Below are 57,671 nucleotides of genomic sequence, written 5' to 3'. Positions count from 1 at the left end.
GCTGAACCTTCCGCAAGCAGGCGGAATTCCGCTTCGCGCGCTACCAGCAGCGCCTCGCTCGCCCGCCGCAACATTACCTGCCGCCGCCAGCGCCAGACCAGGAAGCCGGTGATCGCCACCAGGATAAGGCAGGCAATCCAGCGTATTCGCGCGCCCTTCATCCAGGTCGCCAGCGCTTCGGACTGGGATACGGCAGCAAGCCCGACCAGGCCGCTGCGCTCGCTCTGAGAAAAGCCGCCTATCCGTTGCAGGCCATCAATCGGAGAGACGTAGTGATAGGAACCGGAATGCCGTTGGCGGAGATGGTCCGTGAACAGATCGTAGTTCGAGATGCTCGATCCCAGCTGTGTCTGGAGGAATGGGGCACGCGCCAGGACGACGCCGTCGCGGCGAACCAACAGGAACGAACCCTCACTGCCCAGGCTGAAGCCCTGAAAGAAACTGGTCAATTCGGTGAGGATGAATGCCGCCAGCGCAACGCCGCCGAAACTTCCGTCCGGGTTGCTGATCCTTTGCGTGACGGGCAATATCCACTGTCCGTTCAACTTGTTCTTCAACGGCCTGCCCAATACGGGTTCCTGCATGTCGGAGGATTGGTGGAATACAAAATACTCCCTGTCCGAAAAATTCATGCCGCTGGCGTCGATCGAAGACGATGTCGCGACCATTTTGCCATCGGCATCGATGACGGCGAGGGCGTCGAGCCAAGGGGTGGTATCGACCTGGCGTTTCATCACCTGGGTGATCTTTGCCGGCATGTCCACCACGTCGCGTTCCTGCTCGATCCGGGTGATCAGGGCCGCCAGCGGAAACCTCGCCATGTCGACCGTGTCGTCGGCATGTTGCACCAACGCCTTGGCCGTCTGGACCAGGCCCGCCTCGATGCCGGCGACCTGGGACCTCCAGCTGGAATATTCTCCCCAGGCGATCAGGCCGACGAAGCCGGAGACGGCAAATGCAACGGCGGCAAACGTCCTGGCGGGCAGGAATTTGATTGCACCTATCATCTCTCTCTCCCAAACCGACGCAACAGGGCGCCCCAGGAGTTGCGATCCGCCGGTCAAGGACATTAGGAAGAAGTCGTTTACGTTCGCCTAATCCAACTTACCTGTATTTTAATCATGGAATTGCTGGGCAAAGCCTCGAATGAACGTCCTGCACACCGGTAGCTCGCCGAATGGCTGCAGCCACCTCCTCTTCACGCACGCGCCGCGCGATGCAGGACAAGATGTTCAGATGGTCGGGGCGGTTTTCCGGATTGAGAAGCAGGAAGACAAGATCGACTGGCAGATCGTCCACCGCCTCGAAATCGACCGGCTTCGCCAGCCGCGCGAAAAGGCAGAAATGCCGATCGAGGCCCTGCACGTTTGCATGCGGAATGGCAATGCCGGCACCGATCCCCGTCGAACCCAGGGTCTCTCGATTGGTCAGCACCCGGACGATCTCGCCGGCATCGAGCCCCAGCCTTTCGGCGGCCAGCGCGGCGAGTTGCCGGATCAGGATCGCCTTCGACGGCGGCGCCAGATCCAGCACGATATTCTCCGGCGGGAGATAATCCCGAAGTTTCATGGGGTCATGTCCATTGATGGAAATCGCAGCGCCTATTGGCCTTCGTGCAACCGATAACCGACGCCGGTCTCGGTCAGGATGTATTGCGGCTGATCGGGCGCTTTCTCGATCTTCTGGCGAAGCTGGCGCACATAAACACGCAGGTACTGCACATCAGTCAGGCCGTCCCAGACATGTTCGAGGAGGAACCGATGGGTCAGGACTTTGCCCGCATGCTGCACCAGGATGCGCAGGATGTCGTATTCCTTCGGCGACAGCTTGATCTCCTTGTCGGCAACCTTGACGATGCGCTTGACGAGGTCGACCGAAAGCTCGCCGGTCTGGAAGACTGGTTTTTCGCCCTGTGTCTGCATCCGATGGCGCAGCGCCACGCGGATGCGGGCGACGAGTTCGTTCATGCCGAAGGGTTTCGCCACATAGTCGTCGGCGCCGAGTTCGAGCGCCTTGACGATGCCGGCCTCGTCGGTGCGACTGGAGAGGATGACGATCGGCAGATCCAGCCCCTCGCCCCGCCATCTGGCCAGCAGATCATGGCCCGGCATATCCGGCAGGCCGAGATCGAGGATGATCAGGTCCGGCTTCTCGGACTTGACGAGATCAATCGCGACCTTGGCGTTCATCGCCTCACTGACGGCATAACCCTGGGTGGAGAGGCCCACGCGCAAGAGCTTGCGGATCGGCGGCTCGTCATCGACGATCAGGACGCGCACCGCTGTATTGGTCATTCCTGTTCTCCCAGAATCGGCGTTTCGGCCGGAACCGGCATTCGGATCGTAAAGATCGCACCGGGACGATCAGATCGGTTGGACGCCCTGATCGTGCCGCCCATGGCCTCGATGAAGCCGCGGCAGATGGAAAGGCCAAGCCCCGTGCCGGCCCGCACATGGTCGCCCTTCCGCACCCGATAGAAACTATCGAAGATGCGCTCCAGATCGTCGGGCGGGATGCCCGGTCCTTCATCCATCACCGAGATAAGAATTGAACCGCCATCCTGCCAGCCACGGATATCGATGACCGTGTCTTCGGGCGCGTACTTGGCGGCATTGTCGATGAGGTTGAACAGAACCTGCTCGAACAGGACCGGATCGACCTTCAGCATCGGCATGTCGGCGGGAATGCCGACATTGAGCTTGTGGGCGGAGACGATCTTCGCCGCCCGGCTCAAGGCCGTGCCAACGATATCGCCGGCGAAATGAAAGGCGTAGTTCGGCTCCATGGCGCCGGAGCCGATGCGGGTCATATCGAGCAGGTTGGAGATGAAACGGTTCAGCCGCTCGGATTCGTCGACGACGCTGGTCAGCAGTTCGGCACGCGCTTCTTCCGGAATGTCGGCGCCAAAATCCTTGAGCGTGCCCGCCGACCCCATGATCGCGGCAAGCGGCGTCTTCAGGTCGTGCGAGATCGAGGTGAGCAGCGCGGTGCGCAGGCGGTCTGTCTCGGCGGCGAGCTTGGCCTTGTCGACGTCGGAGACCAGCTGGATGCGCTCGATCGCCAACGCTGCCTGATCTGTCAGCGCATCGAACAGCCGCTGCTGTTCGGGGGTGAGCAATGGTCCCTGCTTGTCGTTGTCGAGACCGATGACGCCGACAGCTTCGCGGCCGGTGCGCATCGGCAGATAGAGACGTTTTGCCCCAGGCAGCGTATCGGCGGCGCGGCCGGCCGGGCGGTTGTGCTCCCAGGCCCATTTGGCGGCAGCGATATCCGCATCCACCAGCGTGTCGTCCGGCGGATAACCGGCCTTGACGGCGATCGAGCCATTCTCCGGCAGCAGGATGACGACGCGGACTTTCAGCATCGAGGCTATCTGGAAGGCGGTCGCCCAGAGCACGTCGTCCAATGTGCCGGTGCCGGCGAGTTTCTTCGAGAAGAGATAGAGGTCTTCGGTGGTGCGTGCCCGCTGGCGAGCCGCCGCCGCTTGGCGCTGCACGGCCGCCGTCAGGTTGGAAGCGACGACCGCGACGCCAAGATAAAAGAACAGCGCCACCAGGCTTTCCGGATCCCGGACCGTAAACGTGTAGCGCGGTTCGAGAAAAAAGAAGTTGAAGGAGAGCGCCCCGGCCACCGAGGCGAACAGGCCCGGCCCCAGCCCGCCGCGCACCGCGGCCGCCAGCACCGCCATCAGGAAAACGAGGGCAAGGTTGCGGACGTCGAGCGTCTGGTCGAGCGCAGCACCGGCGATGATCGCGAGAGCCACAAAGATCGTACTTTTGACATAGGGCTTGAAGCGGAAAGCCTTGGGCAGCTGCGCCGCCTTCAGGCCACGTTTCGGTTCGCCTTCCTTGGTGTCGCCGGAGATGACATGGACGCTGATATCGCCCGCATAGCGGATCAGGTCATAGGTGACCGACCCCTGCAAGATCTGCCGCCAGCGCGGTCTGGCCGGGCGTCCGACGACGATATGGGTGAAGTTGTTGGCGTTGGCATAAGCGATGATCTCGCGCGACGGCTGCAGCGCCGGCAGCGTCACGGTCTCACCGCCGAGTTGTTCGGCCAGCCGCATGTTGGCCGCCAGCCGGTCCTTGTCCTGTTCGGGCAGATTGACCGACTGCGGCGTTTCGAGATGCAGCGCCGCCCATGGCGCCCGCAGGCGATCGGCCTGGCGGCGCGCGTACCGCACTAGGCTCGCGCCGTTCCTGCCGTGGTCGAGGCAGACAAGCACCCGATCGCCGGCCGCCCAGGGGCCGGAAATGGCATGCGCCTGCATATGGTTCAAAAGCTGCTCGTCCACCCGCTGGGCGGTGCGGCGCAGCGCCAGTTCGCGCAGTGCCGTCAGATTGCCGGGGGAAAAGTAGTTCTCGATGGCACGCCGCGCCGTCTGCGGCACATAGACCTTGCCGTCGTTCAGCCGCTTGATGAGGTCGTCGGGGGTGATGTCGATGATTTCGACGTCGTCGGCCCGGTCGATGATGCTGTCCGGCACCGTCTCGCGTACCCGGACACGGGTGATCTGTGCCACCACGTCGTTCAGGCTCTCGACATGCTGGATGTTAAGGGTCGAATAGACGTCGATACCTTGGCCGAGGATTTCCTGCACATCCATGTAACGCTTCGGATGGCGGCTTCCGGCGGCGTTGGTATGGGCGAGTTCGTCGACCAGGACCAGAGCGGGGCGGCGCGCGAGAATGGCGTCGAGGTCCATTTCGTCGAGCTGCTGGCCACGATAGTCGATCGCCTTGCGGGGTACGATCTCGAAGCCCTCGACCAGCGCCTCGGTTTCCTGGCGGCCGTGGGTTTCGACCACGCCGATCACCACATCGAGACCATCGACTTTCCGGGCGCGGCCGGACATCAGCATCTCGTAGGTCTTGCCGACGCCGGGCGCCGCTCCCAGAAAAATCTTCAGCCGCCCGCGCGCCTCACGCTCGGCATGCTCCAGAAGCGCATCCGGCGAAGGCCTGTTCTCACTCTCGCGACTGTCGTCGGGCATGCTTGGTCTTTCGTGTCAGTGGGTGGCGCCACCCTCACCCGGCCTCCGCTGCGCTCGGCCACCCTCTCCCCGAGGGGAGAGGAGGAACGGCGACGCCGCGGCATATATCTTCTCCCCTCGGGGAGAAGGTGCCGGCAGGCGGATGAGGGGTACTCCGTCCCTTCACCGAGTCATAGGAGCATCAAGCGCCATATTCAACGCAAGCACATTGACCACAGGTTCGCCGAGGAACCCGAGTTCGCGGCTTTCGACATGCTGGTCCACAAGCGCGCGAACCGCTGCCTCGTCCATTTGCCGTGCCTTGGCGACGCGCGGCACCTGGAAGTAGGCGGCTTCCGGCGAGACATGCGGGTCGAGGCCGCTGCCGGATGCGGTGACGAGGTCGATCGGCACGTCCGCGTTCGGGTTGGTGGCCTTCGCGGCTTCGTAGTCCGTCTTCACCCGGTCGATCAGCTTGGCGCTGGTCGGGCCGAGGTTGGAGCCGGAGGACGAGGCGGCGTTGTAGCCGTCGCCGGCGGCCGACGGGCGACCATGGAAATACTGGTCGCTGGTGAATACCTGGCCGATCAGGGCCGAACCGACAACGGTTCCGTCCTTCTCGATCAGGCTGCCATTTGCCTGGGCGGGGAAAACGGCCTGGGCGATGCCGGTCATGGCGAAGGGGTAGATCAGGCCGGTAATGGCCGTGGTGGCGACGATCATGACGATCGCAGGGCGAAGTTGCTTGAACATTGTCATTTCTCCTTAAGCGAGACCGATCGCGGTGATGATCATGTCGATCGCCTTGATGCCGATGAAGGGGACGATGATGCCACCGAGACCGTAGACGAGCAGGTTGCGGGACAGCAGCGCGCCGGCGCCAATGGCACGGTATCTGACGCCCTTCAGCGACAGCGGGATCAACGCGATGATGATCAGTGCGTTGAAGATGATCGCCGACAGGATGGCGCTTTGCGGCGTGGCCAGCCCCATGATGTTGAGCACGCCGAGCTGCGGATAGAAGGTCAGGAACATCGCCGGTATGATGGCAAAATACTTGGCGATGTCGTTGGCAATCGAAAACGTGGTCAGCGCGCCGCGGGTCATGAGGAGCTGCTTGCCGATCTCGACGATCTCGATGAGCTTGGTCGGGTCGCTGTCGAGGTCGACCATGTTGCCCGCCTCGCGGGCGGCCACCGTGCCGGTGTTCATGGCGACGCCGACATCGGCCTGAGCGAGTGCCGGCGCATCGTTGGTGCCGTCGCCGCACATGGCGACGAGCTTACCCTTGGCCTGTTCCTCGCGGATCAGCGTCAGCTTGTTCTCAGGCGTCGCCTGGGCAAGGAAGTCGTCGACGCCAGCTTCGGCAGCAATCGCTGCGGCCGTCATCGGGTTGTCGCCGGTGATCATCACGGTGCGGATGCCCATGCGGCGCAGTTCAGCGAAACGCTCGCGGATGCCGCCCTTGACGATGTCCTTCAACTGGACGACGCCGAGCAGCTTTCCGTCACGGGCTACGGCAAGCGGGGTGCCGCCGGCCTTGGCGATTTCGTCGGCGATCGCCTGCAGCTCGCGCACGATATCGGATTGCGGGCTGGCGGCGATCGCCGCATTGCCGGAGACCGGCATTGTGCCCGAGCCGACATAGGCGAGCACTGCATCGACGGCACCCTTGCGGATCCGGGAGCCTTCGAGATCGACGCCGCTCATGCGGGTCTGGGCGGTAAAGGGAACGAAAGTTGCCTTGAGGCTTGCCATGTCGCGGCCGCGGATCGCGTATTTCTCCTTGGCGAGCACGACAATAGAACGGCCTTCCGGCGTCTCATCGGCGAGCGAAGCGAGCTGGGCCCCATCGGCGAGATCCTGTTCGGAGACGCCGCGGACCGGGCGAAACGAGGTGGCCTGGCGGTTGCCGAGCGTGATCGTGCCGGTCTTGTCGAGGAGCAGCGTATCGACGTCGCCGGCAGCTTCCACCGCGCGGCCGGACATGGCGAGCACGTTGAAGCGGACGAGACGGTCCATGCCGGCGATTCCGATCGCCGACAGCAGCGCGCCGATCGTGGTCGGGATCAACGTCACGAACAAGGCGACGAGGATGATGATCGGGATCGAGCCGCCGGCATAGATCGCGAAGCTCGGGATCGTTGCGGTGGCGAGCACGAAGATCAGCGTCATGCCGGCGAGAAGGATGTTGAGCGCAATCTCGTTCGGCGTCTTCTGGCGCTCGGCGCCCTCGACGAGCGAGATCATCCGGTCGAGGAAGGTCGAGCCGGCAGCGGCCGTGATGCGGACGCGGATCCAGTCGGACAGCACCTGCGTGCCGCCGGTCACGGCCGAGCGGTCGCCGCCGGATTCGCGGATGACCGGGGCGCTCTCACCGGTGATCGCCGCTTCGTTGACCGAGGCGACGCCCTCGATGACTTCCCCATCGGAGGGAATGATGTCGCCCGGCTCGACGAGGACGACGTCACCGACCTTGAGGCTCGTACCGGCAACCATCTTGTACTGGGTGCGGTCGCTGCCCAAGAGCAGCTTGGCCTGGGTTTCGGTGCGGGCCTTGCGCAGCGAATCCGCCTGCGCCTTGCCGCGGCCTTCCGCGACCGCTTCGGCGAAGTTGGCGAACAGCACGGTGAACCAGAGCCAGATGTTGATCTGGAAGGAGAAACCGAGATTGCCGTTGCCGGCCGCGAGATCGCGGAGGAACAGGACGGTCGTCAGGACCGAGACCGTGGCCACGACGAACATGACCGGGTTCCGGGCAAGGGTCCGCGGGTTGAGCTTCTTGAAAGCATCGCCTGCGGCCGGAATGAGGATGCGAGTATCCATGATGCTCGCGGATTTTAACTGGCTCATAAGAGACTCCAGCGTTGAAAATGAGTTGGCTTGTCAATCGGGGCGACGAAGGGTCGATCAGCCGCGCAAGACTTCGATCACGAGGACAACGGCAAGAATGACCGCCGTCATGATAAAAATTGCATAGGATCCGTAGGGGCTCTGCTCACCCTTGCCTCGCTTCTGCGAGGCAAGGGTGGACTGTCTGCGGAGGGCTTTGCGGATGCTCATGGCATTGCTCCCCTCGGTACCTCAGAAGGTCTGGCCGGCGATCATGACCAGGTGTTCGACGACCGGGCCGAGTGCCAGGGCGGGCATGAAGGTGAGGCCGCCGACGATCAGGATCGTGCCGACGAGCAGGCCGACGAAGAGCGGGCCGTCGGTCGGGAAGGTGCCTGCCGAGGCCGGAACCGTTTTCTTGGCGACCAGCGAGCCTGCGATAGCAAGTGCCGGGATGATGACCAGGAAGCGGCCCATCAGCATGCCGATGCCGAGCGTCACGTTGTACCAGGGCGTGTTGCCCGTCAGCCCGCCGAAAGCCGAGCCGTTGTTGGCCGCAGCCGACGTATAGGCGTAGAGGATTTCGGAGAAGCCGTGCGGGCCAGCGGTGCCGATCGAGGCGACTGCGGACGGCAGCACCGTGGCGATCGCGGTGAACACCAGCATGGCAAGCGGCAGGCAGAGGATGGCAAGCACGGCCATCTTCATTTCCTTCGCCTCGATCTTCTTGCCGAGATATTCCGGCGTACGGCCGACCATGAGGCCTGCCACGAAGACGGCGACGATGATGAAGAGGATAATGCCGTAGAAACCCGCGCCGACGCCGCCGACGATGACTTCGCCGAGCTGCATGTTGATGAGCGGGATCAGGCCGCCGAGTGCCGTGAACGAGCCGTGCATGGCATTGACCGCGCCGCAGGAAGCCGCAGTGGTGATGACCGCAAACAGCGAGGACATGGCGACGCCGAAGCGGACTTCCTTGCCTTCCATGTTGCCACCTTCAAGACCGAAGGCATGCATCAGCGGATTACCGGCAGCTTCTGCCCAGTAGGTGATGCCAACGCCGGCGATGAACAGGATGCCCATCGATGCGAGGATCGCCCAGCCCTGACGCTGGTTGCCGACCATGCGGCCGAAGACGTTGGTGAAGGCAGCACCGATCGCGAAGATCGACAGCATCTGGATCATGTTGGAGATGTTGTCGGGGTTCTCGAACGGGTGGGCCGAGTTGGCGTTGAAGAAACCGCCGCCATTGGTGCCGAGCATCTTGATGGCAAGCTGCGAGGCGACCGGGCCGAGCGCGATTGTCTGCTTGGCGCCTTCCAGCGTCGTCGCTTCGACATAGGGCCCGAGCGTCTGCGGCACGCCGAGATAGACGTAGACCAGCGTCAGCACGATGCAGATCGGCAGCAGGATATAGAGCGTCGCGCGGGTCATATCGACCCAGAAATTGCCGATCGTTTTCCTAGCCCCTGGACCGGAGGCTCGTGAAAAGGCGCGGATCAGGCCGACGGCGATCGCCATGCCGGTCGCGGCGGACAGGAAGTTCTGCACGTTGAGGCCGACCATCTGGGTGAGATACGACATGGTGCTTTCGCCGCCATAGTTCTGCCAGTTGGTATTGCTGACGAAACTGACGGCGGTGTTGAAGGAAAGCTCGGGCGGAACGGCGCTCATGCCGGCCGGATTATAAGGCAAGCCGGCCTGCAGGCGCATCATCGCATAGAGCACGATGACGCCGAACAGGTTGAACATCAGCAGCGAGAAGGCATAGGAGGTCCAATGCTGGTCTTCGCGTTCGCTGGTGCCGGCCATGGCATAAAGTCCCCGTTCGATCGGAACGAGGACGGGTGACAGGAAAGTGCGCTCGCCTGAAAAGACACGCGTCATGTAACCGCCGAGCGGTTTGACGAGCGCGATGATGATCCCGCAAAAAAGCAGGATCTGAAGCCATCCGTTGAGGGTCATTTGGGTTAACTTTCAATACCCGGCTGCTTGGCTGGAAGCGCCAGTTCTTTTCAAAAGCGTTCTTTTTCAGAAGCGTTCGGGGCGAATGAGAGCGTAGGTGAGGTAGACGGTGAGGAACACGGTCACGGCACCGCTCAGGACATAATCGAGGATCATCGGTGCTTCTCCCTTCAAAGCCTGTCGCAGGCGCGGGTATAGGCAAAGCAGAGACCAAAAAAGACGACTGCGGTGCCGAGTAGAATGACGTCCAACATTGATCTGGACTCCTGTTGTTAAGGCGAGGCCAGACAAGACAAAGGGGTGCCATCCCTGAAAGACGGCACCTTGATGCTTTCCGGCTTTGGAGATGATCTTTTGCGATCTCTCTGACCCTAATATGCGGCGGGACCGCATAGGGGTTCGAGACGGAGCGCAGAGGAAAGAAATAAAAATCCTATAGGAATTTCACTCGTTCCGGCTGCATCGGTCGCCATCGAAGCCTAGGCGCGATCCAAAAAGGCAGCGACGTCCCACAAGGCCAATTGGAGGGACGATGCGAAGAAATAGGGAATCCATATATGCAACCGCGATTTTTCATTTGCGCCGCAGCATTCCGGGCGGCATGTTCGAAATCCTCGAACTATAAAAGACTTGGGAAATGGAATTCAGATCATGACAGCAGATGCGATCGTGCTGGGAGCCGGCATCATCGGCGTTTCGACGGCATTGCAGCTCGCCCGGCGCGGCAAATCGGTGGTACTCGTCGACCGGAAAGAACCCGGGATGGAGACCTCCTACGGCAATGCCGGCCTGATCCAGCGCGAGGGTGTCGTGCCCTACGGTTTTCCTCAGCAGTTCGGACTGATCCTGCGTTATGCGCTCAACAACCGCATCGACGCGCATTTTCACTGGAAAGCCATTCCCTCGGTCACCTCGTTCCTGGCGAAATACTGGTGGCATTCGAACCTGACCCGCCACCAGCTGATCGCCCGCGCCTACGCGCCGCTGATCGAGCACTCGATCGCGACCCATAACGAGCTGATCGAGGAAGCCGGAGCCCAGGATCTGATCGCCAAGAACGGCTGGACGGAGGTGTTCCGCACCCGCGCCAAGCATGACGGCGAGATCGGCGAGGCCGAGCGGCTCCGCAAGGAATACGGCGTCGCCTTCAAGGAACTTTCGCCTGCCGATATCGCCGCGCAGGAACCCAATCTTTCCACCGATTTCGTCGGCGGCCTGCGCTGGGAAGATCCCTGGTCGGTCAAGGACCCGCTGGCGCTGACGCGAGCCTATGTAAAACTGTTCGAAAGCCTCGGCGGCCGCGTGCTGAAGGGTGATGCCAAGAGCCTGTCGCAGACCAAGACCGGCTGGAGGATCGTCGCGGGCGACGGCACGGTGGAAGCCAAGGATGTGGTGGTGGCGCTTGGGCCCTGGTCCGACACGGTCACAAAGCCGCTCGGCTACAATTTCCTGGTCGGCGTCAAGCGCGGCTACCACATGCACTATTCGGCAAAGGGCAATGCCAAGCTCAACGGCTGGACCATGGATGCGGAGCGCGGCTATTTCCTGGCCCCGATGAACCAGGGCATCCGCCTGACGACGGGCGCGGAATTCGCCCGCCGCGATGCGCCGAAGACGCCTGTTCAGCTGGAACGCGCCGAAGCCGTGGCACGCAGTATCTTCCCGCTCGCTGAGCGGCTCGACCAAGAGCCGTGGATGGGCGCCCGCCCCTGCACGCCGGACATGATGCCCGTCATCGGCAAGGCGCCCCGGCACGACGGCCTGTGGTTCGCGTTCGGTCATGCACATCACGGCCTGACGCTGGGTCCGGTGACCGGCCAGGTGATTGCCGAGGCGATCACGGGGCAGAAGACATTGATCGACATCTCGGCTTATCGTCCGGAGCGCTTCAACGCCTAGCTCTACCTAAAAGCGCGCATTGGCCCGCGGGCAGCAGGAACTGTCGGAGTTTGCCTTGCGCGTGGCGAACGCCGAATGCGACGCCTATGTCCGGACGGTGTGAGATGGCATTTATGATCAGCGAAGATCGGGGCAAGACAAGCGACAATCCCCGCCACACGAATTCCTGGTACGCGGCTTCGGCAAAGGACAAGCGTGTCCGCCCTGCCCTTGACGGGGCGATAGAAGCGGATGTCTGCGTCGTCGGCGCCGGCTTCACAGGGATTTCCGCGGCGCTGGAACTTGCGGAGCGCGGATATTCCGTCGTGGTGCTGGAGGCGGAGCGCATCGGCTTCGGCGCGTCCGGCCGCAATGGCGGCCAGATCGTCAACGGCTGCAGCCGTGATCTTGAAACCATTGCCGGCCGTTATGGCCGCGACAAGGCGGTAAAGCTCGGCGCGATGTCGCTCGAAGGCGGCGAGATCATCCGCAGCCGGGTGGCGAAATACGGGATTGACTGTGATCTGGTGCATGGCGGCTTCTTCGCGGCCTTCACGGACAAGCAGATCCGCGAGATGGCGCATCACAAGGCCGATTGGGAGAGATATGGCCACGGCGGACTGGAGATGGTCTCGAAGGCCGAGGTCGGACGGTATGTAAAGACCGACCGGTATGCCGGCGGCATGATCGACAGGCTCGGCGGCCACATCCACCCTCTCAATCTCGTGCTCGGGGAAGCAGCGGCGTTCGAAAGCCTTGGCGGGCGCGTCTTCGAAGCCTCGCGCGTGACCGGCTTAGACACTGGCGAAAAACCGGTGACGCGAACCGAGAGGGGTTCGGTAAAGGCCTCGTATGTGCTGGTCTGCGGTAATGCTTATCTTTCCCCGCAGTTTCCAGAGATCAGCGGCCGGATGATGCCGGTTTCCAGCCAGGTGATGGCGACGGAACCGCTCGACGCCGCGCTGATCGAAAGCCTGCTGCCGGCCAATTACTGCGTCGAGGATGCCAACTATATTCTCGACTACTACAGGCGCACCGCGGACAATCGGCTACTCTATGGCGGCGGCATCGGATATGGCGGCCACGACCCGAGCGACCTCACGGGGGTCATCCGCCCCAACATGCTGAAGACGTTTCCGCAGCTGAAGGATGTAAAAATCGACTATGCATGGAGCGGCAATTTCGCGCTCACCCTCACACGTATCCCGCATATGGGGAGACTGTCGGACAAGGTCTATTTCTCGCACGGCGACAGTGGCCACGGGGTGACCACCACGCACCTGCTCGGCAAGATCCTGGGCGAGGCAGTCGCCGGCCATGCGGAACGCTTCGACATCTGGTCATCGCTACCCAACCTGCCCTTTCCGGGTGGGCAGACGTTCCGGGTGCCGCTCACGGTGCTCGGTGCCTGGTGGTATGGCTTGCGTGACCGGCTGGGCATCTGATCAAGGGATCAGAGAGAATCCGGGAAGCTGCCGGTGAAATAATAGGTCGCCTGGGCGCGAATGATCGACTTGAACTGCGCCACGGCCGCAGCGGCTTCGTCTTCGGGAACCATGAGGGCAAGCCGCATGGTAGCGCCCGACAGATGAAACATCACCAGAAGCGCCCGTGCATAGTTTTCGCGAAGCGGTTCTTCCACGAAAGGCTCGGTGGCCTTGTAGAATACATCAGCCTGAAAGCGGGTCTCGGCAATATCCAGATCAGCAAGCGCTTTGTCCGCCTGGATGGCATTCAGGAGATCCTGGAGCGACGGCCTTTCCCGCATGTTATAGTAGTATAAATCGAAAAGTGCGGCCGGTGCCTGCAAAGCGTCTTCGGCCGTGGCGATCTTTCCGATCTGCTCTGCGACAAAAGAACGAACCTCTTCGACGTAACGCTCGTAGAGCGTTGCGATGATGGCGGACTTGTTCGGGAAATACTGATAGACCGATGCGATAGGCCCGCCGGAAAGGGCGGCTATCTCCTTCATGGTCACTGCGTCTATGCCCTTCTGGCCGATCAGCTGCATCGACACTTTCAGGATCTCATCGATGCGCTCGCGGCTCCGCTCCTGTTTCGGCACCCGGCGAAGGGAACCCCGCCCGGGTCCTTGCGTCGAATCTGGCATCCGCAAACCGTCTCCTCAAACACCTGTCAACTGCTCCCTGTCGTCCCGGAGGAACCTCCGGCAAGTCAGGCGGAATTGCTTGAACGCAAAACTGTTATTTATACGGCGCCCGAAGAGCATCGGATCACAATGACTGGTAATTTTTAGAATACTTTCCACGGCGATGCACAAGACAGAACATCGGAGAAATCAAGAGGCTAAATCCTATTATCTATCCTCAAATGAGCCTGGTAATACCATCGAAAGCCTTGCTGACGATGGTATCGACACTTGCATCGATGTCGACCGTTATCACCCCGGCCTCATGCTCAGGGCTTTCAAGGGTTCCAAGCTGGCTCTGAAGCAGTGATGTCGGCATGAAATGGCCGGTACGCGCGCCCATCCGTTGTTCAAGAACCTTGGGGTCGCCCGTGAGAAAGACGAAATAGAGCGTGCCGCCGGCCTCCCGCCGCAAACGATCTCGATAGGTTTGTTTGAGCGCCGAACACGAGACGACCACGCTTTGGCCGCGCCCCCTTGCCGTGGCCAGTTCGTTGCCGACGAGATCGAGCCAGGGCCAGCGGTCGTCGTCGGTCAGCGGAATGCCCTTCGCCATCTTGGCGACATTCGCCTCCGGATGCAGGCGATCACCCTCCACGAACGCGCAGCCGAGACGCGCGGCGAGATGTTCGCCCACCGATGTCTTCCCCGATCCGCTGACACCCATGATGACGATTGCGAGAGGAGACGAGGGTTCGATCGGGGGCATGATTAACTTCCATTGGGACCATGTTCAGGGGCGGGAAAACCGAAATACAGGAGCCGAGGTTAACTTCAGGTTTTCCAATTCTCTTACGGGAACTTTAGAGGCGCTGCGATAAAAGGGCTGACCTTGAAGCGCATTCTGCACTCACCGAACCCAACCGGGAACCCACGATCATGCGGCGACTCATCGACAATATTGCGTTACGCCTTTATCATATCCTACGCGATACAGGCGGCAATTTTGCGATAGCCACTGCCCTGGCGATGCCGCTCCTCGTCACGACCGCCGGTGGCGCGATCGATTTTGCCCAGGCCTCATTCGAACGCGGCCGCCTGCAGGGTGCCCTCGATGCGGCCTTGCTCAGCGCTGTTGCGAAACCCGATATTGCAAGTCAGCGCCGGGAAGCGCTGCGCTTTCTGACCGATACGGTACCGGAAGACACCGACCTCGACACCGCACTCATCGTCGCCGGAAATGCCGATGGCAGCCTGACGGGCACCTATGCCCAAGGCGTGCCGACGAATTTCCTTGGTCTGCTCGGCATCCACACCATCGACGTCAAGGTCCAATCCACCGCGATCGCGAACAGGAACCCGAAACCTTCCGGCGCGTGCATCTACGTGCTCGGCAACACGACGCAGGCCGTCCTGATCAATTCGGGCGCCAACGTGCATTCGGAGAAATGCGGCGTGGAGGTCAGTTCGACCCAAAACCCGGCCTTCATCATGAACAGCGGCGCGACGATCGATACGCCCAGCTTCTGCGTCGCCGGCACCCAATACATCAAGAACGGCGGGACGCTCAGCAACCTGAAACCCGGCTGCAAGGTATCTGGCGATCCCTATGCCGTCGGCATCGCCGAGCCGACCGTCTCCTCGACCTGCACCACCAGCGGCACAAAGGACGGAGCGGTGCAGGACATGGCCCCAGGCGTCCATTGCGCAACGACCTTCAACGGATCGCCGAAGATCACGTTCAAACCCGGCCTTCATATCATCAAGGGCCGGATGATCATCAATTCCGGTTCGACGGTCGTCGCGGAAGGCGTAACCTTCTATTTCCCCGATACCGACAGCGAAATCCGCGCCAATGGCGCCTTGAGCTTCACCGCATCGGCGCCGACCAGCGGCACCTACAAGGGCATCCTGATGTTCGAAAAGACCAGCGATGTCGCCAACAACGGCCGCAAGCAACAGTACATCTTCAACGGCTCCAACGGCGAGACGCTTAAGGGAGTCATCCATCTTCCGAACCGGGACGTCGTCTACAATTCGACCACCAATCAGTCGAACCTCATTACACTGGTGGTCAATACGATGATCATGAACTCCGCGAACTGGCAGATCGAACCCTATACGGGGGCTGATAGCGGGACAGGTTCCGAAATTACATCGGTGCGCCTCGTCAACTGACGCTCAACGCTGCCGCGCGCCCTTGCCGAGCACGACCGGCATCAGCACCGACAGGAACATCAGCCGAAGCACGTGATGAGCGCCGACATAGGTGGGGTCGGCGTGCAGCATCACCGCCATCGCCGACATGGTTTCCAGCCCGCCCGGCGCGAAGGCGATCAATGCCGCGTCGAGCGGTACGCCGGTCAGATAGGAAACACTGCCGGCAATCGCCGCTGCCAGCACGATGACGACCACGGTCACGACGCCGCCAGCCACGAAGGCGGTGCGCAATTCGCGGATCGACACGCCGCAGAAACGCGTGCCGATGACCGAACCGAGTATGACATAGGTCGGAACCAGCAGCCAGTTCGGAACTCCGCCGTTGATGAACCCGGTCACATGCGTGGCGATCGATACCACGACGCCGCCGAGCAGCAGCGCTGCCGGAAAATTCCAGCGTATGAACAGCAAGCCGAACAGCGCCGAGACGATAAGCATGGCGATGAGAACAGGCGCGCTCATCGCCAAAGGCACCAGAACCGGGTCGGTGCCGACAAGATCGAAGATTTCCACGATCAGCGGGACCGTAATCGTCAGCGCCAGCACGCGCACGCTCTGGCCGACGCTGACGGCGCGCAGGTCGCAGCGGGTTTCGGCGGCGAGGCTCAGCACATAGCTCAGATGGCCGGGGGAGGAGGCGAGCAGCGCGGTGATCCGGTCATAGTGGAAGAACCGCTGCAGCACCCACGAACTCACATAGAGCAGGATGACGACCGCCACGAGCACCATGACGAAACTCAAAGGCCAGGTGCGCGCCGCGACGATCACCTCCGGCGTGACAGTCGCCCCCATCGACACGCCGACGATGATGAAACAGACGTTGCGGACCTGCGCCGGCACCGCCAGGTTCAGCCCCGCAAGTCCCGCAATGGTGATCGCGATTGCCGGGCCGATGAGGTAAGGGGCTGGAAAAGCAATGAGAATTGCGATCAGCGCACCGGCAGTGCCGATCAGCGCAGTCAGCGCGAATACGCGCAATTCCGAAAGGGGCATGGCTTGATCCTGAAGGCGCCACAGGAAGGAAAACTGACAAAAGCCAGCAAAACGCCTCGTCCCCTTCTATTGCAAATGCGCGCGAGGTCAACCTCTTCTGCGGCATACGGCGGATAGCAAAAAGGCGCCAACCTCAATGGCGGCGCCTTCAATAAGCATCAGCGGGCAAGATCAGGCGGCCGGCGCGACGACCTTCGGGATGGCCTTTGGCAGATGCAGCATATCGATGCCCAGCAGGAAATTGATCTGCGGGCGCGCCTTAACGAGGTCGTCGATCGTGTATTCGGCGAGCACATCGAAGAAAGCGTTGAGCGCCTTGCGAAGCGCAGCGTTCAGGCCGCAGCTGTCAACAAGCGGGCATTCCGCAACTCCCTCTTCGAAGCATTCCGCCATGGCGAAACTATCTTCGGTGACCTTGATGACATCGAACAGAGTGATGCGGTCAGCAGCTCGGCCAAGCCTTACGCCACCGTTGCGACCACGCACGGTTTCCACCAGACCGGCCTTCGTGAGGGGCTGGAGGATCTTGAAGAGGAAGAGTTCGGAAACGCCATAGGCCCTGGCAATCTCGGGAATGCGGCTCAGGTGGCCTTCGTTGGCGGCACAATACATCAGCATCCGTACTGCGTAATTCGTCTGTTTGGTCAAGCGCATGCTGGTCTCCCGAGACTCGTACCCGCCTTATATAATGGCTTCCCTAGTTTTGAACAATTCCAAAATAAGAAAATCGTCATCAAGTTTCCGACGTGAGGCAGCTTGCCTCCATCGGAACGGATTTAAAGCGATGAATTGCTCGTCCACACAAACGACGACCCGGAAGGCTGGGGTTCAAGCCGGAACAGCGGCCCGGGCAGACTGGCGCGGGCTCTCCCAGGCAGACCTTTGGCGCTCTGCCGAAGGAAGACGTCTGGCCGCGCCGAACAGGCTGCGCAAGGATTGCCAACGATATCACGCGACCTGCATGAAGTTTTGATGGCCCTGCGCGAAGCCGGCTCAGGCTCGGCGGCGGCTCGTCGGAAGAGTTCCGGCCGGCGTCAACCGGTCATCGAGATCGCCACCCAGGTGGGGACTGCGACCACCACCATTGCAGCCAGCAGGCTAAGGCCGATCCTCGCCAGATACGCGCGGCGGGCACGCTTCGCATCCCACTCGTACACCATGGACATACATCCCCACTCCTACTCCGCAAGCTAAATTAGAATAGTCTGCGGATACGTCAATGGTGGCTATGGATCACGGCTACCTTGCCTGAGGCCGACCTTCAAGCTCGGCGGCATAATTGCGGATGTCCTGCTGACGCTGCGGGGTGCCCGGATGGCTCGACAGGATGCTCGCGTCGCTATGGTCTCCGAGCTTGTCTTTGAGGACCACGAAGAAGCGGGCAAGCGCGGCGGGATCGTAACCGGCAGCCCGCATCAGCTCGACAGAACGGCGGTCTGCCTCCGCTTCAGCGGCCCGCGAATAGGACAATGCCAGCAGTGCGCCGCCCTGCGTGAGGATATCCTCGACGCCCGAGCCGACATCGCCGGCAATCAGCATGACCAGCGCGGCGACGCCTGCGGCGCGATAGAGCTGCCGCAGACTGTGCTCACCCTCGACATGGGCGATCTCGTGACCGAGCACGCCGAGGATCATTTCCCTGTCGCCGTTGGCGAGCTTCACCAGATCGTCGGTGAGGATCAGGCTGCCGTCCGGAAGTGCGAAGGCATTTGGGCCAATCACGCCGCCATCCCGGAAATAAATCTGATAGGCTCGCTGCCCGCCCTTCGAATGTTCGGCGAGTTTCGCGAAGCCCTCGGAGATCGCCTGTCGTTCGCCTTCCGGCAACTCGGAGGGTTTCAGGATCGTCCGATCGAGCGAGGCGAGCGTGCCGGAGCCGATCAGTTCCGGCACGAACGGCGGCGTTACCAGGACGGCAACCTCCACCAGCACGGGTACCGCATACCGATAGATCGAGGCCGCAAGCAGGATGACTGCGATCGTCATGACGATCAGCCGCGGATGGAACCGCTCCAGCCGGTGGATCAGGCCGCTGCGATGGCCTCGCTTGGCGCGGAGATAGGTGTCGATGCCCTCGTTGTCGCGGGTTTCGAACACGGAACCGTCCGGGAAACTCACTCGCCGCGGAATAGAGCCGACCCGCGAACTGACTTCGACCCGCTCCGGCACGGCAGAGGCGAGGGCCCGCCCCTCTTCCGCTGCGACGAGGAGACTGCCATCCTCGCGCAGAACGGCCGGGATTGCGCGGCTGGAATTGGCCGGATGCCATTCGCCCCTCGCGATCCCCATGCCTTCAGAAGCCAAAGTCGAAACCTTCCATATCCATGTATTCGGCACTGATCGCCGCACCGGTCGCCTCGATCGAGGAGAGGATCTCGCCCGGATCGCCGTTGATTCGGATACCGGAATGCTCGTTCACATACCGCGCCATCCGGACCGCCGCCCAGGGGCGCATCAGTCCGAGCGTCAGCACGGTGACGATCACGTTGCTGATTGCGATCCAGGCATAACGCAGCCGGGAGATATCGCTGACCAGCTGATGGCGACCGTCAAGCTGCGCCGCCGACCAGGCGACGTTGCGCACACCCGCCCGATAGAAGAGACCAGCAACACCATAGAGGATGAAATAGATGAAGACCCCGGCATAGAGACCTGCGATGCTCAGCACGGTCATCTGCGTGCTCGTCAATTCGGCGCTCTCGCGCATGACGGTCGCAGCACCGACGATCACGACGAAGGCAATGAAACCGAAGACGATGCTACCCAGGAACACGATCAATGCCGGCAGGATCCAGACGCCATAAAGCCGGCCGAGCTGCGGATCGCTGGAAAACGGCCGATCGCCGTACCGCAGGTTGTTGAAGAGGTATCGCCAGGTCCAGCGGCTAGCAAGCGGCGCCAGGATGCCGAAAGAAATGAAGGCGACAAAACTGCCGAGCAGGATCGCAACGAAAGCGCCGCCCGCGGTGCCGACGAAATCGAAACGCACGTTGCGGTAGCTCGTCACCCGGGCGTTGAAACGCAGGCTGCGCTTGATGAGCCACGGCAGAGCAACCAGGATCACGATCGGAGTAAGGATGCCGATCGGCGGAAAAATCGCCGTGCCGATGTTGATCACGATCAGGAACGCGATGACGATCAGCCGGCCGATGAAGATCTGCTTGCCGGTCGCGTGATATTCGAAGGCGCGGTCGAGAATGACCGTATTGCCGTAGAAGTATCGCATGCGCCGCACCTTGGCCCAGGCCGAATAGATGCCGAGGGTGACGATCGTCAGCAGAACGTTGACGATCCAGATACCGAAATATTCGCTGGCGCTGCCGGTGAACGATGCGCGCTCAAAAGACTGCCCCGCCGCCGCCCGAGGCGCCGTCTCTGCTATTGCCATGATGTCATATCCCCTTGCCGAATACCGTCGAGACGGCTGCCTGCCCGATTCCCCGCATGATTGTAGGGCCTGGATATGTCATTTCAATTGTTCGCGCGACACGTAATCAGGTTCTCGGTCGCCAAAAACAAAACGGGCCTCCTGCGAGACCCGTTTTGCTCATTTCCCGATTGGCCCCTCAGGCGTGTGCCGGCGTCCCGACGGGGAGATCGGCGCCGAGCGCTTCGGCCGCAGCAGCGTTGTTCTCCGGCGTGTCAGCGAACCGATAACCTTTTTCGATCAGCCGATGCGTATACTGCTTGTTATAGAGAAAGGAGAAAATGAGTTGCGAGATGCCCGCGGTGAACACCGAGATCACCAGATGCAGGGCACCGATGGAGATTTCACCGCGTACAACCGGAACCAGCCAGCCGAAGAAAAGGTAGGTCCACGAAAAACCGTGGAAACCCTTCTTGGTCAGACCGATGCTATCGTTCTTCATCATTACCTTTTTAGCCATGCCCGTCCCCTTTTTGTTACTTTACCGTCATTCGTATAAACGAGAACCGCTGACGATTTGGCCAGTATTCACGGATAAAGCGGGATTAAATTGCTTGGTAAATCGGATATGACAACAACAAAAACGGGCCCCCGAAGAGGCCCGCCTGATAATTCGACCGAGTTTTTGCTTACTTCATCGTCGGCATGACGAATTCGGCACCATCCTTGATGCCGGACGGCCAGCGGGCGGTGATCGTCTTGGTCTTGGTCCAGAACTTGATCGAATCCGTGCCGTGCTGGTTGAGATCGCCGAAGCTCGAAGCCTTCCAGCCACCGAACGAGTGATAGGCGAGCGGAACGGGGATCGGAACGTTGATGCCGATCATACCGATATTGATGCGGCTGGCGAAGTCACGGGCGGCATCGCCGTCGCGGGTGTAGATCGCAACGCCGTTGCCGTATTCATGCTTCATCGGCAGATCGAGCGCTTCTTCATAGTTATGGGCGCGGACGACCGAGAGGACAGGGCCGAAGATTTCCTGCTTGTAGATGTCCATCTCAGGCGTGACATGGTCGAACAGCGTGCCGCCGACGAAATAGCCGTTCTCGTAACCCTGCAGCTTGAAGCCGCGGCCATCGACCAGAAGCTTGGCGCCTTCCTCGACGCCGCGGTTGATCAATCCGTTGATGCGGGCGTGTGCTTCCTTGGTGACGACCGGTCCCATGTCGGCCTTTTCGTCCGTGTAGGGGCCGATACGCAGGGACTCGATCTTCGGGATCAGCTTTTCGACGAGGCGGTTGGCGGTTTCCTCGCCGACCGGAACGGCAACCGAAACAGCCATGCAGCGCTCGCCGGCGGAACCGTAGCCGGCCCCCATCAGCGCGTTGACGGCCTGGTCGAGATCGGCGTCCGGCATGATGATCATGTGGTTCTTGGCGCCGCCGAAGCACTGCGCGCGCTTGCCGTTCATGGCAGCCGTGCCATAGACGTAACGGGCGATCGGGGTCGAGCCGACGAAGGAGATGGCGCCGATATCCGGATCGGTGAGGATCGCGTCGACGGCCGCCTTGTCGCCATTGACGACGTTGAGGATACCGGCAGGCAGGCCCGCTTCGATCATCAGTTCGGCGAGGCGCATCGGCAGGGACGGATCACGCTCCGACGGCTTCAGGATGAAGGCATTGCCGCAGGCGATCGCCGGCGCGAACATCCACATCGGGATCATGCCCGGGAAATTGAACGGGGTGATGCCGGCCCCGATGCCGACCGGCTGGCGCATCGAATACATGTCGATCTGCGGACCGGCGCCCTCGGTGAACTCGCCCTTCGACAGATGCGGGATGCCGATCACGAATTCGCAGACTTCCAGGCCGCGGATGACGTCGCCCTTGGAATCCTCGACCGTCTTGCCGTGTTCCTTCGACAGCATCTCGGCGAGTTCATCCATGTTCTGGTTGAGCAGGTCGACGAACTTCATGAAGACGCGGGCGCGACGCTGCGGATTGGTGGCAGCCCATTTCGGCTGAGCCTGCTTGGCGTTTTCGACTGCAGCGCGGATTTCCGAAACGCTGGCAAGCGAAACCTTCGCCTGGACTTCGCCAGTTGCCGGATTGAAGACGTCAGCCGTGCGGCCGCTGGTGCCGGCGACATGCTTGCCGCCGATGAAATGCCCGATCTCACGCATGGTATGCTCCTCCATTTTTGGTAAGTGGCGGGAGTCTACACTTCGATTTGCACAAAGCAATGGAGTGGAATAAGCATCCGTTGTGCAGAAATTGAAGCAAGACCGGGGCTATCATGTCTGGCAAGATCGTCAGGATTGCGGAACTGGAAATTCATCCCGCACAAATCGACCCCTATCGAGCCCTCCTTGCCGAGGAAATCGAGGCATCGGTGGACAATGAGCCGGGCGTGCTGATGTTGCATGCCGTCGCAGAAAAGGAACGGCCTGAGCAAGTCCGTATCCTGGAGGTATATGCGGACCAGAAAGCCTACGAGGCCCATCTCCGGACGCCGCATTTCCTGAAGTATAAAGAACATACGGCGGACATGGTGAAGTCTCTCAGGCTGATCGACCTCGATCCGGTGATGATGCGAGCAAAGTAAGCAGCAAACATTGAAAGACGACCAACAATGAACTGGGACGATGTCCGCATGTTTCTGGCGGTAGCCCGCGCCGGCCAGATCCTGGCTGCTTCGCGGCGACTCGGTGTCAACCATGCGACGCTCGGGCGGAGGGTGACGGCGCTGGAAGAGGATTTGCGTACTCGCCTCCTCATCCGCCGGACCAATGGCTGCGAATTGACCGCAGAGGGCGAGGTGTTCTTTCGAGCTGCCGAGCGGATGGAAACGGAGATGCTGGCAGCGCAGGCGAGTACCGGGCGGATCGACGCGGCGATCGCCGGCACGGTCAGAATCGGGGCGCCCGACGGCTTTGGCGTTTCCTTCCTTGCCTCACGGCTCGGACGGCTGACGCGCCGCCATCCGGAACTCAAGCTGCAGCTGGTGCCCGTGCCGCGATCCTTCTCGCTCTCCCAGCGGGAGGCGGATATCGCCATCACCATCGAACGCCCGGAACAGGGCCGGCTTGTCTCTTCGAAACTGACCGATTACACGCTCGGCCTCTATGCCTCGAAGACCTATCTCGATCAGGCAGGAACACCGCAGACGGTAGAGGCCCTGAAGAGCCATCCCCGCATCGGTTATGTGGAGGACCTGATTTTTTCGCCGTCCTTGAATTTCACCGGCGAGGTGATGCGGGATTGGGATGCCAGCTTCGAGATTTCAAGCGCGATCGGCCAGACCGAGGCGGTCCGTTCCGGCGCCGGCATTGGCATCCTTCACGACTATGTCGCGCGACAATATCCGGAACTGGTTCGTGTTCTGCCCGAGACCATCATCCGGCGGTCCTACTGGACCACCTACCACGAAACGACCCGCGACCTGATGCGGCTGAGGACGGTGGTCGAGTTTCTGAAGGAATTGGTCGATGGGGAAAGCCACATTTTTGTGTGACGGATAGGACGGTCTTCACGAGAAAAAACGAGAAGACCCAAACAGGGTCCGGCCGCCGGAGCGGCCGGAAAACCTTGTATCAAGAAGGCAGGAAGGTCGTAACCGGAACCTTGAGTGCCGCGGCAATGCGCTTCAGCTTAGCTGGGTCGGCATCGGTGCCGTTTTCAATACGAACGATCTCGTCGTTGACGAGGCCGGTCGTGATGGCAAGCTCTTCGATGCTGTAGCCGACAGAACGGCGCGTTTCGGCGACGGCTGAGGCAATATGCTGCGGAGAAAGCTTCGCTCCATTGGCGGATGCGAAATTATTGATCGAAATTGTCATTGTATGCTCCTTCTAGAATGGCCTGCCGAAAACCGGTCAGGTGAAGGGGGACGAACGCCCGAGACGCAGGAGTCTAAAAAATTAGGCACCGGCTGCCGCAAACATAGGCATGCTGACGACCGAGACAAGGGCGATTAGTGCAGTGCACAAAAATGTGTTCACTTTCGGGTCGAAAGAAGGCAGCGTCCACTTACTCGACTCGCTTAAAATGACTGGAATTGGGCATTTTTGCCTTAAATCGAGCTGAAAAAACAGAAATGGCACCGCGTTTGCGGTGCCACATTAAATTTTCTTAACCTTTGGAAAATGCTATCAGGCCGACTGGATTGCCTTGATCCTGTCGATGCCACCGGCGATTGCGGCAAAATCCTGCCACACTCCTTGCGCGCCCTTCTGCCATTCCTCGAAGACTTCCGGCTTCAAGAGCTTACCGCCATTCTTCAGCGACACCGCGACGGATGCCGCCTCGTCGTCGACGATGAGCTGGTTGAAATAGGCAGCTCCTTCCTTCGAGGCCTCCTGGAAGACCGTCTTCTGCTCGGGGTTCAGCTGGTTCCAGAAGCTTGCGGAATAATAGATGACGCCGGACGCCCAGATATGGCCGGTCTCGGTCATGTAGGGCACGACTTCATAGAGCTTGAAGCCGGCATAGGCGGATTTGGTGAGGTCCATGGCGTCGGCAACGCCGGTCGCCAGCGCATTATAGGTCTCGGTGATCGGAATGCCGACCGGTGCGGTGCCGAAGGCGCTCCACAGCTTGGTGTGCAGCGGGCTCTGGATGACGCGGATCTTCTTGCCCTTCAGCTGTTCCGGACGGGTGACCGGCTCCTTGGTCAGCAGATGGCGGGCGCCGTAGTTGATGAAGTCGCCGATCACGAAATTCTGCGCGGCGAGCTTCTGCTTGAGGTCGGCGCCGATGCTGCCATCGACCGTCTTGCGGACATGTGCTGCGTCGCGGAAGAGGAACGGCAGATCGAGGACCTGCAGTTCCGGCACCCAGCCCGACAGTGACGAGACGGTCGAAAGGCTTGCCTGCACGGCACCGAGGCGGGCACCTTCGGCCACTTCCTTCTCGCCGCCGAGCGCGCCGTTCTTGACGACGTTGAATTTGAACTGGCCCGGCAGCTTGGCTTCCACCAGCTCGCCGATCTTCACCCAGATCTTCGATTCCGGTTTGTCGTCGCCAAGCAGCGAGGCGGTGGTGATCGTCGTGGTGCGGGCGGCGGCGCTGCGCACGAAGACGGGCGCGGCAAGCGCCACGCCGGTTGCTGTGGCGGCCTTCAGGAGGGTTCGGCGGTTGATGTTGTCCATGTCTTAAGGTCCCCGGAGATGTGAAGCGGTTAAAAGATGATCGCCCAGGCGCAAAGGATCGCCAGGGAAACCAGAAGTGCAAGCAGATAGGGCACGACCGCCTTGAACAGCGCGGCCGCGGGGATGCGGGTGACGCCGCTGACCACGAAGATCAGCATGCCGAGCGGCGGCGTCAGGCCGTGGATCATCAGGTTGACGACGATGATGACGCCGAAATGGATCGGATCGATCCCCGCGGCGACGGCGGCCGGCAGCAGGATCGGGCCGAACAGCAGGATCGCCGCGCCGATATCGAGCACCAGGCCGACGACCAGCAGGATAACGTTGGAGAGGACGATGACCGCCAGCGCACTGCCGCCGAGCTTCGTCACGAACTCCGAGACGAGGCCGGAGACATTGTCGACCGCAAGCAGGAAGGCGAAGGGGCCGGCCGTACCGATCAAGAGGCCGATCGCAGCGGACTCCGTCGCAGCCTGCCGGAACGAGGCGAGCAGCGAGCCGGCTCCCACCCTCCCCCAGACGGCGAGGATAATCGTATAGAGCGCCGCGAGAGCAGCCGCTTCCGTCGTGGTGACGATACCGATGCGGATGCCGACCACGACGATGATGCCGAGGCCGAAGGCGGGAATGGCCGAGATGGCGGCCTGCCAGCGCTCGCGTCCGGAGGCGCGCGGCAAGGCGACCTGCTCGCGGACCGACATATGGATGGCCACCGCCAGGCAGATCGCCATCAGGCCGCCGGCGAAGAAACCGCCGACCAGCAGCGAGCCGACCGACAGATTGGTGGCGGTCGCGAGGATGAGGAAGGCGATCGACGGCGGGATGACGTTGTCGAGCACCGAGGTCGCGGCGATGATCGCCCCCGCCTGGGCCGGCGGATAGCCGTGCTTCACCAGTTCCGGCTGGAAGGTCGAGGCGCCGAAGGCAGCGTTGGCGACGGATGAGCCCGACGCGCCCGAGAACAGCACGCTGGTCAGCAGCGTCGTCTGCGCCAACCCCGCCCGGCGGTGTCCCACCATGGATGCGGCGAAACGGACGAGCTGGTTGGCGACGCCGGAAGAGGTCAGCAACCCGCCGGCCAGCAGGAAGAAGGGAATGGCCAGCAGCAGGAATTTCGACATGCCGGTGACCGTCGAGGACACGATCGCCGGCTCCGGCAGGCTGCTGCCGAAGGTGATCGCCACATAGGCTGCGGTCAAGAACGCATGCGCCAACGGCGCCGCCAGCACAAGGCCGAGCGCGGCGACCAATGCCAGGAAAAGGCTCGGCGGCAATTCGCTATCGATGAAGACTTCGGGAATGCCGAAATAAAGCGCTACGCCGAGGCTAAGCGATATCAGCACCGGCAGCACCCTGCCCTCGGCTGCCCGCTGCAATACAAGGACAATGATGATCAGCACGCCGCCTGCACCAAGGAAACCGAAGCGTATCCACTCCGGAACGCCAAGCGTCGGAGAAATACCGCCGAGCATGGCCATGATTTCGGAACCGCCAAACAGCAAGATCAGCGCCGCAAGCACCGTGAACACGTCCGCCAGCACCTGGGTTACCGGCAGCAGCCGAGCGGGAGCCAAACGCACGAAAACATCCAACCGCATCGCCAGCGCGCTGTTGAGGCTGAGCGGGGCGCCGATCGAGATCAGCGCCACATGCAGCCAGATGCCGAGGTCCTCGGTGCCGATGAAACCAGTGTTGAAGAAATAACGCAGGCAGACGCTGACCAGCACCACCGTCAGCAGAACGGCGAGGATGAGCGCCGCGATGGCGCCGAGGACAGTCTCAACGCCCTTCAGCACCCTCGCTGCGATACCGTCGCCGGGGATTGCCGTCTGCTCGAGAAAATCGGATCGGCTGGCTGCCACGGGTTCTTACCTTTGCAGGAGGATCAGGCGGTCTTGACCGTGGAGAGACCACAATCAAAGAGCGTCGACCAGGTGAAATGACGCGATACCGATACCTCGCGGGCAACATCGAGACGCGGCAATACCTTTTCGCCGAAGCGATAGGCTTCCTCAAGCAGCGGCATGCGGGAAAGGATAAAAGTTTCGACGCCGGCCTTTCGCACGGCCGCAATTCAAGCGCGGCTTGAGAGATCCCGCCTTTTACGGCGACCATTCCCGTCCCGCAACGGGCCTCGATCCGCAGTTGAGACCAAAATCTCGCCACACGCTCATTTTTTGCGAGACATGCCAGGGTTTTGGATGAATTAATGGATTCGCGGAAATGCAAGGGTCCTGCCCTTGCGCGACAATCGGGGGATGTGTCCGTGGGCGATATCGAACAAGAAACGCAATCTCAGGATCTCTTCGAATTTCACCCGGAACCCGCTGCCGGGACGGGGGCCTCGCCCGACCAATTCGGGGCGGAGATGCGTGATTTCACCATCTTGAGCGTCGATGACGATGCGATGTTCCAGAATTCCCTCAAGCTCTCGCTTTCGGGCTACACCTATCGCGGCGTCGCCCCGCGTATACTGATTGCCAGTTCTGCCAACGAGGCAGCCAAGCTTCTGCTCGAAACGCCTTCAATCGCGGTCCTGCTGCTCGATGTGGTGATGGAGACGGACGATGCGGGCCTCCGGCTGGTCCGCACGATCCGCGAAGTTCTCGGCAACTCGCAGCTGCGTATCGTGCTTCTCACGGGACAGCCAGGCATCGCGCCGATGCAATCGTCGCTCGAGACCTATGATATCGCAGATTATTGGCTGAAGACCGACCTGACCAACGAGCGGCTTCACAGCATTCTTACCGCAAACCTCAGGACCTTCGAGCAGATCGATGTGCTGAACCGTGCCCGCCGAGGCCTCCAGAGCATTGTCGAGGCGAGCAATAGCCTGGCAAGATCCTCGGGATTTGAAGATTTCTCCCGCCGGATGATCCACGAACTGGCCGCACTTCTCGGCGTCAGCGAGGACGGCATCGTCTGCGTCCGCGGGCGTGACCACGAACATCCGCCGAGGATCATCGGCTCGGCGGGGCGGTTCGCTTCGGCCATCAACCAGACCCTCGACACCATCAACGACCAATCGATTCGGGAATTGATCCAACGCTCGCTGGACGAACAGGCGAGCATCGAGACGGAAAAGGCGCAGGTTCTGTTTTTCCCGGGCCAGGCGGTCGCACCTGCTGCGGCAGCCTACATAGCGACAAACAGGCTCATCGACGATACGGAGCGGGAATTGCTGCGGGTCTTCGCGACCAACATCGGCACCGGCCTGATCAATGTTGCGCTGACGAGCCAGCTCGATCGGATCGCCTACGAAGACGGCCTGCTCGAGATCGCGAACGGCAACGCCCTGAAGCGTGGCATTCAGGCGGCACTCGAGATACCGCCGCCCCGCAGGCGGAAGGTCCTGTTCATCGAACTCAACCAATATGCGAGAAGCTGCGTCTCCCTCGGCGTCGAACAGGGCGATCATCTGCTGCGCGCCTTCGTGAAGCGCCTGGCGGCGGCCTTTCCGCCGCCCTGCATGATCGCCCGTTTGCATGAAGATGTATTTGCCGTGCTCGGCCCGGAATATCTGGTGCGGATCGACTATGTGAACCGCCTCGAAGCGGGAGCCCAAACCCCGGAAGCGCTGTTTTTCGGCGCGGAGGCAGCGTCTCTGGATCTCAATCACTTCACGTCGGCTCAAACCGTCATCGCGACAGGACTTCTGCTCCTGAAGAAGGCCGGGCTGAAGGGGACGAGCGGCCAACTCATCGAATACGATCCGAATGTCGAAGAGGAAACGCGCCGCCGGTTCGCTCTTTCGCAGCAGCTTTACAAGGCTGTGCTCAACCGGGAAATCACTGTCGTTTTCCAGCCGCAGATCGACCTGACCGACAATCGGATTGTTGGCGCGGAGATCCTGGCGCGCTGGACGCGCCCGGATGGATCGACGATCTTTCCGGCGGATTTCATTCCGCTCGCAGAGGCGAACGGGCTGATCGTGCCCCTAGGTCAGCAGATCCTGGAACAGGCCTGCAGCGCGCTCCGCTCCATGGACGAAGCGGGATTTCCAGGGATCACCCTCGGCGTCAATGTCTCGCCGGTGCAGCTTGGACGAAAGGAGTTCATCGACGAACTGATCGCGACCATCCGCCGCTATGGCTTATCGCCGGATCGGCTGGAATTGGAGATTACCGAGACCGTCGCCATGGAAGAGCAGCAACATGCTGACGACGTTCTCTCCATTCTCAGACGCAAAGGATTTGCCATCGCCATCGATGATTTCGGCACGGGCTATTCTTCCTTGGCAAAGCTCCGCTCCCTGGAGGCCGCCACACTCAAGATCGACCAGTCCTTCATTGCCGGTCTCGGCGGTGCCGGCCAGAACGAGACGATCGTCGAGATGATCATTCGGCTTGGCGAACGCATGAACATGCGTGTCCTCGCCGAGGGTGTCGAAACAGAGCAGCAGGCAGAATGGCTGCAGTCGAGACGATGCACCCTGGCGCAGGGCTTTCTCTACGCCCGTCCTGAGCCGTTCGAGCAGTTCCTGGCCAGGCTGCGGAATTCGCCCGTCAAGACTGTGTAAATGCCTATGATCCGCTCGTCCGCAACTCGCATGTTTCCGTCTCTCCGGGCCATTTATCGCCATCGCAGGCGGCTTGCCATCTTCGTGGTACCCTGGGTCGTGGGACTTGGCATCGGCGTTCCATTGCTCTGGCATCAGATCGGCGCGAACGCGCGGGAACCTCAGATCCGCAACAGGGAGGAGACCCTGTCGCAAGGCTATGACATTCTCGGTCGGGCCCTGGACCGGCTGGGCCGCGACGCCCTGTTTCTCGCCGACCTGCAATCGCGCTTCGGCGAAACGACCACTCGGCTTGCTCCGCTAAGCGCTGAAATCTTCCAGAGTTTTGCCGCCAGTTCGCCGGATTACGATCAGGTACGGTGGCTGGATAATGACGGCAATGAACGGCTGCGCGTCAACCGCCGCAGCGGCGCGGAACCGGTCGTCGTGAGCAGCGAGCAGCTGCAGAACAAGGCGGACCAGCCCTATTTTCGCGATACGATTCCGCTGCCGCTGAACGGCCTCTATTTCTCTGCCCTCGAACTGAATATCGACAACGGCGTGGTCGAGGTCCCCCACCTGCCGACATTGCGCGTTGCAAGCCCCGTCTTCCGCAATGGGACCAAGCAGGGCATCATCGTCATCAACTACCGCGCCACGCGATTGCTCGAACGCCTGAAGCGCCTCGACAGGAGCGTCGAGCTCTATCTGATGAACCAGGCCGGATACTGGCTCCAAGGTCCAAATGCGGATGCGAACTGGGGCTGGCAGCTTGGGGCCTCAACGCCCGGCCCGGCTGAGGCGGAGATGTTGCGGGCGATCGGCAACGGGGAAAGAGGGCTTTTCGGCAGCAGGGGCGGCGTTTGGAACTACCGTCGCTTCCAGCCCGTTGCGAGCTTGCTGGCAACAGGCGAAGTCGCGGAAAGACGTGCCGCGGGTGCCGACCTCTATCTGCTCGCCCGTGACTCGGCGACCGCGATCAACGACCAGGAAACGAGGGGGAAACTCATTCTCGGCGCGGTCGCGGCAATCCTCGCCATGGTGGCGCTTGCGGTAACCGGCCGCCTGGCCAACGGCATGGAGGCCGAGGCGGAATGGGCGCGGCAAATGGAGGACACGAACAAGACGCTGCGCGACACCAATGAAAAACTGAGCGTAACCCAACGGGAACTTGCTAGGGCCGAACGGCTGTCGTCGCTGGGCCTGATGGTTGCCGGCGTCGCCCACGAGATGAACACGCCGCTTGGAAGTGCCGCACTCGTGCTCAGCAAGGCCGCCAAGGATCTCAGGCTTTTCAAGGAACGGCTTGCAGCGGGGCTGCGCCGCTCCGATCTCGACCTCTATATCGCAGACAGCGACGTCAGCCTCGATCTGGTGCGCGACGCCATTCATCGATGCACCGCGCTGGTTCAACGGTTCAAACAGGTTGCGGTCGACCGCGCGACGCTGGAGCGACGGGATATCGATCTCGCCGCGTTCATTCCCGATGCCGATCCGCGCCTGCGCAAATGGGACGCCAGCGCCGGCGTCAGCCTGACGGTGAACGTGCCTGATGATCTGGCGATCACCACCTATCCGGGGCCGTTTGCCCAGGTCCTGTCGAACCTCCTCAACAACTCGCTGCTGCATGCCTTCGATGCGGGCAAACCCGGCATGATCATCATCGATGTTCGGAGAATGGGGGAGCAGGTCCTCATCGAATTCACCGATAACGGTCGCGGGATAAACGAGACGGACATCCAGAAGATATTCGAACCGTTCTTTTCCACGGCCCGTCACAGCGGCGGCACGGGCCTCGGACTGCATATCGTCCACCAGATCGTCACCGAGGTTCTCGGCGGATCGATCACCGTCGAAAGCCCGCCGGGCGACAGGGCCCGCGGCACCCGGTTCATCATCCGGCTTCCGAGAGTTGCTCCGGCACGGGCGGAAACCTGAGCTCCTTCTCAGATCCCGGCATACCATTCGTAACCGCGATCCTCCCAGAAACCGCCGCTGCCTCCGTAAAGACGGCCGAGATCGGCTACCGCTTCGATGCGTGTCAGATATTTCGCCTGTTTATAGCCAAGCTGGCGCTCGACACGCAGCCGCAGCGGCGCGCCATGGGCGACTTCAAGGTCGCGGCCGTTCATCGTGTGAGCCAGGATGGTCTGCGGATGGAAGGCATCCACCAGGTCGATGCTCTCGTAATACCAGCCGGTGCCATCGAGCGTCTTTTCGTATTCGTCGGCACAATGGAAGACTATGTAGCGGGCCTCCGGCTTCAGGCCGACCGTCTTGAGCAGAGCGCCGAGCGGCACGCCGGTCCATTTGCCGATCGCGCTCCAGCCTTCGACACAGTCGTGCCGGGTGATCTGGGTGCGGGCCGGCAGCGCCTTCAAGTCGGCAAGCGACAGCTGCATAGGCTTGTCGACCAGACCGCCGACCTCCAGCTTCCAGGTCGAGAACTGCTGGTTCATCCAGTCGAGATATTGCGGATTGTCCGGCATGCTGGTGCCGTTGGCGCGAAACACCGGCGAGAGATCCGCCTCGGTGAACTCACGGGCCAGCGCATCGTCGCCGAGCAGGAAGCGCTGGGTCTTCATCGAAAAACCCTCGGCGATCTTGAGGACGGATTTCGTCCGGTCGCTTTCGACAATCGCGTCGCAGCCACTCAGGCCGAGCGCCGAAGCCGTCATGGTCGCGCCGATCAGGAAGCGGCGGCGGGTGATGATGCGGCTCATAGCTTGTCTCCCTTTATATCCCCTTGGTCGATGGCGTAATAACCGGTGATCATCGAACGCAGATTGTTGAAGACACCCGACAGGATCACCATCGCGACGTGGACCACCACGAAGGCGGTGAGGGAAAAGGCCGTCAGGAAGTGGATCGTGCGGGCTGACTGCCTGCCGCCGAATATATCGAGAAGCCAGGGCGCCACGGCGTTAAAGCCGGGCGACATGGTGAGCCCCGTGAGGATCATCAGCGGCAGGAGCAGGAAGATAACCGCGACATAGGTGAGCTTCTGAAGCGTGTTGTAATGCCGCGCTTCCGGTCCTTTCGGAAACCGCAGCCGGGCGTGATTGACGATCTCGTGGCCGATGTGCGCGGGCGTCAGTTCATTTCCTGCGGGTAAGAGATCGCGGCGGAAATGCCGGCTCAACAGCCCGTAGGCGAGATAGATAAAGCCGTTGATGACGAACAGCCACGCGAAGAAGAAATGCCAGCGCCGGCCGGTCGCGAGATCCTGATAGCTCGGGATCGTCAGCCATTCGGGGAAACCGCGCGCGGTCGCCTCGCCGTCGACCTGCGAGAGGCCGAGAACCCCGGTCGTGTTGAAAGTCAGCGAACCGACGCGGGTCACGCCCTTGGCCTTGTCGCCATCCTCGACCGCCTCCATGGAAATGAAGGACGGATCGTTGTCGGCACCATACTGGCCCCAATAGAGCGCGGGATGCGCATTGAATATCTGCAGGCCGCTGAACAACAGCACGGTCATGCAGAACACATTCACCCAGTGCGAGAGACGCACCAGCAGGCTGTGGCGGTAGATGACCGTCCGGCCGGTCGCAACGCCGGCTTCGATCGTGGCCATGGTGTTTCCTCCGAATGCGGGAAGTGGGCTCCAGCAGATAGACGCGGCCGCCAGACAAAAAGTTTCAGCGGCCGCGGTCAGATCATTTCACGACATTACTTCATTGCGTCGCAGGCCTTCATCATCTCGGACTTCTTCATGGCGTTCTTCTCCATGCCGGCCTTGTGCATGCAGTCGGTCTTGGTGCTGCCGGTCGCCATCGAATCCTTCTTCATCGAGTCCTGCTTCATGGTGTCGGTCTTCATGGAGTCCTTCTTCATCGTGTCGCTGCTCATGCTGCTCTGGGCGTTCGCCGCGCCGGCAAGCGAAAGGCCGACGACGAAGGTGCAGGCTGCGAGGCTGGAAAGAAGCTTGGTCATGGGATGTCCTCCTGGGATCAATCGATGTGTCCGCCGGCTGCCTGCCGAGGGCTCACAACCATCAATTCGACCCGCGCAGAAAGTCGTTACAGCCTCACGGTTATGTGATAGGCCGAAAGCATCCGAAATATTTTCCATTCCACCTGTAACCGTTTACGTGCTTTTCCGAATGATCATTGAAACAGCATGACGAGCGCCCATTCGGAAGAAGCCCTGAAGGCTATGATGCTTCTGTCCCTCGATGGGGACGAGGTAGCCTATCGGCGTTTGCTCAACGCGGTGCGTGTCCTGCTCGTCGGATATTACAGCCGCCGAATGGCAGCTGCAACGAAAGCGGACATGGAAGACCTTGTCCAGGAGACATTGCTGGCACTGCATTCGCGCCGGGAGACCTACGATCGCGAGCGACCGTTCACGGCGTGGTTCTTCTCGATCGCCCGCTACAAGCTGATCGACCACCATCGCGGCCGCGGCGGCCGGATGATGGCGGAAACGGAGCTCGGCGAGGATTTCGAGAGCGACGACCATGAGGAAGCGATCTCCGCGCGGATGGATGTCGAGCGGCTTCTGGAAAGCCTGCCGGCGAAACAGCGGGAATTGATCCGTCAGGTGAAGCTCGAAGGCCAGTCGGTGGCCGACACGGCGAGCCGGACCGGCCAGTCGGAATCGGCGGTCAAGGTCGGCATTCATCGAGGGCTCAAGGCACTGGCGGAGAAATTGCGAGGCGGAAAGTGAGAAAGACGGACGACATCATCGACAGCCTGGTAGGCGACCTGAAGCCGGTGCCGCGGCATGCGCTGGCACGCCGCTTCGTGATCGGCGTCCTGCCGGCGCTCGCCGTGTCGCTGGTACTGATGCTGGCGATCCTCGGCCTGCGCATCGACATGGCCGAAGCGCTGATGCTGCCGGTGTTCTGGATCAAGTCCGCCTACAATGCGTTGCTGGCTATCGCCGCTTTCCTCGCCGCCTATCATCTGGCACGGCCTGGCGGTTCCAGGGGACGGTTCTTCCAGACCGCGGCGGCGATCGTTGCGATCATGGCTGTGGTCGCCGTGATCCAGCTGGTGATGTCGCCGGCCGCAAACTATTCCAAAATGATCATCGGATCGTCGGCGCTGCATTGCCCACTGCTGATCTTCCTCTTCGCGCTTCCGGTGTTTGCAGGAAACGTGTGGGTGCTGCGCCATGGCGCACCGACTGATCTGAGGTTGACCGGCTTCATCGCCGGGATCGCGGCGGGTGCTGCCGGCGCCTGGGTCTATTCCTGGTTCTGCACCGAGAACGGCATGCCCTTCGTGCTCATCTGGTACTCGCTCGGCATCCTGCTGACCGGCATTGCCGGCTCGCTTCTGGGACCGCGCCTGTTGCGCTGGTGAGCGGGCGGGAACGCCTCACATCCGATAATTTCATCGGCCCCTCGCTTTGTTCCGCGACAATTCAAATGCGGGAATCCAACCGCAAATTTGCTCGACTGAATTCAAAAAAAATGGGATTTTGGAAAAATGGTACGGTTGGGGGGTCTCGAACCTCCGACCTCAGGTGCCACAAACCTGCGCTCTAACCAACTGAGCTACAACCGCACAAGCGCCCTCGGGCGCCGTTGGGGGTCACATACGGTGATCGGACTTTTTTTGCAAGTCCTATCCCGCAAATAGAAAGTCCTTTCCCGCAAATAGAAGAGGCCGGAGCATGCTCCGGCCTTCTCCTTCAAATCAAGCTCTAAGAATTAGGCAGCCTTGATGGTCGTCATGACCTTTTCGGCGGCTTCCTTGCCGGGCTTCGTCACGTCTTCGACGATCTTGCGGGCGGTGTCCTGCATGGACTTGGCCTGCTCAACCGTGATTTCAGCCTGCTTGCGGATGAAACCAGTCTGCAGTTCGATCAGTTCGGCAAAGGACTTCACGCCGAGCAGCGACTCCATATGGGTCAGCGAGTTTTCGGCATTGGTACGCAGCGCGTCGATCGCCTTGAGGCCGAGTTCGACAGAGCCAGCCTGCGCCGACTGCATTGTGGATTCCACCGTCTTGGTGGCTTCCTCGGCAGCGGATTTCATCTTAGCATAGGCTTCGCGAGACTGGGTGGCACCCTTTTCGGCGAAGTCGCGGAAGCCTTCGGTCATCTTGGACGGATCGAAAGCGGAGAAGGAAAAGATATCGTCGGTCTTGTATGCCATCGTTTCAGGTCCTCGTTGGCGATTTCTTCGGCAGAACCGAAGATGTCATGCCTCTTATATAGACCATCTCGTTGTGCATTGCAACATCATTGTGCGGTGCACAATAAAATGAATCCCGGCATTAACCCTGTCGACGGTTTGGATAGCGCCGCTCTCGACCCGAAGGCCGCGGAAGGTTATTAACAATCCGTTAAATTACGTAGAAGTCCGGTCACAAACGTCCTGTAGGTTTTGCCTATGTCCGCAGTCCAATACCCGTTCATCGATATTGCCGTGCACGAGCGCGTCCGCGATCGTTTTGCGGCGGGCGAAGCGATCGTGCTGTTTTCTCCGGACATGCAAAGCCCTCTCTGGGCGAACGGGCGCGGCGCCGATCTTTTCGGCTTCGGCTCCATCTACGATTTCCTCGACCAGGGTCCGAACCGCGTCGATATCGCCTTCCGCCAGATCGAAGCGGCTGCGCGCCAGCTCGGCGAAGTCGGTGACATCCGTAACCTGACGATCCGCGTCGCTTCCGGTTTCCAGCGCATTCCCGTGCAGGCGGTCTGCGAACTCGTTCAGGTTCATGGCGAAACGGCCGTGCTGTTCAGCGCGCCGGTGGAACGGGGCAGGCTCTCACCTTCAGCCTCCGCGGCCCGGATGATCGAAGGCTTCGACGATCCCGATACGCATATGGCGGTGATCGACGAAAACGGTGAGGTGCTCGCCGCCTCGGCCGAGTTCGCGGGGCTCGGCGTTTCCACCCACACCGCCAAGATGATGACGACAATGGCGGGCGCCGATCCGAGCCGCCTCGTCAAGCGCCCCATCCCGACCTCCAAGGGCTACCTGCCGGCTGCGATCGGCAAGCTTTCCAACGAACCGGCCCTGCATCTCCTATTCACGGTCGAGACCGAACAGGGCCGGGCCACCGCCGCGAACGGCTACGAGCCGCGCGATGATGCGCCGGCGAATGCCGACGCCGTCGAAGAAGCCGTGGTCGAACTTGCCGCAAGCGGCGACACCGAGGACTTCGCACCCGAGCCGGCGCCTGCCGACGGTTTTGCCGATGTGATTGCCGCCGTGTCGGAGATCGTCGACACGGAAGAGCCTGAAGAAGAAATTTTGCTGGAACCCAGCGAAAACTTTGCTCCCGTCCACGCCGCTGCTTCCGAAGAACCGATTGAACAGGTCGCGCCTGAAGAGGCCGCGCCGAATTCGGAAATCGATGCCGCGTCCTCGGCCGCAACGATCGAGACGACGGAAGAGGCCGTTTCCGAAACCGCCACCGAGGAAACCGTGGCTGGCGAGCCTGAGATGGTGGAGGCGGCGCCTGCAGTCGAACCCGCAGCCGCCGAAATTGCCGCACCGGAACCGGACGATTTCGTTTTCCGCCGCGATGGGCGCGCGACCCGTTTCGTCTGGAAAATCGATGCCGAAGGCCGGTTCAGGGAAGTTTCGAGCGAATTTGCCGACGCTGTCGGCCCGCATGCCGCCGATATCAACGGCATGGCTTTTACCGATCTCGCCGCCCTCTTCTATCTCGATCCCGAGGGCAAGATCACCGAACTGCTCAACAAGCGCGATACCTGGTCCGGCAAGACGATCTGGTGGCCGGTCGAGGGCACGTCTTTGATGGTGCCGGTCGATCTCGCCGCGCTGCCGACATATACCCGTACCCGCGAGTTCGACGGATTTCGCGGTTTTGGCATCGTGCGCATCGGCGATGCAGCCGAGGATCCGAATGCCGTTGGCCTGACCCTGACCCGCGCCGTGCCGGAGGATGTGGCCGAACCGGAAGCTGAGGCTGTTTCCGAAGCCTATGAGATGCCTGCCGATGCAGCGGATTTGACGGCAGAAGACGATCTGGCCGTCGGGCAGGACGAAGCCATCGATGCGCCAGCTGAGATCGGCTCGGCCGAAGACGCAAACGCTGAAAGCTCCGCGAGTGAAGAACCGGCTGCAGAGGCTTCTGCGATCGAGGAGCACGCCGCGTTCGAAGAGCTGGAAGTCACGGAAGATGCCGAGCAGCCTGCGGCCGCCGAAGACATATCCGCCGATGCGACACCATCCGAAGACTTGCTTGCGAAAGACCTGCCGTTGGAGCCCGCCCCGGAGGACAAGCCGCAGCCGTCCATGTCCGGCCGGCAGGTTCCTTCGCTGCTCGACTGGCCGGCTGGCGAACGCCCGGCGCTCCGGATCGTCGAAAACGCCGGCCGCCGCCATTCCGACAAGGTCATCCAGCTGGAAGAGCGCCGCTCCAACCGCCGCGACGGACTGACCCCCGTCGAGCAAGCGGCCTTCCGCGAGATCGCTCGCCAGCTCGACAATTTCGTCGGTCGCCGTAACGAGGAAAAGAAGCCGGAGACCTCGACCGAGGCGGAGGTACCCGTTGTCGAACAGAACGAGCCGACCGCGATAGAGCCCACCCAGCTCGAACATGAGACTGTGCGCGAGGAACCTGTCGCCCCCGTTTCAGAAGAGATTTCCGAGGAAGAGGCGATCGCATTCGCCGAAGAAGCGAACGAGGCTTTTGCCGACGCGCCGATCGAGCCCACCGAAGGGGCGGAGGCTGCCGCAGAGGCGCCGGTGGACCCGCATCCGGAACTTTCCGACCGTGAACTGTTGAGCCAGATGATCCCGGTCCGCGAGCGGATCGGTCTTTCCGCGGAAATCGTCGACCAGATGCCGGTGGCTCTTCTCGTGCACAGCGGCGACCTTTTGATCCACGGAAATCCGGAATTCCTGCGGCTGACCGGTTATGCTTCGATCGACGATCTGGCGGAAGTCGGCGGTCTCGATGCGCTGCTGCAGCGCCAGGATCTCGAAGGCAAGACGGCGGAGGCCGGCGGCATGGTCGTGGTGCGTGCCGACGATGAACTGGTGCCGGTGACGGCACGCCTTCAATCCGTCCGCTGGGACAATTCGACCGTCCTCATGTTGGCGCTGATGCCGGTCGTGGCCGAGGTACAGAGCTCCACCGAGGATGGCGACGCGGCGGAGGTCATTCCGTTGCGGGCGCCCCGCGCTGCCGACCAGCTGGCCAAGCTACAGGTCGAGGTAACCGAGCTGCGCGCGATCCTGGAAACGGCCACGGACGGTGTGGTCATCATCGGCGCGGATGGCGACATTCGCTCGCTGAACAGGGCGGCGAGCGCGCTCTTCAACTACGACAACGAAGAGATCAGCGGCAAACCCTTCGTCACGCTGTTTGCGCATGAGAGCCAGCGGGCGATCCTCGATTATCTCGCAGGCCTTGCCGGCCACGGCGTCGCCAGCGTCCTCAACGACGGCCGCGAAGTGATCGGCCGGGAAGCTTCCGGCGGCTTCCTGCCGCTGTTCATGACGATCGGCAAGCTGACCTCCTCGAACGGTTATTGCGCCGTCATCCGCGACATCACCCAGTGGAAGCGCACCGAAGACGAGCTGCGCACTGCCAAGCGCGCCGCCGAGACCGCAAATGCCCATAAGAGCGAATTCCTTGCCCATGTGAGCCATGAAATCCGCACGCCGCTCAACGCGATCATCGGCTTTGCCGACATGATGGCGAGCGAGCGCTTCGGCCAGATCGGCCATGCGCGTTATGTCGAATATGCCAACGACATCAGCCGCTCCGGCCGACATGTACTCGATATCGTCAACGACCTCCTCGATATTTCCAAGATCGAGGCGGGCGAGATGGAGCTCGATTTCGTCGCCGTCGGCCTGAACGAGGCGGTGTCGGAAGCCGTCTCGCTGGTGCAGCCGCAGGCAAACGGCCAGCGCGTCATCATCCGCACGGCGCTCTCGCATGCCGTGCCACAGGTGGTCGCCGATCCGCGCTCGATCAAGCAGATCGTCCTGAACATCCTGTCGAACGCCATCCGCTTCACGCCCTCGGGCGGTCAGATCGTCGTGTCCACCGCCTACGAGACCAATGGAAACGTGGTACTTCGTGTCCGCGATACCGGCATCGGCATGACTCGCTCGGAGCTGGAGCTTGCCATGAAGCCGTTCCGCCAGGTGTCGAGCGCCTCGCATAAGCGCGGCGACGGTACCGGTCTTGGCCTGCCGCTGACAAAGGCGATGGTCGATGCAAACCGCGCCGCCTTCGCGATCACTTCGGCGCCGAACGAGGGCACGCTGGTGGAGATCACCTTCCCTTCGCCGCGGGTGCTTGCGAATTGATCAGGAGATTGTAACCGAGTTTGGCATCCTCACTGCTGCAGGTAATACCCTGCTTCTCGCCGGCTGGGTTCGGTTGTTGCTGTATATTGTCGCATCTAAAAGTTGAGTATAACCTGAAAAGAAAGGCAGCCGAAGCTGCCTTTGAAGTTTAATGCTGTCCAACGAGGGTCGGTGGAGACGTCATGTCTATGAAAGCTCGCGGCTAGGCGTATTTCATACACGAGACGAAACCATGTTGCTCCACTTTTGATCAAAGCGGCTTAATAGCGCGTTAACGGCGCTCCATTTCTGGAATTTATGCTGGAGATGTACCGTATCGATACATCTCGCCTCGTCGGGGATACCCGGCCATTCAGCTTTTCAACTCGACAAGGCCGTCGAACAGATCGAGCGCTTCCGGATTGGCGAGCGTCTCCTTGTTCCTGACCGCCCGGCCGTGCACGATGTCGCGGACTGCGAGTTCGACAATCTTGCCGGACTTGGTGCGTGGAATATCGGCGACCTGGATGACCTTGGCCGGGACATGGCGCGGCGACGCGCCGGTGCGGATGCGGGCCTTGATCGCCTTGGCGAGATCGTCACTCAGCGTCAGGCCGTTCGCGAGGCGGACGAAGAGGATGACGCGGACGTCGTCGTCCCAGTCCTGGCCGATGCAGATGGCTTCCGCCACCTCTTCCATCTGCTCCACCTGATTGTAGATCTCGGCGGTGCCGATCCGCACGCCGCCCGGATTGAGTGTCGCGTCCGAACGGCCGTGGATGACGATGCCGTCACGTTCGGTCCATTCGGCGAAATCGCCGTGGCACCAGATATTCTCGAAGCGCTCGAAATAGGCGGCGCGGTATTTCTGGCCTCCGGAATCGTTCCAGAACATGAGCGGCATGCACGGGAAGGCCTTGGTGCAGACGAGTTCGCCCTTTTCCCGGCGCACCGACTTGCCGTCGTCGTTCCAGACGTCGACGGCGAGCCCCAGGCCCGGCCCCTGGATCTCGCCACGCCAGACCGGCTTCAGCGGATTGCCGAGCACGAAGGTGGAAACGATGTCGGTGCCGCCCGAAATCGAGGCCAGATGCACGTCGGATTTGATGCCTTCGTAGACAAAGGAAAAACCTTCCGGCGAGAGCGGCGAACCGGTGGAGATGACGAGCCTGAGCGCAGCCAAATCATGGCTCTGCTTCGGAGCGATGCCGCCCTTGCGGACCGCGTCGATGTATTTTGCCGAGGTGCCGAACACCGCGAACTTTTCAGCTTCCGCATAGTCGAACAGCACGTTGCCATTCGGCGCAAAGGGTGAGCCGTCGAACAGGCAGAGCGTGGCACCGACTGCCAGGCCAGACGCCAGCCAGTTCCACATCATCCAGCCGCAGGTGGTGAAATAGAACAGCCTTTCGCCAGGCTCCAGGCTGCAGTGGAAGCGAAGCTCCTTGAGATGCTGCAGCAGCGTGCCGCCGGCCGAATGGACGATGCATTTCGGCACCCCTGTCGTGCCGGACGAGAAGAGAATGTAGAGCGGATGGGAGAATGGCAACGGCGCGAACTCGATCGCCCGCGCCTCGTAAGGCGCAGTGAAATCCGCAAGCGTGCGGGCATCGGCAAGCGACGCGGCGAGTGCGGGAGCATCGCCCGCATAGGGCACCACCAGAACCGGCGTCTTCAGCACCTCGGAAACCGCCCTCACCTTGGCGGCGACATCCTGGAGCTTGCCGTTGTACCAGTAGCCGTCGCAGGTGATGAACAGTTTCGGGTCGATCTGGCTGAAACGGTCGAGCACGCCCTGTTCGCCAAAATCAGGTGAGCAGGAAGACCAGATGGCACCGATCGAGGCGGCGGCCAGCATGCAGGCAACGGTTTCCGGCATATTCGGCATCATCGCGGCGACACGGTCGCCCTTCTCGATGCCAAGCCCCCTGAAGGCCTGCTGCAGGCGGGAGACTTCGGCGCGAAGCCTATCCCAGGACCAGCGATGGCTCACCTTGTCCTCGCCGCGGAAGATCAGCGCGTCTCCGGCGCCTGTTCCGGAAAGCAGATTTTCGGCGAAATTCAGCGTCGCATCAGGAAAAAAGCGGGCGGCAAGCATGTCTTCGCCATTGATCAGCGCTCGGTCGCCGCGCTCGCCCTTGACGCCGGAGAATTCCCAGACCGCGGACCAGAAATCGGCGCGCTCGGCGATCGACCACGCGTAGAACGCATTATAGTCGAGGAAGACTTTGCCAAAGCGCTCGGCGCACCAGCTGATGAAATGATAAAGCGGGGTTTTCTGCTGCGCTTCCTTCGAGGGGCTCCAGAGCGGTTGTTCATTGCCCATTCCCATTCCTCCACCCTCGGAGAACCCCGCCCCGACATCGGAACCTGGGGTCTGCCTCCATCTCCGTCCACGCCAAATCCTGCGAGGCCGAGCGTATCGGCTTTTATAGCATGTTGCACCGCATTATAAAGGAGACCGCCAGGGACGTTTCGCGGATTTGCGCGAACCCAGCATTTCCTATAATGCGCGTGTGATCATGCTCACCAACCCGTTCGGACATCTGCGGAAGAACCTGAGCCGCCCGCTGGGCCGGCGGTCACGCCGTGTTCTGATCGGCGCCATCGTCGCGCTCTTCCTGTTCTCGCTTTTCCAGCTCATCGCGCCGTTCCTGATTTCATCGACCGTGGTGCGCGAAAGCATGGAGCGGGCGGTCGCCGAATGGACCGGCCACGATGTGACAATTGAGGGGACGCCGGATATCCGCTTCTGGCCGGAGCCCAGGATCACGCTCAGGGAGATCACCATCCGCAAGCAGGCGGAGGGTGGCGAGCGGGTGCTCGGCCGGGTCTCGCGGCTTTCGGCTTCTTTCGATCTTCTGCAGGCTCTGCTCGGACGGCCGGAGTTCAAGGATTTTCGGCTCACGAATCCGGAAATCTATGTCCTCAGGGAGGCCGACGGCAGGCTCGACTGGGCGAATGACGGGCGGCTCAGCCGCGCCGTGCGCGATGCGCGGCCGGACGGCAGCAGTCAGGCACTCGCGACGGGTGAAGATGCGCGGATGGGCGATGTCCGCATCAGCAACGGGATATTCGAAATCTCCGACGTCGCCAGCGGCCGGATCACGCGGTTCCAGTCGATCAACGGCACGCTCGACTGGCCCTGGCTGTCCCGGGGCCTGGAACTGAAGGCAGATGCCTATCTCAACGGCCAGGCGCTGACGCTGGATATGAGTTCGACGCAGCCGCTGCTGCTGCTCTCAGGCAAAAGCGGCAATATCTCGGGCACGATGGCGTCCGCTCTCTTTCATGGCCAATTCCGCGGCGTCGCCAATCTGGCGGCGCATGCGTTTCTTTCCGGCGATGCCGAACTGACGGTTCCCGACCTTTCGACGGCGATGCGCTGGGCCGGGCTGAACTTTGCCGGTGTCGAACGCCTGAAGAGCTTTTCGTTGAATACCCGGCTCGTCACCAACGAAGACATCCTGCGTTTGGACAACCTGTCCCTCGGCCTGAACGACGCCAAGGCGACCGGCATACTCGATCTCGTGCTGCCGACTGACCGGCCGGCGAGGCTCACCGGTACGCTCGCCTTCGACCGGATGGACCTTTCCGCAGCGCTTGCCGCCATCGCGCCGCGCGCCATGGGTGATACCAGTCGGGGCAATAGCCATCTCGCAGGCCTGGAACTCGACCTGAGGCTTTCCGCCCAGCAGGCGACGCTCGGGCCTTTCCAGCTTTCGGAAGCCGCCGTAAGCATCATGAACGTCGGCGAGCAATCGCGCATCGACATCGCCGACAGCGATTTCGAGACCGGCCGACTGACCGGCCGCATCGCTACGGTGAAGGGCGGTACGGCCGGAGCCGTGGCGCTGCGCCTTGCCATCCAGGACGCGGATTTCGGCAATATCGTCAAGGAACTTGGCCTCGCCGGCCCGCTTCCGGCGGCGCGCGGGTCGCTGGATCTGGCGCTTGACGTCGATCGGCCGCTGGAACCGGAAGCCTGGCGCAATGCGAAAGGCACCCTACGCTTTCGGACGGACCGCGGCTCGCTTTCCGGCGTCAACCTTGCCGGTGTCCGGCAGCTTGCAGCTCAAAAACCCTATTTTCCCTTGAGCGATGCCGGCAGCGGCAGCCTTGAATTTGACCATATCGACATCTCTGCCAACCTCGCGGACGGCTCGGCGGATATCCGCGAAGGAAAGATCACCGGCCCCTCCGAGAACCTGACGCTTTCCGGCGTTGTTCCCTATATCAACAGCAGCCTGGCGCTCTCCGCAACCATCGAGCCGATTGCGCAGGACACCAAGGCGGCACCGCTGATGGTCTTCATCGGCGGCTCCTGGCCGAACCCCGTCATCTGGCCTGTTTCGCAAACTCCGGCGAAGCCCCTACAATGAACCGAATCAACCGGATGGGGGTTATCTGGTGTCAAGATTCCTGATCAATCTATGCAAGGCGCTGCTCGCCTGCCTCATCATGGGCGCAGTGCTCAGCTTCTTCGGCATCACCATGCCGGCGCTACTGGCGCTCCTGCATCTGACGCCGGACGATATCAGGGTTGGGCTCGAAAATGCCTATATCTGGTCGGTGCCACGCATCGTGCTCGGCGCCGTCATCGTGCTGCCGGCGTGGCTGCTCATCTATATCTTCCTGCCGCCGCGGGGCGAATGATCGTCAGGTCGTGCCGCGAGCGGCGACATGCTCGTCTCGGATGCGGCGCATTTCCGTCTGCTTGGTGCTGATCGAGGCGATGATGACGCCGATCGTCACCAGCCCGATCAGGATGGTGCAGATCGCATTGATCTCCGGTGTGACGCCCAGGCGCACCTGGCTGTAGATCTTGATCGGCAGCGTCGTGGCACCCGGCCCCGTCGTGAAGCTCGCGATGACGAGGTCGTCCAGCGACAGGGTGAAAGCCAGCATCCAGCCGGCGATGACGGCGGGGAAGATCAGCGGCAGGGTGATCTTGAAGAAAGTCTTGACCGGTGGGCAGCCGAGATCGAGCGCCGCCTCCTCGAGGCTGAGGTCGAAGGTCAGTAGCCGCGACTGCACGACAATCGCCACGTAGCACATGGTGAAGGTCGTATGCGCGATAACGACCGTCCAGAAACCGCGATCGATACCGACGGCGACGAACAGCAACAGCAGCGACAGGCCGGTAATCACTTCCGGCATGACGAGCGGCGCATAGATCATCCCGGAAAACAGCATCCGGCCGTGAAAGCGCGTGAACCGCACCAGGGCAAGCGCCGCAAGCGTGCCCAGCACCGTGCCGATCGTGGCGCTGATGACGCCAACGCGGGCGGTCACCCAGGCGGCATCCATCAGGCCTTGGTTCGACCACATGGTGCGATACCATTGCAGCGAAAACCCGCCCCATACTGTGACGAGCTTGGAGGCATTGAAGGAATAGACCACCAGGATGATGATCGGGATGTAGAGGAATGCGAAACCGAGGGTGAGGACGGTGGCATCGAAGCGCGAGGATTTCATCTCAAGCCACCTTCTTCTGCTGGTTCTGGAAAATCATGATCGGCACGACCAGCATGATCAGCAGGATGACCGCCACGGCCGAGGCCAGAGGCCAGTCGCGATTGCCGAAGAACTCCGTCCACAGCGTCTTTCCGATCATCAGCGTATCGGCACCGCCGAGCAGATCCGGAATGACGAACTCGCCGGTGATCGGAATGAAGCAGATCATCGAACCGGCGATGACGCCCGGCAGCGACAGCGGGAAGGTGATCTTCCAGAACGCCTTCCAGGGCGGGCAGCCGAGATCGCTTGCGGCCTCCAAGAGCGTATTGTCCATCTTCTCCAGTGCCGAATAGAGCGGCAGAACCATGAAGGGCAGGTAGGAATAGACGATGCCGATGAAGACCGCATAATCGGTGCGCAAGATCTGCACCTGATCATCGACGCCGAGCAGGCCGACCGACCGGAACAGGAGCGTCAGCAGTCCGTCGGGCTTCAGGATGCCGATCCAGGCATAGACGCGGATCAGGAACGACGTCCAGAACGGCAGGATGACCAGCATGACCAGTGTCGGCCGCAGCATTGTCGGCGCGCGGGCCATGGCGAGCGCCATGGGATAACCGATCAGCAGCAGCAGGAAGGTGGAGATCACCGCGATGCGCAGCGAAGACAGGTAGGCTTCGATGTAAAGAGGGTCGCCGGTCAGGAACAGGTAGTTGTCGAAGTCGAGTTCCGAGACGAAGTCGCCGAATGCGCCGAAGCCTTGAAAGAGCGGCGTATAGGGCGGCATGGCGATCGCCGTCTCCGACAACGAGATCTTGAAGATGATCAGGAACGGCGCTGCGAAGAACAGCAGCAGCCAGACATAGGGAACCGCGACCACCAGCCAGCGGGCGGGATTGGGTTTGTTGGCGGGTTGGGTTTCAGAAACGCTTGCCATCTCCTTGTCCCCCGCTCAACGCGTCAACACGAGGCCGGCATCGAGCGGCCAGGTGAGCCACACCATGTCGCCGAATGTGATCGGCCGGTCGACGAGGCGGGAGACGTTGGCCTGCGCCGCACGCACCACCCGGCCATCCGCGAGCCTGACGAGGAAAACCGAGAAGTCGCCGAGATAACCGATGTCCCAGACTTCACCGTAAACCGCATTGGCCGAGATATCGGCCGGCTGATCGGGCGAGATACGCACCTTTTCCGGCCGCACCGCGAAGGCGACCTTGTCGCCCTTCACCGCCTGGCATTCCTGCTCGACGGAGACTGCGATGCCGTCGCAGTCAATCCTGACCGAGCCGGGCATGCCGAGTGCGCTGTCGGTCGAGGTGACCGTGCCTTCGAGGATATTGATGTCGCCGATGAAATCCGCAACATAGCGGCTGTTCGGCGCTTCGTAGATCTCGGCCGGCGTCGCCACCTGCATGATCAGGCCCTTGTCCATGACCGCGATACGGTCTGACACGGTCATCGCCTCTTCCTGGTCGTGGGTGACGATCAGGAAGGTGAGGCCGAGCTTGGTCTGCAGGTCCATCAGCTCGAACTGCGTCTCCTCGCGCAGCTTCTTGTCGAGCGCACCGAGCGGTTCGTCGAGCAGCAGCACCTTGGGGCGCTTGGCGAGAGACCGGGCGAGCGCGACGCGCTGGCGCTGACCGCCGGAAAGCTGGTTCGGCTTGCGTTTGGCGAATTGCTCCAGCTTGACGAGCTTCAGCATCTCCTCGACACGGTCGGCGATCTCGCCCTTTGGCAGATTGTCCTGCTCCAGGCCGAAGGCGACATTCTTTTCCACCGTCATATGCGGGAAGAGCGCGTAGGACTGGAACATCATGTTGGTCGGCCGGCGATAGGGTGGCACGCCGGAAATATCCTTGCCCTGCAGCAGAATGCGGCCTTCGGTCGGCTCCTCGAAGCCGGCGAGCATGCGCATCAGCGTCGTCTTGCCGCAACCGGACGGCCCGAGCAGCGAGAAGAACTCCCGCTCGTAGATATCGAGCGTCAGGTTATCGACGGCGGTGAAGGTGCCGAACCGCTTGGTGATGTTTTCGAAACGGATGAACGGAACCGCTGAAGGATCAGCCCAGGGAGAAAATTTGCGTTTAACCGGCCCAAGAGATTTCGCCATGCCCTTACCCCATTTCGCCCCGATGGCCGCCCGAAAGTATTCGGGGCAGACGTTTCCGCCTGCCCCGCCCTTGATCAGCTACCGGTCTTGATCTGCGTCCAGACCCGGTTCAGGACCCGCTGCTCGCGCGGCCCGTATGGCGAAATGGTGAAGAGCTTCTTGACGACGTCTTCCGGTGGATAGGCGGAGGGATTTTCCAAGACTTCCTTGTCGATGAACTTCTGCGAAGCCAGGTTGCCGTTGGCGTATTGAACGAAGTTGGAAGCCTTGGCGATGATTTCCGGCTTCATCAGGTAGTTGATGAAGGCATGCGCCTCGTCGACATGCTTCGCGTCCGCGGGGATCGCGAGGTTGTCGAACCACATATACGTGCCTTCCTTGGGAATGACGAACTGGATCTTGACGCTGTTCTTGGCTTCCTCGGCGCGGGTCTTGGCCTGCAACACGTCGCCCGACCAGCCGATCGTGATGCAGCTGTCGCCATTGGCGAGTTCATCGATATAGGCCGACGAATTGAAGGTCTTCACCGACTTGCGAATTTTCGAGTAGACGGCGCCGCCGGCTTCGAGGTCCTTGGTGTCCTTGCTGTCGGGGTTCTTGCCGAGATAGTTCAGCGCGATCGCAAAAGTCTCGTCGGATGCATCGAGGATGTTGATGCCGCAGGACTTCAGTTTTGCGGCATTTTCCGGCTTAAAGAGAACATTCCAGCTGTCGATCGGCACGTCGCCGAGTGCTGCCTTCACCTTGTCGACGTTATAGCCGATGCCGGTGGTGCCCCACATGTAGTTGACGGCATACAGATTGCCGGGATCGTATTTCGCCAGCCGCTCGGTAACCACCGGCCACATGTTGGAAAGATTGGGCAGTTTCGACTTGTCGAGCTTCTGGAACACCTTGGCCTGGATCTGGCGGGCCAGGAACGGGCCGGTCGGCACGACGACATCGTAACCGGAGCCGCCTGCCAGAAGCTTGGTCTCCAGCATCTCGTTGTTGTCGAACACGTCGTAGATGACCTTGATGCCGGTCTCCTTGGTGAAATCCCCCAGGATCGATTCATCGATATAGTCCGACCAGTTGTAGACGCGGACTTCACGCTCCTGGGCCAGAGCAGCCGTCGCGGCGAAAGCCGCCGCGGCAACTGCGGCGGCAAGGCTGAGCAAATGACTTTTCATGGTCTCTCCTGTTCCAGTTTTGTCTGCGCAATCGTCAAATCGCGCCTAATTCCCTTATATTTTTCGGCGAGAGTAAAAAGTAATTTTACACCCCACAAGGGGGAATGTGCGCCGCCGCAAAACTCATTGGAAATCGAAGGCACTGAGACCGGTCACCATTTCGTCTAGACCGAGCGGTCTCGTGACCGGAGGCTCGGCGCGGGAGAGGCAACCCTGCCTTTCGCAGAGCCGGCAGGCGGTGCCGGCAAGCACCGTTCCGACGGCCCCCGGCAGTGCCTCGCCATAGACGGTGTCGCCGCCGCTCGACAGATCGCAGCCGAGAAGAATTGCCGTACGGCGGATACGCTCGCCGAATCCCGATTGCGGACCTTCGAGCGTGCGCGACAGCGTCAGGAATGCGGCGCCATCCGGCATCTCGACCCGATCGACGAGAACCTGCCCCGGCTGAAGGAAGGCGGCATGAAGGCCGAGCTTCGGACAGAGCCCGCCGAAACGTGCTTGCGGGAACCCTTGCGCACCGGCGCGGCGGATGGCGTTGCCGGCGTGATCGACCTCCATCAGGAAAAACGGAATGCCCGGCGTGCCGGTCCGGGCAAGCGATGTCAGCCGGTTGGCGGCCTGCTCGAACGACACGTCGAAACGGGAGCGTAACACGTCGAGGTCGTATCGGGCGCGCTGGGCCGCCGTGAGAAAAGCCCCATAAGGCATCATCAGCGCATGGGCTGCATAACGGGCGAGTTCGAAGCGGCCGATGCGACGCGCCTCGTTGGTGGAGAGGTTTAGGTCCTCGAGTTCGGCGGCGATCTCCTGGCCCAATGCAAGCAGCGCCACTTCCATGGCAAGCTCGCGCGTCCGGTCGAAGGGCGAGAGCCGTTCTGACAGAAACAGCCGCATGGAATGGCGGTCGTAGCGCCGGCGCAGGTTCGGCATGGCATGAACCGGCAGCGTACGCACCACGATGCCGTGCTCGTTCTTCGCCCAGGCCTTCAAGGCGCCAGGCAGTTCGTCGCCGGGCCCGAGCCTGGCCACGAAGGTTTCGGCCGCATCCTCGATACGCGCGAAAAAGTTAGGGCGGCGCTGCAGCGTCTCGCGCACCTCGTCGATCGGCAGGCGCGTGCCGGCAATCGAGGTCTCGTGACCCTCGCGGGCCAGCAGATCGGAAAGATCGGAAAGCCTGGCCGCCTGCTCACGATAGGCGCGATAGAGCTTCATCAGCCCCAGCGCCGCGTTGGGAGCGGCCTCCGCCACCTCGATGATTTCCTGATCCCCCGGGATCTCGCCCGCCAGCAGCGGATCGGCGAACACCTCGCGCAGCCGCCCCGCAAGACCGCCACCTTCCCCCTGTAGCGCATCGAGATCGACCTTGTAGACCGAGGCAAGCTTCAAGAGAAGCTGGACCGTGAGCGGTCGCTGGTTGCGCTCGATGAGGTTGAGATAGGAGGGCGAAATGCCGAGCGCTTCGGCCATGGCAGTCTGGGTAAGACCGAGCCCCAATCGCACCCGCCGTACCCGTGGGCCGGCAAAAATCTTTCGCTCCGCCATTTTTGTCACCGCTTTTACAAAATCGGCCGGCTCGCCGTATTTACAATTATGACATCTTCACAGAACCCTTTGTGAAAGACAAGACAACATAACCCCTTTCATACCCGCAATTCTGCATCTTATCTGGCAGTGCAGCATTCCTTTCTGTAAATTCAGTCACATCAAAAGCGCCATACCGTGGCTCATCGATTTTACATAGGAGGAAAGCAATGACAGATTTTTACACACTGGTTCCAGGCGCGCAGAAGGGCCGGTTCGAAGGTATCGAACGCCCTTATTCCGCCGAGGACGTGAAGCGGTTGCGCGGTTCGGCGGAGATCCGTTATTCGCTTGCCGAGATGGGCGCCAACCGGCTGTGGTCACTGCTGCGCCGCGAAGACTTCGTCAACGCGCTGGGCGCGATGACCGGCAACCAGGCCATGCAGCAGGTTCGCGCCGGGCTGAAGGCAATCTACCTCTCCGGCTGGCAGGTCGCCGCGGATGCCAATACCGCATCCGCCATGTATCCGGACCAGTCGCTCTATCCGGCCAATGCCGCGCCGGAACTGGCGCGGCGCATCAACCGCACGCTGCAGCGTGCCGACCAGATCGAGACCGCCGAAGGCAAGGGCCTTTCGGTCGAGACCTGGTTCGCGCCGATCGTTGCCGATGCAGAGGCCGGTTTCGGCGGGCCGCTCAACGCCTTCGAGATCATGAAGGCATTCATCGAGGCGGGCGCAGCGGGCGTCCACTACGAGGACCAGCTCGCATCGGAAAAGAAGTGCGGCCACCTCGGTGGCAAGGTCCTGATCCCGACCGCCGCCCATATCCGCAACCTGACAGCCGCGCGGCTTGCCGCCGACGTCATGGGCACGCCGACGCTGGTCATCGCCCGCACCGATGCGGAAGCGGCCAAGCTGCTCACCTCGGATATCGACGAGCGCGACCAGCCCTTCGTCGACTACGATGCCGGCCGGACGGTGGAGGGCTTCTACCAGGTCAAGAGCGGGCTCGAACCCTGCATCGCCCGCGCCGTCGCCTATGCGCCCTATTGCGACCTCATCTGGTGCGAGACCTCGAAGCCGGATCTCGAACAGGCGCGCCGGTTTGCGGAGGGGGTTCACAAGGCGCATCCCGGCAAGATGCTCGCCTATAACTGCTCGCCGTCGTTCAACTGGAAAAAGAACCTCGACGACGCGACGATCGCCAAGTTCCAGCGGGAACTGGGTGCGATGGGCTACAAGTTCCAGTTCATCACACTCGCCGGTTTCCACCAGCTGAACTTCGGCATGTTCGAACTCGCCCGCGGCTACAAGGACCGGCAGATGGCGGCCTATTCGGAGCTGCAGGAAGCGGAATTCGCCGCCGAGATCAACGGCTATACCGCCACAAAACACCAGCGCGAGGTCGGCACCGGCTATTTCGACGCTGTCTCCGTCGCCATCACCGGCGGGCTTTCGTCCACCACCGCAATGAAGGAATCCACCGAGCACGACCAGTTCCGGCCGGCTGCGGAATAAGTCTGAACCCCATCACAAGGAGGAGAACCGACATGAACATCCAGACCCACGTCAAGGAACGCGCAGAAGAGCAGTCGACGGCGATGACCCCCGACCAGCAGGCAGCGATCCGCACGCTTGCCAACGATCTGCACCGCCTCAACCATGCAATCATGAAGGCGGTCGAGGCCGGGGTTTCGGTGGAGCTCGTCCGCTCCGCCCGCCACCACGGCGGAGACGGTCACTGGGGCGACCTGATGATCCCCGTCATCGTCACCAACCGGGTGCAGTGATCGGAAGACGCCTCATAGCCTGATCAATCATTCGTGTTTCCGATATCTAATCATATTCCATCTAAACCTTGGGTAGAATTTAACAGGATCTTACGGAATACACGGTAGTGAATGATCAGGCATGATGCTTTTCCAGCCGCATGAGCTTTCCGTCCATAGGATGCTGGGAATTTTGAAAATCCGTTAATCCCAGGAAGCAATCATGGTCTCCGGCATCAACTCCATTTCCACCAGTTCCGTTTCACTTCTTTTTGGCACCGGCCACATTACAGCTACCGGTCCGACATCGAGCGCGGTGAAGCTGCTGCGAGACGCCACCGGGTATACCGATGACGTGATGAGGACGGGTAATGCGATCGGCACGATCATTGCGCTCGCATCGGAACAGGACAAAAAATCCACGCTGTTCCAGATGAAGAACGCGGTGCGGGAATATGGGGCAAATGGTGAATACACAGAGACGGCAACTGGACAAGGTGCTTTCTCTTCGGACGAGGAGATGGCCTTAAAAACAGTCATGCACGAACAGGAAGAGGCCAAGGGAAGCGGACCGAACGCAGCGCGCGCGCAGGCTTATTTGAAAGCGTTAGACGACGGCACACTCCAGTCTTATGACATGTCCGACATGGGAGTGACCTCGACCTTGACCAAGACGATTATGTATTACGCAGATGGCAGGGTGGGGGGCGAAAGAGTCACGTTCGACACCAAGGGGAAAGATAAATTCATCGCAGACCACATTACCATCGATACGGATGGCATGATGCGTGACACGAAAACCGGTAAGTATGCCAGCATTCAGCAGAACGGCACAGAGTTCACGTACCTCGTGTACTAAGGTTGCCGGCCGGCAAACAGTAGGCTGTGAGCCCGGGCGAACTTCACCATCCGATCGACCACCGCTCGGATATCCCGGCGGTGGCGATCGTCGTTGTTCATGACGATCCACTGGGAGTGGCGCAGGCTTTCGATCTCTCCGCCGACACGCTCCAGCCGCATGTCCTGATCGCCGACGAAACAGGGCAGGACTGCGGTTCCGGCGCCGCCAAGTGCCAGATCGCGCAGAGAACGCGGGCGGTTGACCGTGACGACCACCTGACCTCCCCGTTCCTGATGCGGCCAGCGCAGATAGGCGGAAATCGCGTCCTCCTCCGAGACCGCAAGCCAGCGTTCGGCAGCCGAGGGATGGGCGTTGCGGGCACGATAGGCTGCATAGGCGACCTCGCCGAGCCTGGTCGCCGCAAGGTTTGGCTCGTCCGGCTCGAACGCGCGGATGCCGACGTCGCTTTCCCGATGCGCAAGGCTCGCTCGTCGCTCGGCAATATAGAAATCGAGGCGGAAATCGTCCCGTTCGGTGCGGATGAGCGACAGATTACGGGTGAACATCCAGGCGAGCCAGGTGCCGCAGGCAACCCGTACCAGCGTCGAACCGGCGCCTTCCCGTTTCCAGCTTTCGATACGGCGGGCAGCGCCTTCCATCTCCAGAATCTGGGCAAACAACGCAGACCCATCGGCGGTCAGCTGATAGCCGGTACGGCTGCGTAAAAACAACGGACGCCCGATCGCCTCTTCGAGATCGAGCATCCGCCGACCGACCGTCGCAGGGCTGAGACCGGTGACGCCCGAGGCCCCGGACAGTCCGCCGAGGCGGGCGACCTGCATGAAAAGCTCGTAGGCATCCCAGTTGACGTTTTTCATGGGTGAAAAGCATAGCGGGGATTAGGCGATACAAGAAGCAGTTTTTTGGGTTTAGTAAAGGAGACGATTTCCACAAACGGAGGAATTCCGATGTATGAGAACATCGTCGCAGCCGCCTTTTCCTATCCCTTCGGAACAAAGTCCATCCGTCGCGATATAGCCGCGGAAAACGATTTCTATGAACGTTACGCCCAGCCCTATCCGAGCTGGTTCGCTGACCTGCTGCGGCTCAGGGGCAGACGTAAAGGCGGCATCACCCCTACTTTGACATCCGCAAATATTACGCAGCGCGAGGATAACGGGAGCGACTGTTCGCATCGATGCGGAACTGCTCTACCAGTTCAAGCAGGGCATCCGCTTCGCTTGCAAGGCGTCGGCTCGCTTCCGTGGTTTCGCCGACCATCGCGCCGTTCTGCTGGGTCATCTGGTCCATGCGGTTGACGGAATTGTTGATGTTTTGCAGAGCGGCCGACTGATCCTGGCTGGCAGTGGCAATCATTTCCACATGCTGGCTGACGCCGGTGATCTGCTGGCTGATCGCCGCCAGCACTTCACCCGCCTGCTGCACGAGGCCGGCGCCGGCGCCGACTTCCCGGCTCGACTGGGTGATAAGGTCCTTGATCTCCTTGGCGGCACTGGCGGAACGTTGCGCCAGTTCGCGAACTTCCTGCGCTACGACCGCAAAACCCTTGCCGGCATCACCGGCCCGGGCCGCCTCGATGCCGGCGTTGAGTGCCAGGAGGTTGGTCTGGAAAGCGATGTCGTCGATCACCTCGATGATCAGCTCGATCTTGCCCGAAGCTTCCTCGATACGTTCCATCGCGGCGACCGCACTGCTCACCACGCTGCCGGAACTGTCGGCACTCTTCTTGGTGAGCGCCACGGCCCGGTTGGCCTCGTGGGCGCGCTCGGCCGATGAACGGACCGTCGCGGTGATCTCGTCGACGGAAGCCGCCGTCTCTTCGAGCGAGGCTGCCTGAGTTTCCGTCCTGCGTGAAAGCTCGGTCGAGGAATGGCTGAGGTCGGCACTGCTTTTCTGGATGGAGAGCGTGCTTTGTCGGATGTGAGAAAGCGTATCGCGCAGCCGGACGATGGAGCCGTTGAAGTCGCTGCGGAGCTGTTCCAACCGACCCGAGAACTGCGTCTCAATGGTGCTCGACAGATCGCCCTGAGCCAGGCGGGCCAGGGCCCCACCCAACTCGCTGACGGCCGTGTCGATCTGGCGGTCGACGCGCTGCTTTTCGGCGTCGTTGCGGCGGCGCTCGGCCTCCGCTTCGGCTCGATCCTCGGCGCTGCGGCTCTCCATCAGCCGTTTCTCGTGACCGGCATCCCGGAAGACTTCCAGGGCGCGGGCGATATTGCCGAATTCGTCGCGGCGTTCGGCATAGGGGATTTCAGTAGCGTCATCCCCTTCGGAGAGACTGCGCACAGTGCCCGTCAGCACGCCGAGCGGGTTGAGCAACACGCGCAGCCCGAACAGGCTTACAAGCCCGACGGCAATCATCGCGATCAGCGAACTGCTGATGACGACATAACTCGAGCTGACGATATGGGCGAAATAGAACTCCATCGGAATACCGATGAACAGCAGGCCGGTCATCGTGTTGGAGGCGTTGGTGATCGGGAAATACCCCGTCATGAAATCCTTGCCGAACAGCACCGCCGGACCGAAGTAGGCCTCGCCGCGGGCGAGGAAGGGTTGCGCCGGATGATCGGCTGCGAGTTTGGTGCCGACGGCGCGCTCGCCCTTCTCTGTTTTCAGGTTGGTCGAGATGCGGACGTATTCGCTGCCTCTCTTTTCGAAGACCGTGGCGACGCCGCCGATCGCGCTCGCGGTTCGATCGACCAGCTCGTAACCCTTGAGGGCGCCTTCGCCCTGGGCCACACGCACGACGATCCCATCCCGGATATCCGTCTTGGCGCCTTGCAGTTCGAGGTCGTAAAGCAGCCCCATTACCCGTATCGCCTCGCGGGCATCGTTCTTCGCGCTGTCCATGATGTCGCCCCGCAGGAAGACATAGTTGAGCCCGCCAACCGCCGAAACAGCTACGAAAATCAGGAACAGACATAGAAGAACTATCCGCGATACCACGGACGACGGCAGTACTTTCGACATGGACCAATTTCTCCACAGGGTAGTTGGTCCACTATTCTCTCTACACGTAAAAAATTACTGAATTAGAATATACAAGTTATTGGCGAGAATCGTGGGGTGCCAGAACATTGAGCATCGCCCGCGAAAGCCCGTTCAGGTGCGTCCACGTGCGGTCATCAAATAGCAGATGGCTCAGTAGAATAGCGCGGGAAGCGACAGCAGCGCTGCAGTGGCGCCGATCGCGATGGCCAGCAGCCTGAGCCGCCTCAGCTTTGCCTCGTCCTGGATCAAAGCGATTGCGATTGCACGGGCACGGCTGGGTCTCTGCATGGAAACGGCACTCCAAGGCAAGTTGCTCTGGCGCTCCAGCCGCCACCGGCAGGAAGCGCATGCCCGCCTTAAACCACAGGAATTGGCTGGCATTAAGGCAGGATGGGGCGCTCACATTAACAACTGCTGAATCAACCTATACTACAATGCGTCCCCACAAACATGGCCCGAAGCCCAGGCCCATTGGAAATTGTAGCCGCCGAGCCAGCCGGTCACATCCACGCATTCGCCGATGAAATAAAGGCCGGATACTGCCTTTGCCTGCATTGTCTTCGAGTCCAGTTCGGACGTATCGATGCCGCCGAGCGTCACCTCGGCCGTCCGGTAACCTTCGGAGCCGGCGGGCCGGATGGCCCAGGTCTGGATGGAAGCCGCCAGACCCTCGATCGCCTTGTCGGGAAGATCGGCGAGATGGGCTGTCAGGCCGCGCGCCTCGACGAAGAATTGCGCCAGCCGTTTCGGCAGCACCTCCGCCAGCACCGTCTGCGCGGCCTGGCGACCGTTGGCCTTTCGGGCTGTCTTGAGCATCGCTGCGATATCGAGGTCGGGCTCGATGACCAGCGTCACGTCATCCCCTTCCCGCCAATAGGACGAGATCTGCAGGATCGACGGGCCACTCAAGCCCCGGTGGGTGAAGAGCAGTGCCTCGCGAAACGCCGTCCTGCCGTGGCGGACCTCGGCCGGCACCGCGATGCCGGAAAGTGGCGAGAGCTTTTCGAGCAGGTTCGGATCGAGCGTCAGCGGCACGAGCGCCGGCCGCGTCTCGACGATCTTCAGCTCGAACTGCCGGGCGATATCGTAGGCAAAACCGGTGGCGCCCATCTTCGGGATCGACTTGCCGCCGGTCGCAACCACCAGGGATGCCGCCTCCACCGGTCCATCGGACGTGCCGATGCGGAAACCCTCTGGCGCCTTTTCGATCGACGTGACCTGCTTCTGCAGTTCGAGCACGACGTTCGCCGCCTTCATCTCGGACAACAGCATGCGAATAATGTCTTTGGCGCTGTCGTCGCAGAAGAGTTGGCCAAGCGTCTTTTCGTGCCAGGCGATGCCGTGGCGTTCGACCATGTCCAGAAAATCGCGCGGCGTGTAACGCGCCAGCGCCGATTTGGCGAAATGCGGGTTGGCTGAGAGATAGTTTTTCGCGCTTGCATGGATATTGGTGAAGTTGCAGCGTCCGCCGCCGGAAATGCGGATCTTCTCGCCCGGCGACTTGGCGTGATCGAGCACGAGCACCGAACGGCCGCGCCCGCCTGCGCGAATGGCGCACATCATGCCCGCCCCGCCGG

Annotated in this window: 50 protein-coding genes, 1 tRNA gene and 1 pseudogene (2 of these 52 cut by a window edge); 15 read left to right on the top strand and 37 right to left on the bottom strand. The window is 61.3% G+C overall.

The genetic code is table 11. From position 1 onward, the window contains the following. The 9 genes from RG540_RS01370 to RG540_RS01335 all read right to left on the bottom strand — a co-directional run. Positions 1-1,007, bottom strand: the 5' portion of a protein-coding gene (locus RG540_RS01370; RefSeq protein WP_038583856.1) for a diguanylate cyclase. It extends 901 nt beyond the left edge of the window; the window shows 1,007 of its 1,908 coding nt (coding positions 1-1,007); the start codon lies at positions 1,005-1,007; its stop codon lies off the left edge, out of view. A gap of 112 nt (positions 1,008-1,119) precedes the next feature. Beyond that, on the bottom strand, positions 1,120-1,569 hold the full coding sequence (locus RG540_RS01365) for a PTS sugar transporter subunit IIA (RefSeq protein ID WP_038583854.1): 450 nt from the start codon (positions 1,567-1,569) through the stop codon (positions 1,120-1,122). Positions 1,570-1,601: 32 nt separating this feature from the next. Continuing rightward, entirely contained in the window at positions 1,602-2,294 is a 693-nt protein-coding gene (locus RG540_RS01360) for a response regulator transcription factor (RefSeq protein WP_038583852.1), read from the bottom strand. Beyond that, positions 2,291-4,996 carry a sensor histidine kinase gene (locus RG540_RS01355; RefSeq protein WP_038583850.1) on the bottom strand — a complete coding sequence of 902 codons (2,706 nt, stop codon included), beginning with the start codon at positions 4,994-4,996 and terminating at the stop codon, positions 2,291-2,293. The genes RG540_RS01360 and RG540_RS01355 overlap by 4 nt, the downstream gene beginning before the upstream one ends. A 162-nt stretch (positions 4,997-5,158) precedes the next feature. After that, entirely contained in the window at positions 5,159-5,728 is a 570-nt protein-coding gene (gene kdpC / locus RG540_RS01350; protein ID WP_038583848.1) for a potassium-transporting ATPase subunit KdpC, read from the bottom strand. Positions 5,729-5,740: 12 nt separating this feature from the next. After that, positions 5,741-7,828: a potassium-transporting ATPase subunit KdpB gene (gene kdpB, locus RG540_RS01345; RefSeq protein ID WP_038583845.1), complete on the bottom strand. Its 2,088-nt coding sequence runs from the start codon at positions 7,826-7,828 to the stop codon at positions 5,741-5,743. A 57-nt stretch (positions 7,829-7,885) separates the two neighbouring features. Then, the gene (locus tag RG540_RS32200) at positions 7,886-8,038 is read right to left on the bottom strand and encodes a hypothetical protein (RefSeq protein ID WP_155414613.1); all 153 of its coding nucleotides are present in this window, start codon (positions 8,036-8,038) and stop codon (positions 7,886-7,888) included. 21 nt (positions 8,039-8,059) lie between these two features. Further along, positions 8,060-9,775 (bottom strand): potassium-transporting ATPase subunit KdpA, encoded by a 1,716-nt coding sequence (gene kdpA / locus RG540_RS01340; RefSeq protein ID WP_038583844.1) that lies wholly within the window; start codon positions 9,773-9,775, stop codon positions 8,060-8,062. 66 nt (positions 9,776-9,841) lie between these two features. Then, complete coding sequence (locus RG540_RS01335; RefSeq protein ID WP_007760774.1) at positions 9,842-9,931, bottom strand: K(+)-transporting ATPase subunit F; 90 nt, start codon at positions 9,929-9,931, stop codon at positions 9,842-9,844. A 495-nt stretch (positions 9,932-10,426) separates the two neighbouring features. Here RG540_RS01335 and RG540_RS01330 point away from each other — a divergent pair, with 495 nt between their 5' ends. Then, positions 10,427-11,674, top strand: a complete 1,248-nt coding sequence (locus RG540_RS01330; protein ID WP_038583841.1) for an NAD(P)/FAD-dependent oxidoreductase — start codon at positions 10,427-10,429, stop codon at positions 11,672-11,674. A gap of 113 nt (positions 11,675-11,787) precedes the next feature. Beyond that, entirely contained in the window at positions 11,788-13,098 is a 1,311-nt protein-coding gene (locus RG540_RS01325; protein WP_038583838.1) for an NAD(P)/FAD-dependent oxidoreductase, read from the top strand. 8 nt (positions 13,099-13,106) lie between these two features. Here RG540_RS01325 and RG540_RS01320 read toward each other — a convergent pair whose 3' ends face one another. Both RG540_RS01320 and RG540_RS01315 read right to left on the bottom strand, forming a co-directional pair. Continuing rightward, the gene (locus tag RG540_RS01320) at positions 13,107-13,763 is read right to left on the bottom strand and encodes a TetR/AcrR family transcriptional regulator (protein WP_038583835.1); all 657 of its coding nucleotides are present in this window, start codon (positions 13,761-13,763) and stop codon (positions 13,107-13,109) included. Positions 13,764-13,980: 217 nt separating this feature from the next. Next, positions 13,981-14,511 (bottom strand): gluconokinase, encoded by a 531-nt coding sequence (locus tag RG540_RS01315; protein WP_038583833.1) that lies wholly within the window; start codon positions 14,509-14,511, stop codon positions 13,981-13,983. Between the two features lie 170 nt (positions 14,512-14,681). On the opposite strand from RG540_RS01315, the gene RG540_RS01310 reads away from it, so the two are divergent. Continuing rightward, entirely contained in the window at positions 14,682-15,920 is a 1,239-nt protein-coding gene (locus RG540_RS01310; RefSeq protein WP_038583831.1) for a TadE/TadG family type IV pilus assembly protein, read from the top strand. A 3-nt stretch (positions 15,921-15,923) separates the two neighbouring features. On the opposite strand, the gene RG540_RS01305 is transcribed toward RG540_RS01310, so the two are convergent. The 7 genes from RG540_RS01305 to RG540_RS01280 all read right to left on the bottom strand — a co-directional run bounded on the left by RG540_RS01305 (position 15,924) and on the right by RG540_RS01280 (position 22,508). Continuing rightward, positions 15,924-16,955 (bottom strand): AbrB family transcriptional regulator, encoded by a 1,032-nt coding sequence (locus RG540_RS01305; protein ID WP_038583830.1) that lies wholly within the window; start codon positions 16,953-16,955, stop codon positions 15,924-15,926. A gap of 171 nt (positions 16,956-17,126) precedes the next feature. Beyond that, positions 17,127-17,609 carry an iron-responsive transcriptional regulator RirA gene (rirA, locus tag RG540_RS01300; protein WP_038583827.1) on the bottom strand — a complete coding sequence of 161 codons (483 nt, stop codon included), beginning with the start codon at positions 17,607-17,609 and terminating at the stop codon, positions 17,127-17,129. A 380-nt stretch (positions 17,610-17,989) separates the two neighbouring features. Beyond that, on the bottom strand, positions 17,990-18,121 hold the full coding sequence (locus RG540_RS33435; RefSeq protein ID WP_255761379.1) for a hypothetical protein: 132 nt from the start codon (positions 18,119-18,121) through the stop codon (positions 17,990-17,992). A gap of 73 nt (positions 18,122-18,194) precedes the next feature. After that, positions 18,195-19,259: a M48 family metallopeptidase gene (locus RG540_RS01295; protein ID WP_038583823.1), complete on the bottom strand. Its 1,065-nt coding sequence runs from the start codon at positions 19,257-19,259 to the stop codon at positions 18,195-18,197. Beyond that, positions 19,249-20,343: a YjgN family protein gene (locus RG540_RS01290; RefSeq protein ID WP_051909208.1), complete on the bottom strand. Its 1,095-nt coding sequence runs from the start codon at positions 20,341-20,343 to the stop codon at positions 19,249-19,251. Before RG540_RS01290 ends, RG540_RS01295 begins: the two co-directional genes overlap by 11 nt. Positions 20,344-20,521: 178 nt before the next feature. Further along, the gene (locus RG540_RS01285; protein ID WP_038583820.1) at positions 20,522-20,842 is read right to left on the bottom strand and encodes a hypothetical protein; all 321 of its coding nucleotides are present in this window, start codon (positions 20,840-20,842) and stop codon (positions 20,522-20,524) included. Between the two features lie 169 nt (positions 20,843-21,011). Then, on the bottom strand, positions 21,012-22,508 hold the full coding sequence (locus tag RG540_RS01280; RefSeq protein ID WP_038583817.1) for a CoA-acylating methylmalonate-semialdehyde dehydrogenase: 1,497 nt from the start codon (positions 22,506-22,508) through the stop codon (positions 21,012-21,014). 113 nt (positions 22,509-22,621) lie between these two features. Between RG540_RS01280 and RG540_RS01275 the strand changes: the two genes are divergently transcribed. Together RG540_RS01275 and RG540_RS01270 are read left to right on the top strand one after the other, a co-directional pair. Then, entirely contained in the window at positions 22,622-22,930 is a 309-nt protein-coding gene (locus tag RG540_RS01275) for a putative quinol monooxygenase (RefSeq protein WP_038583814.1), read from the top strand. A 27-nt stretch (positions 22,931-22,957) separates the two neighbouring features. Continuing rightward, a complete protein-coding gene (locus RG540_RS01270; protein ID WP_038583811.1) occupies positions 22,958-23,839 on the top strand; it encodes a LysR family transcriptional regulator in 882 nt (293 codons plus the stop codon). Positions 23,840-23,918: 79 nt separating this feature from the next. Here RG540_RS01270 and RG540_RS01265 read toward each other — a convergent pair whose 3' ends face one another. The 4 genes and pseudogenes from RG540_RS01265 to RG540_RS01250 form a co-directional block, all read right to left on the bottom strand. After that, positions 23,919-24,164, bottom strand: a complete 246-nt coding sequence (locus RG540_RS01265) for a helix-turn-helix domain-containing protein (RefSeq protein WP_038539927.1) — start codon at positions 24,162-24,164, stop codon at positions 23,919-23,921. A gap of 312 nt (positions 24,165-24,476) precedes the next feature. Further along, the gene (locus tag RG540_RS01260; RefSeq protein WP_038583809.1) at positions 24,477-25,475 is read right to left on the bottom strand and encodes a TRAP transporter substrate-binding protein; all 999 of its coding nucleotides are present in this window, start codon (positions 25,473-25,475) and stop codon (positions 24,477-24,479) included. Positions 25,476-25,504: 29 nt separating this feature from the next. Continuing rightward, complete coding sequence (locus RG540_RS01255) at positions 25,505-27,337, bottom strand: TRAP transporter large permease (RefSeq protein ID WP_038583805.1); 1,833 nt, start codon at positions 27,335-27,337, stop codon at positions 25,505-25,507. 23 nt (positions 27,338-27,360) lie between these two features. After that, positions 27,361-27,549 (bottom strand): annotated as a pseudogene (locus RG540_RS01250) (alkanesulfonate monooxygenase); the annotation flags it as partial. 294 nt (positions 27,550-27,843) lie between these two features. Here RG540_RS01250 and RG540_RS01245 point away from each other — a divergent pair. Together RG540_RS01245 and RG540_RS31010 are read left to right on the top strand one after the other, a co-directional pair. Next, positions 27,844-29,994 carry a putative bifunctional diguanylate cyclase/phosphodiesterase gene (locus tag RG540_RS01245; RefSeq protein ID WP_244446603.1) on the top strand — a complete coding sequence of 717 codons (2,151 nt, stop codon included), beginning with the start codon at positions 27,844-27,846 and terminating at the stop codon, positions 29,992-29,994. Positions 29,995-30,024: 30 nt separating this feature from the next. Continuing rightward, positions 30,025-31,911, top strand: a complete 1,887-nt coding sequence (locus RG540_RS31010) for a sensor histidine kinase (protein WP_051909207.1) — start codon at positions 30,025-30,027, stop codon at positions 31,909-31,911. 8 nt (positions 31,912-31,919) lie between these two features. On the opposite strand, the gene RG540_RS01235 is transcribed toward RG540_RS31010, so the two are convergent. The 3 genes from RG540_RS01235 to RG540_RS01225 form a co-directional block, all read right to left on the bottom strand. Next, on the bottom strand, positions 31,920-32,696 hold the full coding sequence (locus tag RG540_RS01235) for a molybdopterin-binding protein (protein WP_038583795.1): 777 nt from the start codon (positions 32,694-32,696) through the stop codon (positions 31,920-31,922). Then, a complete protein-coding gene (locus tag RG540_RS01230) occupies positions 32,693-33,547 on the bottom strand; it encodes a cytochrome b/b6 domain-containing protein (RefSeq protein ID WP_038583792.1) in 855 nt (284 codons plus the stop codon). Before RG540_RS01230 ends, RG540_RS01235 begins: the two co-directional genes overlap by 4 nt. 95 nt (positions 33,548-33,642) lie before the next feature. After that, a complete protein-coding gene (locus RG540_RS01225; RefSeq protein ID WP_038583789.1) occupies positions 33,643-33,906 on the bottom strand; it encodes a pentapeptide MXKDX repeat protein in 264 nt (87 codons plus the stop codon). 186 nt (positions 33,907-34,092) lie between these two features. On the opposite strand from RG540_RS01225, the gene RG540_RS01220 reads away from it, so the two are divergent. Beyond that, entirely contained in the window at positions 34,093-34,641 is a 549-nt protein-coding gene (locus tag RG540_RS01220; protein ID WP_038583787.1) for a sigma-70 family RNA polymerase sigma factor, read from the top strand. Then, positions 34,638-35,282: an NrsF family protein gene (locus tag RG540_RS01215; protein ID WP_038583784.1), complete on the top strand. Its 645-nt coding sequence runs from the start codon at positions 34,638-34,640 to the stop codon at positions 35,280-35,282. Before RG540_RS01220 ends, RG540_RS01215 begins: the two co-directional genes overlap by 4 nt. Positions 35,283-35,409: 127 nt before the next feature. On the opposite strand, the gene RG540_RS01210 is transcribed toward RG540_RS01215, so the two are convergent. Further along, positions 35,410-35,486: transfer RNA gene (locus RG540_RS01210), tRNA-His, on the bottom strand. Between the two features lie 146 nt (positions 35,487-35,632). Continuing rightward, entirely contained in the window at positions 35,633-36,079 is a 447-nt protein-coding gene (locus RG540_RS01205; RefSeq protein WP_038583781.1) for a phasin, read from the bottom strand. A 237-nt stretch (positions 36,080-36,316) separates the two neighbouring features. Between RG540_RS01205 and RG540_RS01200 the strand changes: the two genes are divergently transcribed. Then, positions 36,317-40,225, top strand: coding sequence for an ATP-binding protein (locus tag RG540_RS01200; RefSeq protein ID WP_038583779.1), 3,909 nt, complete (start codon positions 36,317-36,319; stop codon positions 40,223-40,225). A 352-nt stretch (positions 40,226-40,577) separates the two neighbouring features. On the opposite strand, the gene RG540_RS01195 is transcribed toward RG540_RS01200, so the two are convergent. Then, entirely contained in the window at positions 40,578-42,530 is a 1,953-nt protein-coding gene (locus RG540_RS01195; protein WP_038583777.1) for an acetoacetate--CoA ligase, read from the bottom strand. A gap of 157 nt (positions 42,531-42,687) precedes the next feature. Between RG540_RS01195 and RG540_RS01190 the strand changes: the two genes are divergently transcribed. After that, positions 42,688-44,586 carry an AsmA family protein gene (locus RG540_RS01190; RefSeq protein WP_038583774.1) on the top strand — a complete coding sequence of 633 codons (1,899 nt, stop codon included), beginning with the start codon at positions 42,688-42,690 and terminating at the stop codon, positions 44,584-44,586. 28 nt (positions 44,587-44,614) lie between these two features. After that, positions 44,615-44,860, top strand: coding sequence for a hypothetical protein (locus RG540_RS01185; protein ID WP_244446602.1), 246 nt, complete (start codon positions 44,615-44,617; stop codon positions 44,858-44,860). Positions 44,861-44,863: 3 nt separating this feature from the next. On the opposite strand, the gene RG540_RS01180 is transcribed toward RG540_RS01185, so the two are convergent. The 5 genes from RG540_RS01180 to RG540_RS01160 all read right to left on the bottom strand — a co-directional run bounded on the left by RG540_RS01180 (position 44,864) and on the right by RG540_RS01160 (position 50,488). Continuing rightward, positions 44,864-45,682 (bottom strand): ABC transporter permease, encoded by an 819-nt coding sequence (locus RG540_RS01180; RefSeq protein WP_038539880.1) that lies wholly within the window; start codon positions 45,680-45,682, stop codon positions 44,864-44,866. A gap of 1 nt (position 45,683) precedes the next feature. Then, on the bottom strand, positions 45,684-46,601 hold the full coding sequence (locus RG540_RS01175) for an ABC transporter permease subunit (RefSeq protein ID WP_038583772.1): 918 nt from the start codon (positions 46,599-46,601) through the stop codon (positions 45,684-45,686). A 15-nt stretch (positions 46,602-46,616) separates the two neighbouring features. Continuing rightward, positions 46,617-47,774 (bottom strand): ABC transporter ATP-binding protein, encoded by a 1,158-nt coding sequence (locus tag RG540_RS01170; protein WP_038583770.1) that lies wholly within the window; start codon positions 47,772-47,774, stop codon positions 46,617-46,619. Positions 47,775-47,848: 74 nt separating this feature from the next. Next, positions 47,849-48,946 carry a polyamine ABC transporter substrate-binding protein gene (locus RG540_RS01165; RefSeq protein ID WP_038583768.1) on the bottom strand — a complete coding sequence of 366 codons (1,098 nt, stop codon included), beginning with the start codon at positions 48,944-48,946 and terminating at the stop codon, positions 47,849-47,851. Positions 48,947-49,069: 123 nt separating this feature from the next. Beyond that, on the bottom strand, positions 49,070-50,488 hold the full coding sequence (locus RG540_RS01160; RefSeq protein WP_038583766.1) for a helix-turn-helix domain-containing protein: 1,419 nt from the start codon (positions 50,486-50,488) through the stop codon (positions 49,070-49,072). 209 nt (positions 50,489-50,697) lie between these two features. On the opposite strand from RG540_RS01160, the gene aceA reads away from it, so the two are divergent. The 3 genes from aceA to RG540_RS01145 all read left to right on the top strand — a co-directional run bounded on the left by aceA (position 50,698) and on the right by RG540_RS01145 (position 53,097). Continuing rightward, positions 50,698-51,987 carry an isocitrate lyase gene (gene aceA / locus RG540_RS01155; RefSeq protein ID WP_038583763.1) on the top strand — a complete coding sequence of 430 codons (1,290 nt, stop codon included), beginning with the start codon at positions 50,698-50,700 and terminating at the stop codon, positions 51,985-51,987. A gap of 32 nt (positions 51,988-52,019) precedes the next feature. Continuing rightward, positions 52,020-52,259, top strand: coding sequence for an SMc00767 family acetate metabolism repressor (locus RG540_RS01150; protein WP_038583760.1), 240 nt, complete (start codon positions 52,020-52,022; stop codon positions 52,257-52,259). Between the two features lie 202 nt (positions 52,260-52,461). Continuing rightward, positions 52,462-53,097 carry a hypothetical protein gene (locus RG540_RS01145; protein ID WP_038583757.1) on the top strand — a complete coding sequence of 212 codons (636 nt, stop codon included), beginning with the start codon at positions 52,462-52,464 and terminating at the stop codon, positions 53,095-53,097. On the opposite strand, the gene RG540_RS01140 is transcribed toward RG540_RS01145, so the two are convergent. The 4 genes from RG540_RS01140 to RG540_RS01130 all read right to left on the bottom strand — a co-directional run. Beyond that, positions 53,094-53,957 (bottom strand): LysR family transcriptional regulator, encoded by an 864-nt coding sequence (locus RG540_RS01140; RefSeq protein ID WP_038583754.1) that lies wholly within the window; start codon positions 53,955-53,957, stop codon positions 53,094-53,096. The two genes, RG540_RS01145 and RG540_RS01140, sit on opposite strands and share 4 nt — an antisense overlap. 280 nt (positions 53,958-54,237) lie before the next feature. After that, positions 54,238-56,073: a methyl-accepting chemotaxis protein gene (locus tag RG540_RS01135; RefSeq protein ID WP_038583752.1), complete on the bottom strand. Its 1,836-nt coding sequence runs from the start codon at positions 56,071-56,073 to the stop codon at positions 54,238-54,240. Between the two features lie 171 nt (positions 56,074-56,244). Beyond that, positions 56,245-56,382, bottom strand: coding sequence for a hypothetical protein (locus RG540_RS32790; protein WP_167551666.1), 138 nt, complete (start codon positions 56,380-56,382; stop codon positions 56,245-56,247). Positions 56,383-56,523: 141 nt separating this feature from the next. Next, positions 56,524-57,671, bottom strand: partial view of a BaiN/RdsA family NAD(P)/FAD-dependent oxidoreductase gene (locus RG540_RS01130; RefSeq protein ID WP_038583749.1) — the 3' portion only. The gene runs 34 nt beyond the window's last position; the window shows 1,148 of its 1,182 coding nt (coding positions 35-1,182); its start codon lies beyond the right edge, outside the window — the gene reads right to left on this strand; it ends in the stop codon at positions 56,524-56,526.

Origin of the sequence: Neorhizobium galegae bv. orientalis str. HAMBI 540 (assembly GCF_000731315.1) — a bacterium.
In the GTDB taxonomy this organism is placed as follows: domain Bacteria; phylum Pseudomonadota; class Alphaproteobacteria; order Rhizobiales; family Rhizobiaceae; genus Neorhizobium; species Neorhizobium galegae.
Note: the sequence above shows the minus strand (reverse complement) of the source record. Positions and strands in the feature narration are given on the sequence as shown.

What these genes read in the sequence shown, in the direction of transcription:
- kdpC (WP_038583848.1), bottom strand. Translation starts at nt 5,728, where the DNA reads ATGTTCAAGCAACTTCGCCCTGCGATCGTCATGATCGTCGCCACCACG.
- RG540_RS01365 (WP_038583854.1), bottom strand. Translation starts at nt 1,569, where the DNA reads ATGAAACTTCGGGATTATCTCCCGCCGGAGAATATCGTGCTGGATCTG.
- RG540_RS01200 (WP_038583779.1), top strand. Translation starts at nt 36,317, where the DNA reads ATGTCCGCAGTCCAATACCCGTTCATCGATATTGCCGTGCACGAGCGC.
- RG540_RS01285 (WP_038583820.1), bottom strand. Translation starts at nt 20,842, where the DNA reads ATGGCTAAAAAGGTAATGATGAAGAACGATAGCATCGGTCTGACCAAG.
- kdpA (WP_038583844.1), bottom strand. Translation starts at nt 9,775, where the DNA reads ATGACCCTCAACGGATGGCTTCAGATCCTGCTTTTTTGCGGGATCATC.
- RG540_RS01170 (WP_038583770.1), bottom strand. Translation starts at nt 47,774, where the DNA reads ATGGCGAAATCTCTTGGGCCGGTTAAACGCAAATTTTCTCCCTGGGCT.
- RG540_RS01330 (WP_038583841.1), top strand. Translation starts at nt 10,427, where the DNA reads ATGACAGCAGATGCGATCGTGCTGGGAGCCGGCATCATCGGCGTTTCG.
- RG540_RS32790 (WP_167551666.1), bottom strand. Translation starts at nt 56,382, where the DNA reads ATGCAGAGACCCAGCCGTGCCCGTGCAATCGCAATCGCTTTGATCCAG.
- RG540_RS01270 (WP_038583811.1), top strand. Translation starts at nt 22,958, where the DNA reads ATGAACTGGGACGATGTCCGCATGTTTCTGGCGGTAGCCCGCGCCGGC.
- RG540_RS01220 (WP_038583787.1), top strand. Translation starts at nt 34,093, where the DNA reads ATGACGAGCGCCCATTCGGAAGAAGCCCTGAAGGCTATGATGCTTCTG.
- RG540_RS01135 (WP_038583752.1), bottom strand. Translation starts at nt 56,073, where the DNA reads ATGTCGAAAGTACTGCCGTCGTCCGTGGTATCGCGGATAGTTCTTCTA.
- RG540_RS32200 (WP_155414613.1), bottom strand. Translation starts at nt 8,038, where the DNA reads ATGAGCATCCGCAAAGCCCTCCGCAGACAGTCCACCCTTGCCTCGCAG.
- RG540_RS31010 (WP_051909207.1), top strand. Translation starts at nt 30,025, where the DNA reads ATGTTTCCGTCTCTCCGGGCCATTTATCGCCATCGCAGGCGGCTTGCC.
- RG540_RS01230 (WP_038583792.1), bottom strand. Translation starts at nt 33,547, where the DNA reads ATGGCCACGATCGAAGCCGGCGTTGCGACCGGCCGGACGGTCATCTAC.
- RG540_RS01180 (WP_038539880.1), bottom strand. Translation starts at nt 45,682, where the DNA reads ATGAAATCCTCGCGCTTCGATGCCACCGTCCTCACCCTCGGTTTCGCA.
- rirA (WP_038583827.1), bottom strand. Translation starts at nt 17,609, where the DNA reads ATGCGCTTGACCAAACAGACGAATTACGCAGTACGGATGCTGATGTAT.
- RG540_RS01175 (WP_038583772.1), bottom strand. Translation starts at nt 46,601, where the DNA reads ATGGCAAGCGTTTCTGAAACCCAACCCGCCAACAAACCCAATCCCGCC.
- RG540_RS01195 (WP_038583777.1), bottom strand. Translation starts at nt 42,530, where the DNA reads ATGGGCAATGAACAACCGCTCTGGAGCCCCTCGAAGGAAGCGCAGCAG.
- RG540_RS01225 (WP_038583789.1), bottom strand. Translation starts at nt 33,906, where the DNA reads ATGACCAAGCTTCTTTCCAGCCTCGCAGCCTGCACCTTCGTCGTCGGC.
- RG540_RS01355 (WP_038583850.1), bottom strand. Translation starts at nt 4,996, where the DNA reads ATGCCCGACGACAGTCGCGAGAGTGAGAACAGGCCTTCGCCGGATGCG.
- RG540_RS01165 (WP_038583768.1), bottom strand. Translation starts at nt 48,946, where the DNA reads ATGAAAAGTCATTTGCTCAGCCTTGCCGCCGCAGTTGCCGCGGCGGCT.
- RG540_RS01235 (WP_038583795.1), bottom strand. Translation starts at nt 32,696, where the DNA reads ATGAGCCGCATCATCACCCGCCGCCGCTTCCTGATCGGCGCGACCATG.
- RG540_RS01310 (WP_038583831.1), top strand. Translation starts at nt 14,682, where the DNA reads ATGCGGCGACTCATCGACAATATTGCGTTACGCCTTTATCATATCCTA.
- RG540_RS01275 (WP_038583814.1), top strand. Translation starts at nt 22,622, where the DNA reads ATGTCTGGCAAGATCGTCAGGATTGCGGAACTGGAAATTCATCCCGCA.
- RG540_RS01260 (WP_038583809.1), bottom strand. Translation starts at nt 25,475, where the DNA reads ATGGACAACATCAACCGCCGAACCCTCCTGAAGGCCGCCACAGCAACC.
- RG540_RS01205 (WP_038583781.1), bottom strand. Translation starts at nt 36,079, where the DNA reads ATGGCATACAAGACCGACGATATCTTTTCCTTCTCCGCTTTCGATCCG.
- RG540_RS01320 (WP_038583835.1), bottom strand. Translation starts at nt 13,763, where the DNA reads ATGCCAGATTCGACGCAAGGACCCGGGCGGGGTTCCCTTCGCCGGGTG.
- aceA (WP_038583763.1), top strand. Translation starts at nt 50,698, where the DNA reads ATGACAGATTTTTACACACTGGTTCCAGGCGCGCAGAAGGGCCGGTTC.
- RG540_RS01145 (WP_038583757.1), top strand. Translation starts at nt 52,462, where the DNA reads ATGGTCTCCGGCATCAACTCCATTTCCACCAGTTCCGTTTCACTTCTT.
- RG540_RS01140 (WP_038583754.1), bottom strand. Translation starts at nt 53,957, where the DNA reads ATGAAAAACGTCAACTGGGATGCCTACGAGCTTTTCATGCAGGTCGCC.
- RG540_RS01290 (WP_051909208.1), bottom strand. Translation starts at nt 20,343, where the DNA reads ATGGCAATAGCAGAGACGGCGCCTCGGGCGGCGGCGGGGCAGTCTTTT.
- RG540_RS01305 (WP_038583830.1), bottom strand. Translation starts at nt 16,955, where the DNA reads ATGCCCCTTTCGGAATTGCGCGTATTCGCGCTGACTGCGCTGATCGGC.
- RG540_RS01325 (WP_038583838.1), top strand. Translation starts at nt 11,788, where the DNA reads ATGATCAGCGAAGATCGGGGCAAGACAAGCGACAATCCCCGCCACACG.
- kdpB (WP_038583845.1), bottom strand. Translation starts at nt 7,828, where the DNA reads ATGAGCCAGTTAAAATCCGCGAGCATCATGGATACTCGCATCCTCATT.
- RG540_RS01280 (WP_038583817.1), bottom strand. Translation starts at nt 22,508, where the DNA reads ATGCGTGAGATCGGGCATTTCATCGGCGGCAAGCATGTCGCCGGCACC.
- RG540_RS01315 (WP_038583833.1), bottom strand. Translation starts at nt 14,511, where the DNA reads ATGCCCCCGATCGAACCCTCGTCTCCTCTCGCAATCGTCATCATGGGT.
- RG540_RS01335 (WP_007760774.1), bottom strand. Translation starts at nt 9,931, where the DNA reads ATGATCCTCGATTATGTCCTGAGCGGTGCCGTGACCGTGTTCCTCACC.
- RG540_RS01245 (WP_244446603.1), top strand. Translation starts at nt 27,844, where the DNA reads ATGCGTGATTTCACCATCTTGAGCGTCGATGACGATGCGATGTTCCAG.
- RG540_RS01150 (WP_038583760.1), top strand. Translation starts at nt 52,020, where the DNA reads ATGAACATCCAGACCCACGTCAAGGAACGCGCAGAAGAGCAGTCGACG.
- RG540_RS33435 (WP_255761379.1), bottom strand. Translation starts at nt 18,121, where the DNA reads ATGTCCATGGTGTACGAGTGGGATGCGAAGCGTGCCCGCCGCGCGTAT.
- RG540_RS01360 (WP_038583852.1), bottom strand. Translation starts at nt 2,294, where the DNA reads ATGACCAATACAGCGGTGCGCGTCCTGATCGTCGATGACGAGCCGCCG.
- RG540_RS01160 (WP_038583766.1), bottom strand. Translation starts at nt 50,488, where the DNA reads ATGGCGGAGCGAAAGATTTTTGCCGGCCCACGGGTACGGCGGGTGCGA.
- RG540_RS01265 (WP_038539927.1), bottom strand. Translation starts at nt 24,164, where the DNA reads ATGACAATTTCGATCAATAATTTCGCATCCGCCAATGGAGCGAAGCTT.